The 57,671-nt window shown below is 59.4% G+C and carries 50 protein-coding genes, 1 tRNA gene, 1 other RNA gene and 1 pseudogene (1 of these 53 only partly in view); 25 read left to right on the top strand and 28 right to left on the bottom strand.

Annotated features, from left to right (window positions below; all coding sequences use genetic code 11):
* Together AGR13A_RS00425 and AGR13A_RS00420 are read right to left on the bottom strand one after the other, a co-directional pair.
* A protein-coding gene (locus tag AGR13A_RS00425) for a glutamate synthase-related protein (protein ID WP_080833025.1) crosses the window boundary here: on the bottom strand, positions 1 to 5,173 show its 5' portion. 329 nt of this gene lie to the left of the window's left edge; only the first 5,173 of its 5,502 coding nucleotides appear in the window; it begins with the start codon at positions 5,171 to 5,173; its stop codon lies beyond the left edge, outside the window.
* A 407-nt stretch (positions 5,174 to 5,580) separates the two neighbouring features.
* Positions 5,581 to 6,909 carry an MFS transporter gene (locus AGR13A_RS00420; protein ID WP_080833023.1) on the bottom strand — a complete coding sequence of 443 codons (1,329 nt, stop codon included), beginning with the start codon at positions 6,907 to 6,909 and terminating at the stop codon, positions 5,581 to 5,583.
* Between the two features lie 305 nt (positions 6,910 to 7,214).
* On the opposite strand from AGR13A_RS00420, the gene cyoA reads away from it, so the two are divergent.
* The 9 genes from cyoA (at position 7,215) to AGR13A_RS00375 (ending at position 16,022) form a co-directional block, all read left to right on the top strand.
* On the top strand, positions 7,215 to 8,288 hold the full coding sequence (cyoA, locus tag AGR13A_RS00415) for a ubiquinol oxidase subunit II (protein ID WP_035219601.1): 1,074 nt from the start codon (positions 7,215 to 7,217) through the stop codon (positions 8,286 to 8,288).
* 76 nt (positions 8,289 to 8,364) lie between these two features.
* Positions 8,365 to 10,368, top strand: coding sequence for a cytochrome o ubiquinol oxidase subunit I (gene cyoB, locus AGR13A_RS00410; RefSeq protein ID WP_080833020.1), 2,004 nt, complete (start codon positions 8,365 to 8,367; stop codon positions 10,366 to 10,368).
* A 5-nt stretch (positions 10,369 to 10,373) separates the two neighbouring features.
* Complete coding sequence (gene cyoC / locus AGR13A_RS00405) at positions 10,374 to 11,000, top strand: cytochrome o ubiquinol oxidase subunit III (RefSeq protein WP_035219604.1); 627 nt, start codon at positions 10,374 to 10,376, stop codon at positions 10,998 to 11,000.
* On the top strand, positions 11,000 to 11,392 hold the full coding sequence (gene cyoD, locus AGR13A_RS00400; protein ID WP_035219607.1) for a cytochrome o ubiquinol oxidase subunit IV: 393 nt from the start codon (positions 11,000 to 11,002) through the stop codon (positions 11,390 to 11,392). The genes cyoC and cyoD overlap by 1 nt, the downstream gene beginning before the upstream one ends.
* Before the next feature lie 169 nt (positions 11,393 to 11,561).
* Positions 11,562 to 12,332 (top strand): SURF1 family protein, encoded by a 771-nt coding sequence (locus tag AGR13A_RS00395; RefSeq protein WP_080833018.1) that lies wholly within the window; start codon positions 11,562 to 11,564, stop codon positions 12,330 to 12,332.
* Between the two features lie 113 nt (positions 12,333 to 12,445).
* Complete coding sequence (locus AGR13A_RS00390) at positions 12,446 to 13,666, top strand: phosphopentomutase (protein WP_080833017.1); 1,221 nt, start codon at positions 12,446 to 12,448, stop codon at positions 13,664 to 13,666.
* On the top strand, positions 13,663 to 14,640 hold the full coding sequence (locus AGR13A_RS00385; protein WP_080833014.1) for an adenosine deaminase: 978 nt from the start codon (positions 13,663 to 13,665) through the stop codon (positions 14,638 to 14,640). Before AGR13A_RS00390 ends, AGR13A_RS00385 begins: the two co-directional genes overlap by 4 nt.
* A gap of 96 nt (positions 14,641 to 14,736) precedes the next feature.
* Entirely contained in the window at positions 14,737 to 15,366 is a 630-nt protein-coding gene (gene upp, locus AGR13A_RS00380) for a uracil phosphoribosyltransferase (protein ID WP_003524359.1), read from the top strand.
* Between the two features lie 134 nt (positions 15,367 to 15,500).
* Positions 15,501 to 16,022 (top strand): TIGR02281 family clan AA aspartic protease, encoded by a 522-nt coding sequence (locus AGR13A_RS00375; protein WP_080833011.1) that lies wholly within the window; start codon positions 15,501 to 15,503, stop codon positions 16,020 to 16,022.
* On the opposite strand, the gene deoA is transcribed toward AGR13A_RS00375, so the two are convergent.
* The 10 genes from deoA to AGR13A_RS00325 form a co-directional block, all read right to left on the bottom strand.
* On the bottom strand, positions 16,015 to 17,331 hold the full coding sequence (gene deoA / locus AGR13A_RS00370) for a thymidine phosphorylase (protein WP_080833008.1): 1,317 nt from the start codon (positions 17,329 to 17,331) through the stop codon (positions 16,015 to 16,017). The genes AGR13A_RS00375 and deoA overlap by 8 nt on opposite strands.
* Positions 17,328 to 18,101 (bottom strand): deoxyribose-phosphate aldolase, encoded by a 774-nt coding sequence (gene deoC / locus AGR13A_RS00365; RefSeq protein WP_035219618.1) that lies wholly within the window; start codon positions 18,099 to 18,101, stop codon positions 17,328 to 17,330. Before deoC ends, deoA begins: the two co-directional genes overlap by 4 nt.
* Positions 18,102 to 18,103: 2 nt before the next feature.
* Entirely contained in the window at positions 18,104 to 18,904 is an 801-nt protein-coding gene (locus AGR13A_RS00360) for a purine-nucleoside phosphorylase (protein WP_080833004.1), read from the bottom strand.
* Entirely contained in the window at positions 18,904 to 19,308 is a 405-nt protein-coding gene (locus AGR13A_RS00355; RefSeq protein WP_080833002.1) for a cytidine deaminase, read from the bottom strand. The genes AGR13A_RS00360 and AGR13A_RS00355 overlap by 1 nt, the downstream gene beginning before the upstream one ends.
* A gap of 4 nt (positions 19,309 to 19,312) precedes the next feature.
* Positions 19,313 to 20,284 carry an ABC transporter permease gene (locus AGR13A_RS00350; protein WP_003493080.1) on the bottom strand — a complete coding sequence of 324 codons (972 nt, stop codon included), beginning with the start codon at positions 20,282 to 20,284 and terminating at the stop codon, positions 19,313 to 19,315.
* A gap of 6 nt (positions 20,285 to 20,290) precedes the next feature.
* A complete protein-coding gene (locus AGR13A_RS00345; RefSeq protein ID WP_035219624.1) occupies positions 20,291 to 21,394 on the bottom strand; it encodes an ABC transporter permease in 1,104 nt (367 codons plus the stop codon).
* Between the two features lie 7 nt (positions 21,395 to 21,401).
* The gene (locus AGR13A_RS00340) at positions 21,402 to 22,907 is read right to left on the bottom strand and encodes an ABC transporter ATP-binding protein (protein ID WP_080832999.1); all 1,506 of its coding nucleotides are present in this window, start codon (positions 22,905 to 22,907) and stop codon (positions 21,402 to 21,404) included.
* Between the two features lie 82 nt (positions 22,908 to 22,989).
* Positions 22,990 to 23,982, bottom strand: coding sequence for a BMP family lipoprotein (locus tag AGR13A_RS00335; protein WP_004439166.1), 993 nt, complete (start codon positions 23,980 to 23,982; stop codon positions 22,990 to 22,992).
* Positions 23,983 to 24,196: 214 nt separating this feature from the next.
* Positions 24,197 to 24,847 (bottom strand): peptide-methionine (S)-S-oxide reductase MsrA, encoded by a 651-nt coding sequence (gene msrA, locus AGR13A_RS00330; RefSeq protein ID WP_080832996.1) that lies wholly within the window; start codon positions 24,845 to 24,847, stop codon positions 24,197 to 24,199.
* Positions 24,848 to 24,923: 76 nt separating this feature from the next.
* Positions 24,924 to 25,241, bottom strand: a complete 318-nt coding sequence (locus AGR13A_RS00325) for a hypothetical protein (RefSeq protein ID WP_080832994.1) — start codon at positions 25,239 to 25,241, stop codon at positions 24,924 to 24,926.
* 220 nt (positions 25,242 to 25,461) lie between these two features.
* On the opposite strand from AGR13A_RS00325, the gene AGR13A_RS00320 reads away from it, so the two are divergent.
* Positions 25,462 to 25,551 (top strand) — tRNA-Ser (locus AGR13A_RS00320).
* 22 nt (positions 25,552 to 25,573) lie between these two features.
* Here the strand turns inward: AGR13A_RS00320 and AGR13A_RS24415 are convergent.
* Positions 25,574 to 25,810, bottom strand: a complete 237-nt coding sequence (locus AGR13A_RS24415; RefSeq protein ID WP_139785995.1) for a hypothetical protein — start codon at positions 25,808 to 25,810, stop codon at positions 25,574 to 25,576.
* Between the two features lie 76 nt (positions 25,811 to 25,886).
* Between AGR13A_RS24415 and AGR13A_RS00310 the strand changes: the two genes are divergently transcribed.
* The 4 genes from AGR13A_RS00310 (at position 25,887) to dnaJ (ending at position 30,962) form a co-directional block, all read left to right on the top strand.
* On the top strand, positions 25,887 to 26,525 hold the full coding sequence (locus AGR13A_RS00310) for a DUF2239 family protein (RefSeq protein WP_080832990.1): 639 nt from the start codon (positions 25,887 to 25,889) through the stop codon (positions 26,523 to 26,525).
* Between the two features lie 63 nt (positions 26,526 to 26,588).
* Positions 26,589 to 27,494: an alpha/beta fold hydrolase gene (locus AGR13A_RS00305; protein ID WP_035219633.1), complete on the top strand. Its 906-nt coding sequence runs from the start codon at positions 26,589 to 26,591 to the stop codon at positions 27,492 to 27,494.
* A 342-nt stretch (positions 27,495 to 27,836) separates the two neighbouring features.
* Positions 27,837 to 29,738, top strand: a complete 1,902-nt coding sequence (gene dnaK, locus AGR13A_RS00300) for a molecular chaperone DnaK (protein ID WP_035219639.1) — start codon at positions 27,837 to 27,839, stop codon at positions 29,736 to 29,738.
* Positions 29,739 to 29,828: 90 nt separating this feature from the next.
* A complete protein-coding gene (dnaJ, locus tag AGR13A_RS00295) occupies positions 29,829 to 30,962 on the top strand; it encodes a molecular chaperone DnaJ (RefSeq protein WP_035219642.1) in 1,134 nt (377 codons plus the stop codon).
* Between the two features lie 65 nt (positions 30,963 to 31,027).
* Here dnaJ and AGR13A_RS00290 read toward each other — a convergent pair whose 3' ends face one another.
* The 10 genes from AGR13A_RS00290 to polA form a co-directional block, all read right to left on the bottom strand.
* A complete protein-coding gene (locus AGR13A_RS00290; protein WP_080832989.1) occupies positions 31,028 to 31,579 on the bottom strand; it encodes a DUF924 family protein in 552 nt (183 codons plus the stop codon).
* 13 nt (positions 31,580 to 31,592) lie between these two features.
* Positions 31,593 to 31,805, bottom strand: coding sequence for a SlyX family protein (locus AGR13A_RS00285; RefSeq protein WP_035219653.1), 213 nt, complete (start codon positions 31,803 to 31,805; stop codon positions 31,593 to 31,595).
* 152 nt (positions 31,806 to 31,957) lie between these two features.
* Complete coding sequence (locus AGR13A_RS00280) at positions 31,958 to 33,463, bottom strand: tripartite tricarboxylate transporter permease (protein ID WP_035219655.1); 1,506 nt, start codon at positions 33,461 to 33,463, stop codon at positions 31,958 to 31,960.
* Positions 33,464 to 33,472: 9 nt separating this feature from the next.
* A complete protein-coding gene (locus tag AGR13A_RS00275; protein ID WP_035240376.1) occupies positions 33,473 to 33,934 on the bottom strand; it encodes a tripartite tricarboxylate transporter TctB family protein in 462 nt (153 codons plus the stop codon).
* Positions 33,935 to 34,034: 100 nt separating this feature from the next.
* Entirely contained in the window at positions 34,035 to 35,018 is a 984-nt protein-coding gene (locus AGR13A_RS00270; protein ID WP_080836395.1) for a tripartite tricarboxylate transporter substrate-binding protein, read from the bottom strand.
* Positions 35,019 to 35,216: 198 nt separating this feature from the next.
* Positions 35,217 to 36,563 (bottom strand): sigma-54-dependent transcriptional regulator, encoded by a 1,347-nt coding sequence (locus tag AGR13A_RS00265; RefSeq protein ID WP_035219661.1) that lies wholly within the window; start codon positions 36,561 to 36,563, stop codon positions 35,217 to 35,219.
* Positions 36,560 to 38,362: a sensor histidine kinase gene (locus tag AGR13A_RS00260; protein WP_167377358.1), complete on the bottom strand. Its 1,803-nt coding sequence runs from the start codon at positions 38,360 to 38,362 to the stop codon at positions 36,560 to 36,562. The genes AGR13A_RS00265 and AGR13A_RS00260 overlap by 4 nt, the downstream gene beginning before the upstream one ends.
* 181 nt (positions 38,363 to 38,543) lie before the next feature.
* Positions 38,544 to 38,729 (bottom strand): 50S ribosomal protein L32, encoded by a 186-nt coding sequence (rpmF, locus tag AGR13A_RS00255; protein WP_003507205.1) that lies wholly within the window; start codon positions 38,727 to 38,729, stop codon positions 38,544 to 38,546.
* Between the two features lie 186 nt (positions 38,730 to 38,915).
* Entirely contained in the window at positions 38,916 to 39,641 is a 726-nt protein-coding gene (locus AGR13A_RS00250) for a DUF1868 domain-containing protein (protein ID WP_080832984.1), read from the bottom strand.
* Positions 39,642 to 39,731: 90 nt separating this feature from the next.
* Positions 39,732 to 42,731, bottom strand: coding sequence for a DNA polymerase I (gene polA, locus AGR13A_RS00245; RefSeq protein ID WP_080832981.1), 3,000 nt, complete (start codon positions 42,729 to 42,731; stop codon positions 39,732 to 39,734).
* Positions 42,732 to 43,145: 414 nt separating this feature from the next.
* On the opposite strand from polA, the gene AGR13A_RS00240 reads away from it, so the two are divergent.
* Together AGR13A_RS00240 and AGR13A_RS00235 are read left to right on the top strand one after the other, a co-directional pair.
* The gene (locus AGR13A_RS00240) at positions 43,146 to 43,580 is read left to right on the top strand and encodes a MarR family winged helix-turn-helix transcriptional regulator (RefSeq protein WP_080832979.1); all 435 of its coding nucleotides are present in this window, start codon (positions 43,146 to 43,148) and stop codon (positions 43,578 to 43,580) included.
* Positions 43,581 to 43,796: 216 nt separating this feature from the next.
* Positions 43,797 to 45,188, top strand: a complete 1,392-nt coding sequence (locus tag AGR13A_RS00235) for a dipeptidase (RefSeq protein ID WP_080832977.1) — start codon at positions 43,797 to 43,799, stop codon at positions 45,186 to 45,188.
* 416 nt (positions 45,189 to 45,604) lie between these two features.
* Here the strand turns inward: AGR13A_RS00235 and AGR13A_RS00230 are convergent, their stop codons facing one another.
* A complete protein-coding gene (locus tag AGR13A_RS00230) occupies positions 45,605 to 45,814 on the bottom strand; it encodes a cold-shock protein (protein ID WP_003492998.1) in 210 nt (69 codons plus the stop codon).
* Positions 45,815 to 46,293: 479 nt separating this feature from the next.
* Here AGR13A_RS00230 and AGR13A_RS00220 point away from each other — a divergent pair, with 479 nt between their 5' ends.
* The 3 genes from AGR13A_RS00220 (at position 46,294) to AGR13A_RS00210 (ending at position 50,220) form a co-directional block, all read left to right on the top strand.
* The gene (locus tag AGR13A_RS00220) at positions 46,294 to 46,752 is read left to right on the top strand and encodes a YbaK/EbsC family protein (protein WP_035219682.1); all 459 of its coding nucleotides are present in this window, start codon (positions 46,294 to 46,296) and stop codon (positions 46,750 to 46,752) included.
* 148 nt (positions 46,753 to 46,900) lie between these two features.
* The gene (locus AGR13A_RS00215) at positions 46,901 to 49,201 is read left to right on the top strand and encodes a transglycosylase domain-containing protein (RefSeq protein WP_080832970.1); all 2,301 of its coding nucleotides are present in this window, start codon (positions 46,901 to 46,903) and stop codon (positions 49,199 to 49,201) included.
* A gap of 290 nt (positions 49,202 to 49,491) precedes the next feature.
* A complete protein-coding gene (locus tag AGR13A_RS00210) occupies positions 49,492 to 50,220 on the top strand; it encodes a sugar transferase (RefSeq protein WP_003492987.1) in 729 nt (242 codons plus the stop codon).
* Positions 50,221 to 50,298: 78 nt separating this feature from the next.
* Here the strand turns inward: AGR13A_RS00210 and AGR13A_RS00205 are convergent, their stop codons facing one another.
* Positions 50,299 to 50,874, bottom strand: a complete 576-nt coding sequence (locus tag AGR13A_RS00205) for a c-type cytochrome (protein WP_035219687.1) — start codon at positions 50,872 to 50,874, stop codon at positions 50,299 to 50,301.
* Positions 50,875 to 51,025: 151 nt separating this feature from the next.
* Between AGR13A_RS00205 and AGR13A_RS00200 the strand changes: the two genes are divergently transcribed.
* Positions 51,026 to 51,781, top strand: coding sequence for a 3-deoxy-manno-octulosonate cytidylyltransferase (locus AGR13A_RS00200; RefSeq protein ID WP_080832968.1), 756 nt, complete (start codon positions 51,026 to 51,028; stop codon positions 51,779 to 51,781).
* 11 nt (positions 51,782 to 51,792) lie between these two features.
* A complete protein-coding gene (locus tag AGR13A_RS00195; RefSeq protein ID WP_035219689.1) occupies positions 51,793 to 52,656 on the top strand; it encodes a prephenate dehydratase in 864 nt (287 codons plus the stop codon).
* A gap of 15 nt (positions 52,657 to 52,671) precedes the next feature.
* Here the strand turns inward: AGR13A_RS00195 and nudC are convergent, their stop codons facing one another.
* Positions 52,672 to 53,634 carry an NAD(+) diphosphatase gene (gene nudC, locus AGR13A_RS00190; RefSeq protein WP_080722940.1) on the bottom strand — a complete coding sequence of 321 codons (963 nt, stop codon included), beginning with the start codon at positions 53,632 to 53,634 and terminating at the stop codon, positions 52,672 to 52,674.
* Positions 53,634 to 54,062 carry an HIT domain-containing protein gene (locus AGR13A_RS00185; RefSeq protein ID WP_059758936.1) on the bottom strand — a complete coding sequence of 143 codons (429 nt, stop codon included), beginning with the start codon at positions 54,060 to 54,062 and terminating at the stop codon, positions 53,634 to 53,636. Before AGR13A_RS00185 ends, nudC begins: the two co-directional genes overlap by 1 nt.
* 65 nt (positions 54,063 to 54,127) lie before the next feature.
* On the opposite strand from AGR13A_RS00185, the gene ffs reads away from it, so the two are divergent.
* From ffs to AGR13A_RS00170, 3 genes are all read left to right on the top strand, one after another.
* Positions 54,128 to 54,224, top strand: an RNA gene (gene ffs / locus AGR13A_RS00180) — signal recognition particle sRNA small type.
* Between the two features lie 79 nt (positions 54,225 to 54,303).
* Positions 54,304 to 56,178 carry a DNA polymerase III subunit gamma/tau gene (locus AGR13A_RS00175; protein ID WP_080832965.1) on the top strand — a complete coding sequence of 625 codons (1,875 nt, stop codon included), beginning with the start codon at positions 54,304 to 54,306 and terminating at the stop codon, positions 56,176 to 56,178.
* 24 nt (positions 56,179 to 56,202) lie between these two features.
* Entirely contained in the window at positions 56,203 to 56,526 is a 324-nt protein-coding gene (locus AGR13A_RS00170) for a YbaB/EbfC family nucleoid-associated protein (protein WP_003507179.1), read from the top strand.
* 54 nt (positions 56,527 to 56,580) lie between these two features.
* Here the strand turns inward: AGR13A_RS00170 and AGR13A_RS00165 are convergent, their stop codons facing one another.
* The gene (locus AGR13A_RS00165; RefSeq protein WP_167377357.1) at positions 56,581 to 57,216 is read right to left on the bottom strand and encodes an MOSC domain-containing protein; all 636 of its coding nucleotides are present in this window, start codon (positions 57,214 to 57,216) and stop codon (positions 56,581 to 56,583) included.
* Between the two features lie 37 nt (positions 57,217 to 57,253).
* On the opposite strand from AGR13A_RS00165, the pseudogene AGR13A_RS00160 reads away from it, so the two are divergent.
* Positions 57,254 to 57,625, top strand: a pseudogene (locus tag AGR13A_RS00160) (toprim domain-containing protein); the annotation flags it as partial.
* Between the last annotated feature and the right edge of the window lie 46 nt (positions 57,626 to 57,671).

Here is a 57,671-nt window from a genome sequence, read left to right as displayed (position 1 = left end):
GATCGGAAGGGCCCGAGGCCAGCGGCAGCCGCTGCAAAGCGATGGCCTGCGCCATGCTCAACACGGTATAATTGTTGAGCAGCGCATACATGTCTTCCGTATCCGTCTCGCCATAACCCGGCACCGTTCCGTTCAGGACGGCCTTGCGGTCGCGATAGGCGAGCTTGAACTTGCGCAGCTGGTGGGCGGCAAGCGCGGATGCCAGTTCCTCCAGCAGCTCCTTGCGGGGCTTGGCTTTGAGAATCTCGTCGCTGTCCTGATAAAGCAGCAGGGCACGCGGCATGCCGTAGACGAAATTATGCTGTTCACTTTCCCAGTTTTCCAACAGCCACGTCGCCTTGGCCGAGCCGGTCTCCGCGACATGCAAAGTCAGAAGCTGGTGGACTGCCTGATTGTGGATCGCGGCCTGCTCATCCTCACCGGTGATCGCGCCGAGCAGGATGGAATCATGGCTGACCTTCTTCGGCAGATCGCCATAGGGATCATATTGATAAACAAAGCCGCCGCTCATGCCGTTGCCGAAACCCTTGCCGAAACTGCCGAGGTTCAGCACCGCGCCGTTGGTCATGTATTCGCAGGCGAAATCACCCACGCCTTCGACCACGGCGGTGGCGCCGGAGTTACGCACCGCAAAACGGTCGCCCGCCTGTCCTTCCACGAAAGTGCGGCCGCCGGTGGCGCCAAACAATGCGAAATTGCCGACCAGCACATTGCCGCCCGCCTCTTCCGAGCCGCCGCCGGGGGAGCGCACGACAATGGTGCCGCCACAGGCGCTTTTGCCAACGCCGTCATTGCAGGTGCCGGTATGGACCATGACCATGCCGTCATTACAGAAGGCGCCGAAGGACTGCCCGGCGGAACCGGACGTATCGATGCGCACCGAACCCGCCTCCAGGAACCGGCGGCCACGGCTGTCCCGCTTCACGGCCGGCAGCGCATCCGCCTCTTCATCGGAAAGCTCATGGTTCAGCATACGCTCGATATCGACGGCAAGCTGACCGCCGACACTCTTGTTGCAATTGTTGAGGAAACGATTGCCGCCAAGCTCGATATTCTCGCGCCTGCTGTCGACCAGGGCCGAGCGCACGAGTTCGATGAAGGCATCGTCCAGTGCAAAGTCCTTTTCCATATAGACGGGGCTGTCGATCTTCACCTCTTCGACCACGGCAAGCATTGCCCGGAGGTCAAGCTGGCCGACGCTTGCCGGATGATCGAGGAGATGAAGAAGATCGGAACGGCCGCGTGCCTCCCGCAGCGAGGCAACCCCAAGCCCGGCCAAAATCTCGCGCGTTTCATGGGCGATGTTCATGAGATATTGCGCCAGCGCGCGGGGATCACCGTTGAAGGCTTCCTGATTGGTGGTGAGACCGGCCGGGCACTTGATGTTGCAGTTCTTGGCCATGACACATTTCAGCATCATCAGCGCCGTCGTGCCGAATTCGAAGCTGTCGCCGCCGAGAAGTGCTGACTTCACCACGTCGCTCGCCGTCTGGTGCGCGCCGGAGCAACGCAGCAGCACCTTGGCGCGCAGGCCGGTGGCGCAAAGCGCCTGATGCACCTCGGCAATGCCGATTTCCGCCGCACGGCCGGTATATTTGAGACTGGTGACGGCCGCCGCGCCCGTGCCGCCGGTATTGCCGGCGACATTGATGACATCCGCACCCGCCTTGGCAACGCCGACCGCAATCGTGCCGATGCCTTCCGACGAGACCAGCTTGACGATGACCCGCACGCGCGCTGCCTTGGCGTCATGGATGAGCTGGGCCAGATCCTCGATCGAATAGGTATCGTGATGCGGCGGCGGCGAGACGAGTTCGACACCCGGCGTGCCGCCACGCGCGGCGGCGATTTCCACCGTCACCTTGGGAGACGGCAACTGCCCGCCCTCACCCGGCTTTGCGCCCTGACCAATCTTGATCTCGATCTCTTCCAGCATCGGATCGGCAAGATAACCGGCCCAGACGCCGAAACGGCCGGAGGCGAATTGCTTGATGCGCGAGGCACGGATGGTGCCATAACGGGAAATATGCTCGCCGCCCTCACCCGAATTCGACATGCCGCCGACCATGTTGGTGCCATGGGCAACCGCCTCATGGGCCGCAGCAACCAGCGCACCATGGCTCATGGCGCCCGATGCGAGGGTTTTGGTGATCTCGCTCGCCTTCTGAACGGCGTCGAGCGGAATGCTTTCCGGTGCAGTGCGGATAAGCGAGAGATAAGCGGAGGCTTCACCCTTCGCCTGAACCATGAGCGCGCCGCCTTCCAGCCAGTGGCCAGGAATATCCGCACCGAAACGGTCAAGCAGCGACTGGCCGAGCGCGGCAAGGCGGGCAAGCTCATGACCATGCGGGCCTGTCAGCTGCAGCCGGAATGCGCCGTCTCCCGCCTCTTCGCAGCGCAATCCGCGCACCATGAAGCTGTTATTGCCCTGCCGGGAAAAACGGCCCATTTCCCGGCGGAATTCTTCCGCGGAACCGGCGAATGTCACATCGGCCGGCAATTCCAGAACATCGCGCAGGGCGGCGGGGCGGCGCGCCCTTTCCTCTGCCATCATGCGGGCGAAGGCGCGGTAGCCGGGCGTTACCTCGAATTTATCGATGGCGTCAGGGGTCAGCCGGTCGAAGCTGTTGTGATAATAGGCGGCATCATTGAGACCGAACGCATCTTCGAGCCGGTTGAGCGGCAGGAGACGCAGCGCCTCCTCGTTTTCGGTTCCCTTGTCGAAACCGATCTTTTCCTCCGTCATATCCACGAAACCGCGTACCGCCGTCGTGCCATAGGAATGGCCGGCGCCTTCCGCACGCTCCTTGAAGAGGCCGAGCAGCGGAATGTCGTTTTCGCCCTTCACGGACAGCGCCTTGCGGTGCCAGTCCGCCACGGCCTGCGCGATGACGGCGAAGTTGACGCCGCCAACCGGGGTCTTCACATTCGGGAAATAGCGCTTCAATACAGCATCGTTGGTGTCGAGGAAGTTCGGCTCGAAGAACTCGCCACCGATATAACTTTCCGCCGTGCACAGGCCGACCTTGCCCATGGTCTTCATCAGCGACTTTTCCGCCGCCTTGGCAAAACGCTTGAAGGCCTTGTCGGCATCGGTACCGAATTTCTCCTCGGCGCGGAACTGCACGCCAAGCGGATAGACGGCCGAAGCACCGAAGCCGAGGCCGGCTGCTATGTGATGCGAGGAAGAAAACTGGCCACTTTCCACGATCAGGGAAATGCGCAGCCGCAGACCCTCCTCGATCAGCCGCTGATTGATGGCGGAAACGACCATGATCATCGGCAGAGCGGCGCGGCCTGCGGAGACATGCCGGTCGGTGATGACGGCGATGCCGCCTTCCTCTGCTGCGAAAGCCACAACCTCATCGCAGAGACCATCGATTGCCTGCCGCAGGGCCGTTTCATTGGCCTCCGCAACATCGAAGACCGGCGAATAGAGCATTTCAAAACGACGAAGGGGCGTCTCCGACTGTTCGCGAATACGCAGCATATCGAGATGGGTCAGGATCGGAGAGCGCACGACGATCTGGCGGGCCTTCTTCGCGCCGCTGTTCGGCTTCGCACCGAGGGCGACACGCAACGTCATGCCATCGGCCTCACGAATACTGTCGAGCGGCGGATTGGTGACCTGCGCGAAACGCTGTGAAAAATACTTCGCGACGCCGCCTTCCTGATCGGAAAGCGCATTGATGGCATTGCCGTAACCCATCGCCGAAATCTTTTCCGCGCCGGAGGCCAGCATCGGGTCCATCAGGAACTTGAAGCTTTCCTGATTATGCGAATAGGCAACATAACGCTGGTGGCGTTCCAGATCGCCGTTGTAACGCAGCGGCGAGCCCTGCTTGTCGGCGGGCACCTCCGGCAGATCACCAAGCATCACGCGCGCTTCAGATAGCAGCGAGGAATAGTCCCGCTGCGAGGCCAGAAGCTCCAGCGCCTCTACTGTGGAAAAAGCACGACGCTCGGCGTGATCGTAATAAAGCATGCCGCCCGCCTCGATGCGGCCGCGACGGATGACGCTTTCCGCCGGAAACGCGATCTGCCCGGCCTCCGACATGACGCAGAGATAATCTTCCGTCTCGACCGTGCGCAGCGGGCGCAGGCCGAGGCGATCGAGCCGCGCACCGATGATGGTGCCATCGCCGAAAATCAGCGCGGCCGGGCCATCATTCTTTTCCTCATAAAGCGAGAAATATTCCAGCATCGCCTTCACGGCCGGTGACAGGGTATCGTCATTTTCCCAGGCTGGCGGCATCATCGAGACCACGGCGGTAACGAGGTCGAGACCGTCTTCCATTACCCGTGCCTGCAGGGTCTGATCCAGACGGCAGCTATCCGACTGGCCCTTCGGCCGGATGATGCTGGCATTCTTCGCCAGCGCCACGGCCGCTTCCGACAGCCGGTTCTTCTTGTCGGTATTGAGTTCGCCATTATGCGCCATCAGGCGGAAGGGCTGCGCCATGGAGGGGTGCGGATCGGTATTGGTGGAAAACCGCGTGTGGAAATACATCGTATGCACTTCATGGCGCGGATCGGTAAGGTCACAGAAATAGGGCATGACCTCATGCGAGTTCAGACGCCCTTTCAGAACCTGCGTGCGGGCGCTGAGCGACAACGGATAAAAGCCGGCGAGTTCCGGCACGGTATAGGCAAGCGCCTCGATGGCCAGCAGCGCCTTGTGGATGCGCCAGTCGAATTCGGCGAGGGTTGCGCATTCGGCAGGAGCCGAGAAAACCCATTGCCGGATCGGCAACTGGTAAGGAATGGCGGCGGGGCGGATAGCCGCGTCATTCACCGGTACATCGCGGGCAAGCAGGACCGAAAACCCCTGCTCCTTGAGGGCGTTTGCGATGATACCGACCGCCTCGCCGTGGAAAGCCGGATTTTGCGGCAGGAAAAAATTGCCGACACCGAAGCGGCCGGCCTGCAAGGCATCATTACCCGTCAGCTTCTGAAAAAATGACAACGACAGGTCGAGCGACACGCCGGCACCATCGCCGACACCTTCCGCCGACATGCCGCCGCGATGCGGCACGGCACAGAGCGCCTCATGACCGCGCTTCAGCACATCATGCGTCTGCACGCCATCCTTGCGGGTGATGAAACCGACGCCACAGCTGCTTTTTTCAAAAGCCGCATCGTAAAGGCCGAATTTTTGCTCCGTCACACTCAAGGCACTCTCCTCTCGTTGCGCATTTCGCGCGGCATCGCCCTCTTTCCCGAAACCCGGCGCGTCAGCCGGCACTCTGCGGGCGGAGCCGCAGGCGACCTGGCTGCTCCTCATTCTTTTGCTTATCGGCGTTTAATGGCGCGAACGGTCGTTTTGCGGCCGGCAAACGGCGTGGCGGCAATGGCCGCTTTTTCGCAAATAATGATCGTCGTCGTTCGCATCGCGTTCCCTGGTGGCCGGCATTTCCGGCAATGAGACACACTGAATTACGTCAGTATTGCTTACATAATATTTCATGAAGGACCGAGTCAAGATTAAAATCGATCCCGCGCAATAAAAAAACAAAAACGCCGCGAAATCCGACAGGATTCCGCGGCGCAATGGCTGCAGAGGTTGTTAAATTGCCCTGTTCACTCCGACGGCATGTCCAGCGTGCGGCTGAACCAAAGCGCGACCAGGGTACAGACCGCACCGGACATCAGGTAAATTCCGACCGCAAACAGTCCGAATTTGGACGAAAATCCAAGTGCGACAAGCGGGGCGAAACCGGCACCGATCAGCCAGGAAATATCCGAGGTGAGCGATGCGCCGGTATAACGGTATTCGCGGCTGAAGCGGGAAGCGAGCGCACCGCCCGCCTGACCGAAGGACAGACCAAGCAGCGAAAAGCCGATCAGCACGAAGAGATAGCGGCCGATATCGCCCGAACTCAGAAGGACGGGTGCAACAAGGCTGAACAGACCGATCAGCACTGCTGCGACAGCCAGAAGCTTCCGGCGGCCAATCCTGTCGGCCAGAATGCCTGAAACCACGATCATGCCACCGGCGATGATGGCGCTGACAAACTGCACGAACAGGAAGTCCGAAACACGCTGGGTGGTGTTGAGGGAAACCCAGCTCAGCGGGAAAACCGTGACGAGATGGAAGAGCGCGAAGCTTGCCAGCGGCACGAATGCACCTGTGACCACGACCGGAAACTGCGAGCGCAACATCTTGAACATGGGGCGCGGCTCCAGTTCGTGCTGTTCAAGCATGGCCTGGAATTCCGGCGTCACGATCATGCGCAGGCGGGCAAAGAGCGCGAGAACGTTGAGCGCCAGCGCCACGAAGAAGGGGAAACGCCAGCCCCAGGCGAGGAATTCCGCATTGGAAAGCTGTGTGACGAAAACGATGAAGAACGCGCTTGCGAGACCGAAGCCCATCGCCGCGCCGATCTGCGGCATCATGGCGTACCAGCCGCGTTGCTTCGGCGGTGCATTCATGGCGAGCAATGAAACGAGACCATCCCATGCGCCGCCAAGACCGAGACCCTGACCGATGCGGAACACCGCCAGAAGACAGGGAGCGAGCATGCCGGCTTCCGCATAGGAGGGAAGAAAGCTGATCGCCATCGTTGAACCACAGAGCGTGAACAGCGCGGCCATCAGCTTGACGGCGCGGCCGAACTTTCGGTCGATCTGAAGGAAGATCAGCGAGCCGATCGGCCTTGCGATAAAGGCCAGAGAGAAGACTGCAAAGGAATAAAGCGTAGCCGTCAGCGGGTCGACGAAGGAGAAGAAAACGTGCGGAAAAACGAGCGCGGAGGCAATGGCATAGATAAAGAAGTCGAAAAACTCAGTCATTCTCGCAAGAATGACCGCAATCGTGATGCGATCCGGATCGACCTTGACCGGATCGGTTCCATGACCGTTTGCTTCCGGCGCCTGCCCAAAGGATGGAGCAGCATTGCTATAACTCATAATATTCCTCCTGCGTCATGGACGAACCATTTCCTGTAACGCGCCGGCTCCTCTTCCGTTGCGTTACGATGCGACGGATTGTCACACGCACCCTCCGTAACGTCAATTGAAGTTTGGCAAGAAAGGCTTGCCCGAGAAGCTCGCTATGCGATAATGCACCCGCTCCGTCTTCAAACGCAGCTCTGCCCGCACATGGTGCATCGCGAAGGTTTCGCTGCACCGCGACAATATACCTCATTTCAAAAATGATGTTCGGCAATTAATCGCGGCATAATCCAAACTGTACGAGTCCAAAGAACGTGCGCATGATCAAAAAACTCCCGTCCGCCCTTCTGGCAATCCCGGCACTGTTGCTGCTCAGCGGCTGCAACCTCGTGGTGATGAATCCTTCGGGTGACATCGCCATCCAGCAGCGCGACCTCATCATCACGTCCACGGTTCTGATGCTGCTTATCATCGTTCCGGTCATCGTCCTGACGCTGTTCTTCGCATGGAAGTACCGCGAATCGGCAAAGGCGGAGGATTACGATCCCGAGTGGCATCACTCGACGCGCCTTGAAATGGTGATCTGGTCGGCCCCGGTCGCCATCATCCTGATGCTCGGCACGGTCACCTGGATTTCCACCCACCGCCTCGATCCCTATCGTCCGCTGGAGCGTATCGACGAGAACCGCCAGGTCACCGCCGAGACCAAGCCGATCACGGTCGAAGTGGTGGCCATGGACTGGAAGTGGCTGTTCTTCTATCCCGAACTGGGCATTGGCAGTGTCAATGAATTCGCCGCTCCGGTCGATGTTCCGATCAACTTCAAGATCACCGGCACGACCGCGATGAACTCCTTCTTCGTTCCCGCACTTGCCGGCCAGATCTACGCCATGGGCGGCATGCAGACCAAGCTGCACGCGGTCATCAACAAGGAAGGCGTTTATGACGGCTTCTCGGCCAACTTTTCCGGCCCCGGCTTCTCCCATATGCGCTTCAAGTTCCATGGCCTGAGCCAGCAGGGCTTCGACCAGTGGGTGGCGAAGGCGAAGGAAGGCGGCAAGGGCTTCGGCCGTCAGGAATATCTCGAATTCGCCAAGCCGTCGGAGCGTGAGCCGGTTCAGTATTTCGCCTCCGTCGATCCGGAACTCTACAGCGCCATCCTCAACCGCTGTGTCGAGCCCAACAAGCTCTGCATGCGCGACATGATGCATATCGACGCCAAGGGCGGCGGCGGCAAGGAAGGCATCGACATCGCCAAGGCGCTGAACTCCGTCGTCTGCACGCCGCTTGCTCCCTATGGCGTTGCCAGCGGTCCCCAATCCACTCCGGCTGCGATCGAAGGTCAGACTTTCGAGCCTGCGGCGCTGCCGGAAACGAAACAAGTCGCTGGCTGACGGATACGTCCCGGCATTATGCGGCGCGGCCAATGGCTGCGCCGATCTTATGTCTTAGAATCGCAAGAGGCTAAAAATGATCGTCAATTCCGATCAAACGTCGTTCCTGTTCGGGAAGCTGACATGGGAGTCCATCCCGCTTCACGAGCCCATTCTCGTCGCGACCTTCGCGGCCGTGGCTCTGGGCGGTATCGCCGTCGTCTGCGCCCTCACCTATTTCCGCCTCTGGGGCTATCTCTGGAATGAATGGTTCACGAGCATCGATCACAAGAAGATCGGTATCATGTACATCATCCTGGCGCTGGTCATGCTTTTGCGCGGTTTCGCCGATGCCATCATGATGCGCGTCCAGCAGGCTATCGCCTCTGGCGGATCGGAAGGTTACCTTCCGCCGCACCATTACGACCAGATCTTCACGGCGCACGGCGTCATCATGATCTTCTTCATGGCCATGCCGATGATCACGGGTCTGATGAACTTCGTCGTGCCGCTGCAGATCGGCGCACGCGACGTTTCGTTCCCCTTCCTCAACAACTTCTCCTTCTGGATGACCACGGCCGGCGCCGTCATCACCATGATCTCGCTGTTCGTGGGTGAATATGCGCAGACCGGCTGGCTCGCCTATCCGCCGCTTTCGGGCATCGATGGCAGTCCGGGCGTCGGGGTGGATTATTACATCTGGGGTCTGCAGATCGCCGGTGTGGGAACGACACTCTCAGGCATCAACCTGATCGTGACGATCATCAAGATGCGCGCGCCTGGCATGACCATGATGCGTCTGCCGATCTTCGTCTGGACATCGCTGTGTTCGAACATCCTGATCGTGGCCTCGTTCCCGATCCTGACCGGCACGCTCGCGCTTCTCACCCTCGACCGCTACGTTGGCACGAACTTCTTCACCAACGATCTCGGCGGCAATCCGATGATGTATGTCAACCTCATCTGGATCTGGGGCCATCCCGAAGTCTACATTCTGGTGCTGCCGGCTTTCGGCGTCTTCTCGGAAATCGTCTCGACCTTCTCCAACAAGCGCCTTTTCGGTTATGCCTCGATGGTCTACGCCACGGGCGTCATCACCATCCTCGCTTATGTCGTGTGGCTGCACCACTTCTTCACCATGGGTTCGGGCGCAAGCGTGAACGCCTTCTTCGGCATCACCACGATGATCATCTCGATCCCGACGGGTGCCAAGATCTTCAACTGGCTCTTCACCATGTATAAGGGCCGCATCAAGTTCGATGTCCCGATGCTGTGGACGATCGGCTTCATGATTACCTTCGTCATCGGCGGCATGACCGGCGTTCTTCTCGCCGTTCCGCCGGCGGACTTCGTGCTGCACAACTCGCTGTTCCTCATCGCCCACTTCCACAACACCATCATCGGCGGCGTTGTGTTCGGTGTGCTCGCGGGTATCGTCTACTGGTTCCCGAAGGCCTTCGGTTACCGCCTCGATCCTTTCTGGGGCAAGCTGTCCTTCTGGTTCTGGTTCATCGGCTTCTATTTCGCCTTCATGCCGCTCTACATTCTCGGCCTGATGGGCGTGACCCGCCGTATCAGCCAGTTCGAAGACAATTCGCTGCAGATCTGGTTCGTGATCGCGGCCTTCGGCGCCTTCCTGATCGCGCTCGGCATCGCCTCCTTCGTCATCCAGCTCATCGTCAGCTTCCTCAAGCGCGATCAGCTGCGTGACGTTACCGGCGATCCCTATCATGGGCGTACGCTGGAATGGTCGACCTCGTCGCCGCCGCCGGCCTACAACTTCGCCTTCACGCCGGTCGTCCATGACGTCGACGCCTGGGCGGATATGAAGAAGCGCGGTTATGTCCGTCCGCTTGAAGGTTACATCCCGATCCATATGCCGAAGAATACCGGTGCGGGCGTGATCATCAGCGCCATCAGCGTGGTGCTCGGCTTTGCGTTGGTGTGGCACATCTGGTGGCTGGCGGCTCTGTCCATGCTCGCCATCATCGCGGTCTCGATCGCCCATACCTTCAACTACAACCGCGATTACTACATTCCGGCTTCCGATGTTTCGACAGTCGAGGCGGAACGTACGAAGCTGCTTGCTGAACAGGCGTAACGAATATGGCTCATGCACCTGCACAAAGCGTCGACGGCGCTGAACCACCGGTCTTCTATCTGAAAGAAGACCACCACCCGGAGAACGGCACCTCGCTGGGCTTCTGGCTCTACCTGATGAGCGACTGCCTCATCTTCGCGACCCTGTTTGCCACCTATGCCGTTGTCGGCCGCAACTATGCGGCCGGCCCTTCGGGCGCCGACCTGTTCGATCTCAAGCTGGTGGCGATCAATACCGGCTTCCTGCTCTTCTCCTCCATCACCTATGGCTTTGCCATGCTGGAAATGGAAAAGAAGAAGGTGAAGTCGACACTGGTATGGCTTGGCGTCACCGGCCTCTTCGGCCTCGCCTTCCTCGCCGTGGAACTTTACGAGTTCCATCACCTAATCGCGGAAGGCGCCGGTCCGCAGCGTTCGGCGTTCCTGTCGGCCTTCTTCGCGCTGGTCGGTACGCACGGTCTGCACGTCACCTTCGGTATCATCTGGCTCGTCACGCTGATGTTCCAGGTCTCCAAGCACGGCCTGATCGCAGCAAACAAGCGTCGCCTGATGTGCCTTTCGATGTTCTGGCACTTCCTTGACGTCATCTGGATCGGCGTCTTCTCATTCGTCTATCTCATGGGAGTTCTTTGATGAGTTCCGAAGCACACGCACACCACGACGCGCATGGCGACGACCATCACCATGATGGCGCGAGCCACGGCACCTTCAAGAGCTACATGATCGGCTTCGTCCTGTCGGTTATCCTGACGGCGATCCCCTTCTGGCTGGTCATGGGCGACGTTCTTGAAAACAAGACCCTGCTGGTCATCGCGATCATGGGTCTCGGCGTCATCCAGATCTTCGTGCACATGATCTACTTCCTGCACATGGACACCAAGTCCGAAGGCGGCTGGACCTTCATGGCGCTGATCTTCACCGTCGTGGTGCTCCTGATCACGCTCTCCGGCTCGCTCTGGGTCATGTACAACATGAACAAGAACATGATGCCGCTGCACATCGAAGATGTGAAGAACCTGCCCTGAGCAGCATAAATCAACGGCCTGCCGGGTTTCCGGCGGGCCGGCTAACGCACCAACACATAACCCCATGAATCGTGGTGCGATTTATGGGGTTATTTGCTGGAAGACCGGATGCCTGCGGCCGAAAGCGCTGCCGCGGCAAGCCGCATGGCCTTGCAAGGACTGTGAAATCATGACCGATCCATCGACAACCGCCCCGCAGAAGCGCCGTATCCGCCCCGCGGCAATCGTCGTCCTGTTTTTAACCATCATCCTGACGGGCTCTCTGCTTGCGCTCGGAACATGGCAGGTCAAACGTCTTTCCTGGAAGCTCGATCTCATCCAACGCATCGAGGCCCGCGCCCATGCGGCCCCTGTCGAGGCCCCTGCCGCCGCCGAGTGGCCGGCCCTTGCCGATCCCGCAGGCTATGAATATCGCCGCGTAAAATTGTCGGGCACCTTCCTCAACGACAGGCAAGTTCAGGTCTATACGGTCAGCGATCTCGGCCCCGGCTACTGGGTGATGACGCCGCTCAGACGCGACGACGGTTCAAGCGTTATCGTCAATCGCGGTTTCGTGCCTTCCGACAAACGGGACCCATCCTCCAGACGGGAAGGTGAACCCGCCGGAAATGTCGAGATCGTCGGATTGATGCGTGCGCCGGAAACCGGCGGGCTTTTCCTTCGAACCAACGATCCGGCAAATGGCCGTTGGTATTCCCGTAACATCCCGCAAATATCGCAGGCATCCGGCCTTTCCGATGTCGCGCCGTTCTATGTCGATGCTGATGCGACACCCAATCCGGGCGGCTTGCCGATCGGCGGCAAGACCATGCTCACCTTCCCCAACAACCACCTCTCCTATGCCGTTACGTGGTATATTCTGGCGGCCATGGTGGTTGCTGCCGGCTGGTACGTTCTGCGCAATCTCAATGCACCGAAATCGAAACGGGACGAAGACTAAGCGGCCGGTTTTACCGGATGGTTCATAAAATCACTTTCTTCTTCACGTTTTGCTGATCTATAACGACAGTTCGGCCTGACATTGCCCGTCGGCGCATTTTGTTTCGGTGAGTTATGGCAAGAGCATTTCTTCTCGTTCTGGATTCCTTTGGCGTCGGCGGCGCACCCGACGCGGAGCGTTATGGCGATCTTGGCGCAAACACGCTCGGCCATATCGCGGAATTCTGTGCCGCGGGCGCTGCCGACAAAGCGGGGCTTCGCTCCGGTCCGCTGAAACTGCCGAACATGTGCTCGCTCGGCTTGCTGGAGATCGCGAAACAGGCAAGCGGCGACATTCCCGCAGGCATGGAGCTGCCGGAGCGTATTTTCGGCCTGCACGGTTCCGCCAGCGAAATCTCAAAAGGCAAGGATACCCCGTCCGGCCACTGGGAGATCGCCGGGACGCCCGTAACCTTCGACTGGGGATATTTCCCGACGGAAGGCGATGCGTTTTCGCCGGAACTGGTGGAAGCGATTTGCAGGGAAGGCGATATCCCCGGCATTCTGGGCAATTGCCATGCTTCCGGCACCGAGATCATCGCCGAGCTCGGCGAAGACCATATCAGAAGCGGCAAACCGATCTGCTACACCTCATCCGATTCCGTTTTCCAGATCGCCGCGCACGAAACGCATTTCGGTCTGGAGCGGCTCATCGCGCTTTGTGAGGCGGTGCGCAAGCTGCTTGATCCGCTCAATATCGGCCGTGTCATTGCGCGCCCCTTCATCGGCGAGACCGCCGCCACCTTCGAACGCACCGGCAACCGCCGCGACTTCTCCGTTCTGCCGCCCGAGCCGACCCTGCTTGACCGGTTGGTGGAGGCGGAGCGCAAGGTGCATGCCATCGGCAAGATCGGCGATATCTACGCCCATCAGGGCGTCTCGCGCATCATCAAGGCAAATGGCAACAGCGCCCTGATGGATGCGACGCTGCAGGCCATCGATGAAGCCGAAAACGGCGATCTTGTCTTCACCAATTTCGTCGATTTCGACATGCTTTATGGCCATCGCCGCGACGTTGCTGGTTATGCCGCCGCCCTTGAGGCTTTCGACGCCCGTATTCCCGAAATCCATCGCAAGATGAAACCGGGAGATATCGCCCTTCTCACCGCCGACCACGGTTGCGACCCCACTTGGCGGGGCACGGACCATACACGCGAAAGGGTGCCGATCATGGCATTCGGACCGGGCATCCGCTCGCGCGACGTCGGCATCCGTTCAAGCTACGCCGATATAGGCGAAAGCATCGCCCACCATCTTGGCATCGAGGCCGGTTCTCACGGCAGGAGCTTCATTTGACATCGCATTTACTGAAAGCGGAAATTCACTGCCACCTCGAAGGTGCGGCCCCGCCCGCCCTCGTTGCGAAACAGGCGGAGAAATACGGCATCGACACCAGCGGTTTTCTGCGGGACGGCCAATATGTCTGGTCGGATTTCGCCGAATTCATCCGTTGTTATGACGCGGTGGCGCAGGTGTTCAAGACGGATGAGGATTATGCCGTCCTGACTGAAACCTATCTGACCGAACTTGCCGAAGCCAATACCATCTATAGCGAGCTGATCATTTCGCCCGATCATGGCGACCGCATCGGGCTCGGCGCCGACGCCTATCTGGCCGGCATTGCCGAAGGCATCCGCGTCGCGAAGGAAAAAACCGGCATCGAAACCCGCATCATCGTGACCGGCGAGCGGCATTTCGGTCCTGACCGGGTGATCGCGGCGGCCGAATATGCGGCCCGCGCCCGGCACCCGCTGGTGACCGGCTTCAACATGGCCGGCGAAGAGCGCATGGGCCGCGTTGCAGACTATGCCCGCGCCTTTGACATTGCCCGCGATGCAGGCCTCGGGCTGACCATCCATGCCGGTGAGGTTTGCGGGCCGGAAAGCGTTGCCGACGCGCTCGACCTCGTCAAACCTGCGCGTATTGGCCATGGCGTGCGCGCCATCGAAGATGCCGGTCTTATCGCCCGGCTGGCCGAGGCGGGAACGGTTCTGGAAGTCTGCCCCGGCTCGAATATCGCGCTCAACGTCTATCCTGATTTTGCCAGCCACCCGCTGAGAGCTCTCAGCGATGCCGGAGTGCGTGTCTGCATCAGTTCCGACGACCCGCCATTCTTCTTTACCTCGCTTGCGCGGGAATATGCGCTGGCTGCGGATGAGTTCGGCTTCAGCGATGCCGAGATCAACCGTATGACACGGACCGCACTGGAATGCGCCTTCGTGGACGAGGAAACACGCGCGCGACTGCTTGCGAAACTCAATGGCGCCTGACGCTGCGGTTCGCGGGGGTAAAACCGCGAAGAAGGCTTGCGAAAAACGCACTTTCGGTGAATTACAGGGCATAAGATAAAAAGGAAGGCCAGTTTCATGGACGGCGTCACAGTCATCGAACATCCGCTGGTGCGGCACAAACTTACCATCATGCGCAAGAAGGAAACCTCGACGGCCGGCTTCCGCCGCCTGCTCAGGGAAATTTCAACGCTGCTCTGCTATGAAGTGACGCGCGACCTTGAAATGACGATGGAAACCATCGATACGCCGCTCGAAACCATCGAAGCCCCCGTGCTCGAAGGCAAGAAGCTGGTTTTCGCCTCTATCTTGCGCGCCGGCAACGGCCTCCTGGAAGGCATGCTCGAGCTTGTGCCTTCGGCGCGCGTTTCCCATATCGGCGTTTATCGCGATCATGACACGCTGGAAGCTGTCGAATATTACTTCAAGGCTCCCGAAAGTCTCGATGCGCGCCTGATCATCGTTGTCGATCCGATGCTGGCAACCGGCAATTCCTCCATCGCCGCGGTGGAAAAGCTGAAGGAGCGCGGTGCGAAGAATATCCGCTTCCTGTGTCTGCTGGCGGCACCCGAGGGCATCAAGAACTTCCGCGAAGCGCATCCCGATGTGCATATCTACACCGCCGCGATCGACAGCCATCTGAACGAGAAGGGTTATATCGTTCCCGGTCTCGGCGATGCCGGCGACCGCATGTACGGCACCAAATAAACCCGTTCATCATTGCTTAACCGTTTGAGCCATTCGCCGCCTCCACCAGCGGCGAATGGCTTTTTCTTTTAAGGTTTCAGCATGTTTTGCGTCTATTCTCGGCAAGAATAACCTGCCCCTGGAGGAGCAACGACTTGCTGACGCGCGCGATTTTTCTGCTTGTTGGGCTTTCGGTCGGTGCGACGCAGATTCCGGCTCTGGTGGAAAAATTTCAGCCGCGCCCGGAAACGAGCATCGAGAAAGCGGAAGCCAGACCCGAAGCGACCAAACCGGAGCCCGTTTCGCTGGGCGGCGTCAATCTGAAAGCGGATGCCCGCGGCCACTTCAACGCTACCTTCCGCATCAATGGCAAGTCCTTCGACGGGCTTGTCGATACCGGCGCTTCGATGGTCGCCATCAACGAGACGATTGCGCGCCGGCTGGGCCACGGCGTCAACAGCCTCGATTTTAAATATGCAATTTCAACGGCCAATGGTCAGACCATGGCAGCCTATGTGAAGCTCGACCGGGTGGAGATCGGCGCTATCCGAGTTCAGAACGTCGACGCCATGGTGCTGAAGGACAATGCGCTTAGCAACATGCTGATCGGCATGAGTTTCCTGAAGCAATTGTCGTCTTTCAAGGTATCGGGCGGCGAGATGCGGCTGGTCAAGTGATCCGCTCGAGAATGGGCGCATCGATCTCTGGCGCGCTGTCAGCAATTCCGTAGCAGGCCGCTACCCTTTTCACCGCACGTTCTGCTTCCTCCCTGGAAGCAGCATGGACAATGGCGATCGACTCGCCCTTTTCCACTTTCGTACCGAGCGGGATAATGTCCGAGATACCAACAGAAGGATCGATCGTGTCCGATGGCTTTTTTCTGCCGCCGCCGAGTTCGACGACAACCATGCCAAGATCACGCGTGGCGCAGGAGGCGAGCAAGCCGCTACGCTCTGCCAGAACCGGAAGAATGACCGGCGCAGAAGGCAGATAGCGGGACGGGTGCTCAACGAAGTCCAATGGACCGCCCAGTGCCGAAACCATCCGTGCAAAGATTTCCAGCGCCCGGCTGGAGGAGAGCGCAGCCGACGCCAGCGCCTCTCCTTCCTCCAGCGTGGCCGCCTTTTTCGCCTGCACCAGCATTTCCGCCGCAAAGGACAGGACCACCTTTTCAAGACGGGTGCCGGCCTTGCGACCGGCCAGAAAATCCAGACAATTGATGATTTCGACCGCGTTGCCGGCGGCATCGCCAAGCGGCTGGTTCATGTCGGTTATCAGCGCCGTTGTCGGCAGGCCTGCGCCATTCGCCACATCGACCAGCGCGCGGGCCAGATTGCGGGCATCCTCGACGCTCTGCATGAAAGCACCGTTGCCGACCTTCACATCCAGAACCAGCGTCTGCAGCCCGGCCGCAAGCTTTTTCGACAGGATGGAGGCGGTAATCAGCGGTATGGAATCCACCGTCGCGGTCACATCGCGAATGGCATAAAGACGTTTATCAGCGGGGGCGAGATCGCCCGTCTGGCCGATGATGGCGCAGCCGACCGTCTTTACCGTCCGGCGAAACAACGTCTCGTCCGGCATGACATTGTAACCGGGGATCGCTTCCAGCTTGTCCAGCGTGCCGCCGGTATGGCCAAGGCCCCTGCCGGAAATCATCGGCACGGCGAGACCACAGGCGGCAACGATGGGGGCGAGCATCAGGGAGACGTTATCGCCAACACCGCCGGTGGAGTGCTTGTCCGCCACCGGCCTGCCGAGATCGCTCCAGGACAGGACCTCACCGCTGTCGCGCATCGCGAGCGTCAGCGCCACCATCTCATCCCGGCTCATGCCGCGAAAGAACACCGCCATGGCAAAGGCAGCCGCCTGGCCTTCCGAGATGCCGTCTTTCGAAAGCGCCTCTATGAAAGCGGCAATCTCCCGAGGCTCAAGTGACAGGCCATCACGTTTGCGGCGAATGATTTCCTGCGGGATCAAGCTCAATACCCGCTGGCGGCCTTGGCGGGCTCGCCGCCGGCCAGCACGTTCAGCACATCATCGAGAACACCGGAAGCGCCGAAACGGAAGGTGGACGGCATGGCCCAGTTGGGCGCCATGATGGTTTCCGCCAACCTGAGGTAAAGCGTGGCGTCTTCCACCGTGCCGATACCGCCGGCGGGCTTGAAACCGACCTTCTGCCGGCTGTCGCGGATCGCCTGCAACATGATGTCGGCTGCCTCCAGCGTGGCATTGATCGCGACCTTGCCGGTCGAGGTCTTGATGAAATCGGCCCCTTCGGCAATGGCGAGTTCGGATGCGCGACGGATCAGCGCCTTGTCCTTCAATTCGCCGGTTTCAAGAATGACCTTGAGCAGCACGGGTGCTGCGCAGGCTTTGCGAACGGCCGCCACCATGGTGGACAACGCTGTTTCATCGCCCGCTATAAATTTGCGGTAGGGAATGACGAGATCGATTTCGTCAGCGCCGTCACGGATCGCCGCCTCGGTTTCGGCAACCACGGTCGCGATGTCGAGATCGCCCGAAGGAAAATTGACGACCGTGGCGATGCGGATAGCATGGTCTTTTCCGAAAGCAGCGCGGGCCTGCGCCACGAAGCGCGGCCAGATGCAGATCGCGGCCGTATTGCCATACTCCGTATGCGCCCGCTGGCACAAAGCAGCGATCTGCTCGGGCGTGCAGTCTTCCTTGAGATTGGTCAGGTCCAGCAAGGACAGGGTGAGGGCAGCCGCTTCGCGCGGACGCTGGAGTTCCATGGTCACGCTCCTCCTGCGATCATTTCCTTCAGAATGGCAGCAAGCCTCTTGCCGCCCACGGGAGCCATATCCTTGGTTTCTTCATGGCTCAGTTCCGCGCCGGTCATGCCGGCACCGTAATTGGTAATAACCGATGCGGCGGCAACGCGCATCCCGAAAAAGCGCGCAAGGATGACTTCCGGCACGGTGGACATGCCAACGGCATCCGCCCCCAGCAGCCGCGCCATGCGGATTTCCGCCGGCGTTTCGAAGCTCGGGCCGGAAAACCACATATAGACACCGCCGAACAGAGGCACCGTGGCGCGGATGGCGGCGTTGCGCATGGCAAGCATCAGATCGGGATCGTAAGCGGTGGTCATGCCGACGAAGCGGCGATCGCTTTCCTCGCCAATCAGCGGGTTCATGCCGGAATAGTTGATGTGATCGGTGATCTGCATGACCGAGCCGGGCGGCATGTCCTGCCTGACCGAACCTGCCGAATTGGTGAGAATGAGCGACTGCACGCCGAGACCGGCCAGCGCTTCGATGACGACCCGCATGGCGCCCGGATCGCCCTTTTCGTAAAAATGCACCCGGCCGGAAAGCATCATGACAGGCTCGCCGCCGAGATAACCGGCCACCAGCTCGCCCGCATGGCCGGAAACGCCGCTTGCGGGAAAACCGGGAAGCTCGGCATAGGGCACCCGGACCGGATCGCTGACTTCTTCCACCAGCGAACCGAGGCCCGAGCCGAGGACGATGGCGACGCGCGGCATCAGGCCGTTCAGGCGCTCCACCAGAATATCGATCAGGGTGTCCGTCATCAGGGTAACTCGGTCTTGAAGCTGGCAGGCAAGAGCTCTTCCATGGTCATGACCTTCTGGACGCCGGTTTCGTCACAGAGATAGATTTTCGTTTCCGGCGTCGCGAACTCGGCGATCTTCTGCCGGCAGCCACCACAGGGTGGGCAAAGAGCAAGCTTTTCGGCGATGACGGCAATTTCGCTGATCTTCTTTGCTCCGCCCATGATCATGGCGCTGATGGCGGAAGGCTCCGCGCACCAGCCCTGCGGGAAGGAGATGTTTTCGATATTGGCACCCTTGTAGATTTTTCCATCGTCGGCGCGGATGGCCGCGCCGACTGGAAATTTCGAATAGGGCGCATGGGCAAAGGCCATGGCCTCAACCGCTGCCTCGAACAACGCATGAGATGTCGGGTTGGAGGACATGAGTTTAACGCTCCTTCGCATAGGCAACGCCACCGGCCTTGGGGGGCTTGGCGACGCCGATGAAACCGGCAAGCAGGATGCAGGTCAGAATATAGGGCATGGCCTGGAAGATCTGCACCGGCACCTCGCCGATACCAGGCACGGATTTGCCCTGCATGAAGTTGGCGAAGGCATCCAGAAAACCGAAGAGCAGGCAGGCGAACATGACCGGCACCGGCTTCCATTTCGCGAAGATCAGCGCTGCAAGCGCGATATAGCCCTTGCCGGCCGACATGTTGGCGATAAAGGCCGCCGATTGCGCAACGGCGAGATAAGCGCCTGAGAAACCGCAGAGGAAACCGGCAACGATGACGGCGCGGAAGCGCATCCATGTCACCGAAATGCCGGCCGTGTCCACCGCGCCCGGGTTTTCACCGACGGCGCGCAGACGCAGGCCAAACCGGGTGCGGTAAAGCACCCACCAGGAGAGCGGCACCGCCAGAAAGGCGAGATAGGTGAGGATGTTGTTGCCGGAAATGACATTGGCATAAAGCGGGCCGATGAAAGGCACCTCGCGCATCGCATCCGCACCGGGCAGGATGATCGGCGCAAAGCGGCCCTCAGACGGCAATTGCGGCGTGCGGCCGCCCTGCCCGAACCAGGCCTGCCCCAGAACCACCGTCAGGCCGGCGGCGATGAAGTTCAGCGCCACGCCCGACACGATCTGGTTGCCGCGATTGGTGATGACGGCGAAACCATGGATCAGCGAGAAGAGGATGGAGACGGTGATGCCCGCCAGCAGACCGGCCCATGGATCTGCCGTGAGATAGGCAACGCAGGCAGAGGCGAAGGCCGCCGCCAGCATCTTGCCTTCAAGCCCGATATCGAACACGCCGGCACGTTCGGAAAAAAGCCCGGCAAGTGCGGTGAAGAGAAGCGGTATGGTGAGGCGGACGGTCGAGCCGAGGATGCTGACCAGCATATCGAAAAAATCCATATCAGCTCACCCCTTTGCCAAACGCTGGTAGATGCGGACGACCGCCGGCCGGTACATATATTCCAGCGCGCCGGCAAACAGGATCACCAGACCCTGGATCACCACGATCATCTCGCGGGTAATGTTCGGCATCTCGAAAGAAAGATCCGCACCGCCCTGATAGAGAATGCCGAACAGCAATGCCGAGAAGATGATGCCAAGCGGATGGCTCCGCCCCATCAGCGACACGGCAATGCCAACGAAACCAGCACCGCCGACGAATTCCACCTGCAGACGGGCGGAAGCCCCCATGACCGGGTTCAGCGCCATCATGCCCGCCAGGCCGCCGGAAATGAGCATGGCGATGATGACGGTACGCGCATAGGGAATGCCGGCATAGATGGCGGCCGACGGGCTGATGCCGAGCGTGCGCATCTCATAACCGAGCTTGGTACGCCAGATGAGCACCCAGACGAGGAAGCACATGACCAGCGCGATGATGAAGGAGACGTTGAACGGCGCCGGCCCAAGCTTGAGGCCGAACAGCGCCATCAGCCAGTCCAGCTTCGGCAATTGCCCGCCCGGCAGAAAGGTGCGCGTTTCCGGCGCCATCTTGCCCGGCACGATCAGCACATTCACCAGCAGATAGACCATCAGCGCAGCCGCGATGAAGTTGAACATGATGGTGGTGATGACGACGTGGCTGCCGCGCTTGGCCTGCAGCCAGGCCGGAATGAAGGCCCAGGCCGCGCCAAAAAGCGCGGCACCAATGACGGCGAAAGGCATCGTCACATACCATGGCACGTAACGATCAAGCGCCAGCGCCACCAGCGCGGCACCCAGCCCGCCAATATAGGCCTGACCTTCGGAGCCGATGTTGAACAGGCCGGCATGAAAGGCGACTGCGACGGAGAGGCCGGTGAAGATGAAGCTCGTCGTGTAAAACAACGTGAAGCCGATGGCATCGCCACGGCCGAGCGCGCCTTCAATGAGCAGACGAAGGGCTGCCAGCGGGTTTTCACCGATGGACCAGACAACGAGGCCGGAAATCAGAAAGGCGGTGACGACGTTCAGCAACGGCAACAGGCCGTAGCTGATCCAGTTTGGTAGGGGTACGGAAGCGGTACTCATTCATGCCTCATGCGGCGATGCCGGCCATCATCAGGCCCAGCGTCTGTTCTTCGGCTTCCGCCGTTTTTTCTCCAACGACACGCCCGGCGAACATGACCATGATCCGGTCCGAAAGGGAACGGATTTCATCGAGTTCGACCGAAACCAGCAAAATCGCCTTACCGGCATCGCGCATTTCAATGATGCGGCGATGGATGAATTCGATGGCGCCGATATCCACGCCGCGGGTCGGCTGGCCGATAATCAGCATCTTGGGGTCGCGTTCAATTTCGCGGGCCACGACGATCTTCTGCTGATTGCCGCCGGAAAAATTCGCGGTCTTCAGCTGCGGATTCGGCGGGCGGATATCGTATTTCTCGATCTTTTCGACTGCATCCCTGCGGATGGCCTCGGGGTTGAGGAAAGGTCCTTTACCGTATCTCTCATCATGGTGATAACCGAGGATGGAGTTTTCATATTCCTCGAATTTCAGCACCAGCCCCATATGGTGGCGGTCTTCCGGGATATGCGCCAGACCAAGTTTGCGCAAGATCGCCGGATCGGGACGGTCCACCTTCTGGCCATCCACCCATATCTCGCCCGAATAGGGCTTGCGGATGCCGGCGATGGCTTCGAGCAGCTCAGACTGGCCATTGCCCGCCACGCCGGCGATGCCGACGATTTCACCGGCACGGACATCGAGCGAGACATCGTCCACCATGGTGACGCCGCGACTGTCCTTGACAGTGAGATTGCGAATGGAGAGCAGAACATCGCCCGGTGTCGTCTCGCCCTTTTCCACCCTGAGCAGCACGCGGCGGCCAACCATCAGTTCGGCCAGTTCCTCGACGCTGGTTTCGGAGGTCTTGCGGGTCGCGACCATTTCACCGCGGCGCATGACGGAGACGGAATCCGTGATCGCCATGATCTCGCGCAGCTTGTGGGTGATGAGGATGACGGTCTTGCCCTGCTCGCGCAGGACGCCGAGTATCTTGAAAAGGTGATCGGCCTCAGCTGGCGTCAGAACGCCGGTCGGCTCGTCGAGGATCAGGATTTCGGCGCCACGGTACATGGCCTTGAGGATTTCGACGCGCTGCTGCAGGCCAACCGGCAGTTCCTCGATGACCGCATCCGGATCGACTTCCAGACCGTAATCGTCCTCGAGGCGCTGCAATTCCTTGCGAGCCGCCGCCCGGCCCTTGGCGAGCGACGCGCCGCCTTCCGCGCCGAGCATGACGTTCTCCAGCACGGTGAAATTTTCCACCAGCATGAAATGCTGATGCACCATGCCGATGCCGGCATTGATCGCGGCCTGGCTGTCGCGGATCACGATCGGCGCACCATTGACCCGGATTTCGCCGGCATCCGCCTGGTAAAATCCGTAGAGGATCGACATCAGGGTCGATTTCCCGGCGCCGTTTTCCCCGATGATGCCGTGGATCGTGCCCTTGGCGACGGTCAGATTGATATTCTTGTTGGCGTGAACGGCACCGAATTTCTTGTCGATGCCCACCAGTTCGATTGCAGGGTCCATACTCAAACCGAAACCTTTCCGAAGGCTGGATATGAAAAGGGCGCAAGATGAAAAACATCATGCGCCCCCGTTACATATCATATCATTTCGGGCAGGAATTATCCGCCATATAGTCATGAACCTTGACGGCGCCGGAGATGATATCGGCCTTCGCCTTGTCCACGGCGGCGGTCATTTCCGGCGTGATCAGGGCCTTGTTGTTGTCGTCGAGAGCGTAGGCGACGCCGTCTTCCTTGACACCGAGCGCAACGATGCCGGGGGTGAACTTGTCGTCCTTGGCATCCTTATAGGCATTGTAGACGGCCAGATCGACGCGCTTGACCATGGAGGTCAGAACCGAACCCGGATGCAGGTGGTTCTGGTTGGAATCGACGCCGATCGAGAACTTCTTGTTGTCGGCGGCAGTCTGCAGCACACCGATACCCGTCGCGCCGGCTGCCGCGTAAATCACGTCCGCACCCTGGTCGATCTGGTTCTTGGTGAGTTCGCCGCCGCGCACCGGATCGTTCCAGGCCGCACCCGTGGTGCCGGTCATGTTCTGGAAGACTTCGATCTTGTCGTTGGCAGCCTTTGCGCCCTGCGCATAACCACAGGCGAACTTACGGATCAGCGGAATATCCATGCCGCCGATGAAGCCGACCTTGCCGGTCTTGGAGGCCATGCCGGCCAGAAGACCGACGAGATAAGAGCCTTCATGCTCCTTGTAGACGACGGAGCGGACATTCGGCAGTTCGACGACGGAATCGACGATGACGAACTTGGTATCGGGGAATTCGGCCGCGACCTTTTCCATGGCCGAGGTCCAGGCGAAGGACACGGCGACGACCGGGTTGAAGCCCTTGCTGGCGAAGTTGCGGATGGCCTGTTCGCCCTGCGTGTCGCTGGTCGGTTCAAAATCGCGGAACTCGATGCCCGTTTCTGCCTTGAACTTTTCAGCGCCGGCCGCAGCGGCTTCGTTGAACGACTTGTCGAACTTGCCGCCCGTGCCATAGACCAGCGCCGGCTTGATATCCGCCGCGAGCGCAGAAGCCGACATTGCGGCAAGCGCAAAAAGTGTCAGAAGGGATTTTTTCATTGTGCAGCCCTGTTGTTGCAATTGATATTATTAGGGTCCTCCCGCAAACCCGTTGACCGGGAATGTCTGCGGAACCGCCAGCCGTTTCCCCGGCTGTGCTTGGCCCATATCCTTGCATGGCTCAATGAAAAATTCATCCGGTTTTTTTGACCCGGTGGAAAAACTTTAATCTGGCGCTTTTTTAGTCTTTCCACCGGCCAAAGCTGCAAAAAATCTAGTCGATATTGCAGCTTACGCCTGTTCCCCTGAGGCCGCAGTAGCCACCCGGGTTCTTGGCAAGATATTGCTGATGATAGTCTTCCGCGTAATAAAATGTTTCAAGCGGCCCGATCTCGGTGGTGATAGCGCTGCCATGGCCCGCCGTCTCCAGGGCGTCCTGAAAAGCGTCACGCGCCTTCTGCGCCTGCTGCAGCTGGCCTTCCGTCGTCGCGTAAATGGCGGAACGATAGGTCGTGCCGACATCGTTGCCCTGCCGCATTCCCTGAGTGGGATCATGCTCCTCGAAGAATATCTTGAGCAGGCCCGAGAGCGAGATGACAGCCGGATCGTAAACAACCTTGACCACTTCGGCGTGGCCCGTCTGGCCCGTCGTCGTCTCCTGATAGGTCGGGTTGCGGGTAAAGCCGCCAGCATAACCCACCGCTGTCACCCACACGCCCGGCGTTTTCCAGAACAGCCGTTCCGCACCCCAGAAGCAGCCCATGCCGAGATAGATGGTTTCAAGACCATCGGGATAAGGCCCTTTCAAAGGCCGGCCATTGACGAAATGGTTTTCCGGCACCGCAAGGGCCTCTTCGCGTCCGGGCAAAGCGGTTTCTTCGGTCGGCATCGTCGTTTTTTTTGAAAGCGTATCGAACAGGAACATTCGGTCCTCCATGCGGCCAGTTCCGCCGCTTCTCATGGTTCACATCTGCGGGCGCGCCCGATTCAACAGACAAAAGTCAGGCCGACAAACGCCTCATCGCCTTGTGTTTCCTGTAACCCGCCATCCAGCAAAGCAGGGAAAGCGCCAGGGAAACGGCAAATGCCGGCACCGTCGACAGGGCATTTTCAACGAAGCGCCACGCTTCAGGGTGAATATAGTGAGCCATGGCCGCTTCCACCATGGTGCGCGAGGCAGGAAGAAGATAGTTCCAGACGGACAGGATGCCGGTGATGTTGACCGAGGATGTGGAAACCGAGCGGATCGAATCGAGCACACCCAGAAAAACCGCCGCCACGAGGAAAAGAAAGCTCAAAAACCGCAAAAAAGCTTTCATCGGGGACACCTCGCTTACGAGCCGCCGGTCGGGCAGCCATGTTTTGAAACCTATAATGCATCGATAAAGGCGGGAAAACCGCTTTGCAATCGCATCGGAACGCAGGAAATTGCCGACATTTCAAAAAACTGTCAGATTCGTGTTGATCCCTGCGAATTCATCGGTATATATCGCGCCGTTCCAGTGATTTGCATTCTTCAAAACATGCAGATTTGAAAAAGGACAGGTGGCCGAGTGGTTTAAGGCGCACGCCTGGAACGCGTGTGTGCGTGAAAGCGTACCGTGGGTTCGAATCCCACCCTGTCCGCCATTTCACCGCGCGTCATAAAACATCACCGAGCAGCTGCGCGACGCCTACCATGGCTGGCTTCGCTCTTTTCAGGTCCCTCTCCGCCGCTATCAGCTGCATCGACGCGGATCGTTATCAGGACATCGCCATAATCTGGAACGGCCTCGAAGAGTTCACGGGCAATCGTCAGCGCAGGTTTCTCGCGCGCTGCGGCGTGCCAATCCCTGACCATGGTAAATTCCAATTCCACCTTCGCTGAACGAGCTTTTTCGAACGGCATTAATTTTACCCGGATATAATTGACGAATCGTATTTTACCCGGGTATTAAGCGCACATCCATTTCGGCGAGCGCGACATGTCCAATTCCTCGAGCAAAACTTGCACCGCATTTTCCGGCAATAAATTGCTGTTCACCGGCCCTTTGGCCGAAGTGGCCATTGCAATTGGCCGATCAGGCGAGACCGACGCCGCCGTGCTTGTGTTCGATGATGCGACGGGCCGTGTTGTCGATCTCGATCTGCGCGGTACCGATGCGGACATCGTTGAACGGCTGTCTCAGCCTCTCAAGACATTGGCGGGACGGTATCGTCCGAGGGCCGACACCGCCGACGCGACGCTTTTGGAGGAAGATCGGGATCAGAAAAGCCGCGGCCGGCCGAAACTCGGAGTTGTCGCCCGCGAAGTGACGTTGCTGCCACGGCAATGGGAATGGCTGGCAGGCCAGCCCGGCGGCGCTTCTGCCACTCTACGGCGTCTGGTAGAAGAGGCCCGGAAGGCAATGGATCCGCACCAGCAAAGGCGAGTGGCGCAGGAGGCCGCGTATCGATTCATGCAGGCGATCGCGGGAAATCTGCCCGGTTACGAAGAGGCGACACGTGCCCTTTTTGCTGATGATCGCCCCGCGCTGGAAGAACGGCTCGCCTCATGGCCCGCAGATATCAGGACTTACGCCCTGCGTCTCGCATTCGGCCCGACCGATCCTGCGTATTCGTGACGCGCTCCCTGTCTTCCGCACCGTCACGAAAGTCGTTCCAATGATTGCCGATGGAGGGCAGCCATGAACATTGCAAAATCCAATGGCATCGAACTCGCCTGGGACAGTTTTGGCGATGCCGCGAATGAGGCGATCCTACTGATTTCCGGACTGGGAACACAGATGATCCGCTGGACGAAGCCTTTCTGCCAGGACCTGGCCGCGAGAGGGTATCGCGTAATCCGCTTCGACAATAGGGATACCGGATATTCCACCCATTTCAGCGCCTCTCCCACACCGGATTTCGGCACCCTTGCGGCTGAATTGATGGCGGGACGCCGGCCGGACGTCCCCTATTCGCTCAGCGATATGGCGAAGGACACCGTCGGCCTTCTCGATGCGCTCGGCATCGCGAGGGCTCATGTCGTCGGCCGCTCCATGGGCGGCATGATCGCACAAATTCTTGCTAGCGATCACGCTGACCGTGTCCTTTCCCTGACTTCGATCATGTCGAGCACCGGTAATCCCGCCCTGCCGCAGGCGGCACCCGATGTCATGGCGATGATGATGCGCCCCGCCCCTGATCCCACCATCGATCAGGAAGGGTTTCTGGCTGTACGTCTTGCTTTCGCGTGCCGGATTGCCGGCATGGGTTATCCGTTCAACGAAGACGCCCATCGCGCCCTTTTGCTGGAAGAGGTGCATCGCGACCATGATCCCGGTGGCGTGGCACGGCAGATCGCCGGCATGGCCGTGGCTGGGGACCGGCGCTCACGTCTGGCGACGATCACGGTGCCGACGCTCATCATTCATGGAACGGATGATCCCTTGATCCCGCCGGCCTGCGGTTATGATACGGCGCTTTCGATTCCAGACGCGATTTATCTGCCGATCAAGGGAATGGGACACGACATGCCGCGCGCACTTGACCAGACGGTTATCGACGCCATTTGCAGCATGATTAAAGAGAGAGTGCCTCGCGAGGCGTGAGACCCTTCCGGCCCACCATAAGCCCCATAATCGCGAAAGCGGTCAAAACCGCTTCGGAATCGGAGCTCGTTCTCCACCGCCGCCATCGCATCTGATGGCGGGACAGCATAATGTCCAAGTCGCGTTTTCCCGCTTCCGCAAGCCTTGATGGCTATGCTTCTGCACAGACAGGGGTTTCTTGCGCTTTTTTGCTGCGCTTCCCCCTCTCTTGCGCCTTGCAGCAGGAAAAATCGCTCCTTATATACGCCGCATAACTGCAGCGAATACTGCAAATCCAAGTCAAGGAGTTGTCAATGGAATGCCTCACGGGGTTCCGACGGCTCGCTTCAAGGAGAGAAGAGCATGGCAAAAGTAATCGGTATCGACCTTGGCACGACCAATTCCTGCGTCGCAGTGATGGACGGCAAGGACACGAAAGTAATTGAAAACGCGGAAGGCGCGCGCACCACGCCGTCCATGGTGGCATTTTCCGACGATGGCGAACGCCTTGTCGGCCAGCCGGCCAAGCGCCAGGCGGTCACCAACCCGACCAACACCCTGTTTGCGGTCAAGCGCCTCATCGGCCGTCGTTATGAAGACCCGACCGTTGAAAAGGACAAGGCCCTCGTCCCCTTCGAAATCGTCAAGGGCGACAATGGCGACGCCTGGGTGAAGGCGCAGGACAAGAATTATTCCCCGTCGCAGATTTCCGCGATGATCCTTCAGAAGATGAAGGAAACAGCTGAATCCTATCTCGGCGAAAAGGTCGAGAAGGCCGTCATCACCGTTCCGGCCTACTTCAACGACGCCCAGCGCCAGGCAACCAAGGATGCTGGCCGCATTGCCGGCCTTGATGTTCTGCGCATCATCAACGAGCCGACCGCGGCAGCGCTTGCCTATGGCCTCGACAAGAAGGACGGCAAGACCATCGCCGTTTACGACCTTGGCGGCGGTACCTTCGATATTTCCGTTCTGGAAATCGGCGACGGCGTTTTCGAAGTGAAGTCCACCAACGGCGATACCTTCCTTGGTGGTGAAGACTTCGACATGCGTCTGGTCGAATATCTGGCCGGCGAGTTCAAGAAGGATCAGGGCATCGACCTGAAGAACGACAAGCTCGCTCTGCAGCGCCTCAAGGAAGCTGCGGAAAAGGCAAAGATCGAACTTTCGTCCTCGCAGCAGACCGAAATCAACCTGCCGTTCATCACGGCCGATGCTTCCGGTCCGAAGCACCTGACGCTGAAGCTGACCCGCGCCAAGTTCGAAAGCCTGGTGGACGATCTGGTGCAGCGCACCGTCGCACCGTGCAAGGCAGCACTCAAGGATGCCGGCGTTTCCGCTTCCGAGATCGATGAAGTCGTTCTCGTCGGTGGCATGAGCCGCATGCCGAAGGTGCAGGAAGTCGTCAAGCAGCTGTTCGGCAAGGAGCCGCACAAGGGCGTGAACCCGGATGAAGTGGTCGCCATGGGCGCCGCCATTCAGGCCGGCGTTCTGCAGGGCGACGTCAAGGACGTTCTGCTGCTCGACGTGACCCCGCTGTCGCTCGGCATCGAAACGCTCGGTGGCGTCTTCACCCGTCTGATCGATCGCAACACGACGATCCCGACCAAGAAGAGCCAGACCTTCTCGACCGCCGAAGACAACCAGTCGGCCGTGACCATCCGCGTTTCGCAGGGCGAGCGCGAAATGGCGCAGGACAACAAGCTGCTCGGCCAGTTCGACCTCGTCGGCCTGCCGCCGTCGCCGCGCGGCGTTCCGCAGATCGAAGTGACCTTCGATATCGACGCCAACGGCATCGTGCAGGTATCCGCCAAGGACAAGGGGACGGGCAAGGAACAGCAGATCCGCATCCAGGCCTCCGGTGGTCTTTCCGACGCCGACATCGAAAAGATGGTCAAGGACGCTGAAGCCAATGCCGAAGCCGACAAGAAGCGTCGTGCGGGTGTCGAGGCCAAGAACCAGGCCGAAAGCCTCATTCACTCCACCGAGAAGTCGGTGAAGGAATATGGTGACAAGGTTTCCGAGACGGACCGCAAGGCCATCGAAGACGCCATTGCCAGCCTGAAGACGGCGGTTGAAGCTTCCGAGCCGGATGCCGACGACATTCAGGCGAAGACCCAGACCCTCATGGAAGTCTCCATGAAGCTCGGTCAGGCCATCTACGAAGCGCAGCAGGCCGAGGCCGGCGACGCTTCTGAAGGCGGCAAGGACGACGTCGTCGATGCCGACTATGAAGAAATCAAGGACGACAAGAAGTCCGCATAATCGCGTGGCTTCCCTACTCCTCACACCATATGCAAGACATCCGGCTGCCGACGTGCAGCCGGAAATCCATTTGCGGGGCTTGTTATCTTAATGGCGAAAGCAGACTTTTACGAAACACTTGGCGTCAGCAAGACCGCGGACGAAAAAGAGCTGAAAAGCGCCTTCCGCAAACTCGCGATGAAATATCATCCGGACAAGAACCCGGATAACGCCGAATCCGAGCAGAAATTCAAGGAAATCAACGAAGCATACGAAACGCTGAAGGACCCGCAGAAGCGTGCGGCCTATGATCGTTTCGGCCACGCCGCATTTGAAAATGGCGGCATGGGCGGCGGTGGCATGGGCGGCGGCGGTTTCGCCAATGGCGGCTTCTCCGATATATTCGAGGACATCTTCGGCGAGATGATGGGTGGTGGACGCGCACGCCGCTCTTCCGGCGGGCGTGAGCGCGGCGCCGACCTTCGCTACAACATGGAAATCACGCTGGAGGAAGCCTTTGCCGGCAAGACGGCGCAGATCAGGGTTCCGACCTCGATCACCTGCGACGTCTGTTCCGGCTCCGGCGCCAAACCCGGCACGCAGCCGAAGACCTGCGCCACCTGTCAGGGCTCCGGCCGCGTACGCGCGGCGCAGGGTTTCTTCTCGGTGGAACGCACCTGCCCGACCTGCCATGGTCGCGGACAGACGATTTCCGACCCCTGCGGCAAGTGCCACGGCCAGGGCCGTGTGACGGAAGAGCGTTCGCTCTCGGTCAACATTCCCTCGGGCATCGAGGATGGCACCCGCATTCGCCTGCAGGGCGAAGGCGAGGCAGGCATGCGCGGTGGCCCGGCGGGCGATCTTTACATCTTCCTGTCGGTCCGGCCGCATGAGTTCTTCCAGCGCGACGGCGCCGATCTTTATTGCACCGTGCCGATTTCCATGACCACGGCGGCACTTGGCGGCACTTTCGATGTCACGACGCTCGACGGCACCAAGTCGCGTGTCACGGTTCCGGAAGGCACCCAACCAGGCAAGCAGTTCCGTCTGAAGGGCAAGGGCATGCCGGTGCTGCGTTCGGCGCAGACGGGCGATCTCTATATCCAGATCCAGATCGAGACGCCGCAGAAACTCAGCAAACGTCAGCGCGAGCTGTTGCAGGAGTTCGAGCAGCTATCCTCCAAGGAGAACAATCCGGAATCGACCGGCTTCTTTGCCCGGATGAAGGAATTTTTCGACGGCTGATTATCGTCGTTACGCATCATGATAAACGCCGCCGTCTTTCGGGACAGGCGGCGTTTTTGTTCAGATCAGCCGGAAAAACCGCCTTCCTGCAGATATAGCCGTTCCTCCGGCGTCGTTTCCCGCAGCAATATGTCGTTGCGGTGCGGAAAACGGCCGAAGCGCTGGACGATATCGCGATGCTCTTCAGCATGGTGCAGATAAAGCCCGCCAAGCGGCTGGTTGAGAGTGCAGGCACGCTCCTGATCCTGCAGGTCTTCCGCATGAGAAAAGGGCAGATAAAAAAAGACGCGCAAATCCTCGCCCAGCGCCTGATCATGGCCCCGGCGGATCGCCTTGTCGGCGAATAACCGCGCCAGCGGATCGGTCGCATACATATGCGCGGTGCCACGAAAGCAGTTGCGCGGAAACTGATCCAGCAGAAGCATCAGCGCCAGACTGCTTTCCGGCTCCCCCAGCCAGTCATCCAGTTCGCGCCTCGCGGCGGCAAAATGGGCGTCGCGGAAACGGTCGTGGAAGTGGTTGTCGAAGGCGGCATCCTTGTCGAACCATTTTTCAGGTCCCGCCTTCCTCCAGAAATCCACGATATCGGCGGCAAGTGCGGCTGTGTCTTTTTTCATTGGGTCTTCCCTGTCAGTAATGCGGCGGACGGGTGATTGCAGGCGCGTCCAGCGATTGCTCCTCCAGACTCAGAAACCTCTCCGTCAAGCGGTCGAGCTTGGCGCGGGTCTGTTCCACCACCTTCCACTGCTCCGCCAGCTGATCGGACAGTTCCTCCACGGCCTTGGCCTGATGCGCGATCGTTTCCTCAAGCGCGATGATCCGTTTTTCGGTTTCCGACGTCATATCGACCTCTCTTTCCCGCCCTTCCTTGTGCCTTACGAGCTTCGAGTCAACCATACGCCGCTTTCGTGAACCGGATTCGTCATAATGATCGACTCAACAAAAAACGCCGGCGACGTTTCCATCACCGGCGTCCGAATTTTTCCTGATTTTGCTCAGTCCTCTTCGACGAAGACTTCTTCGCGCTTTTTCTTCACGCTTGGCAGGAAGACGACGATCAACACCGCAAGCGCAATAAAAAGCAGGGTGGCGCTGATCGGACGCGTGACGAAGGTCATCGGATCGCCACGCGACAGGATCATGGCGCGGCGCAGGTTCTCTTCCAGCAGCGGGCCAAGCACGAAACCCAGAAGCAGCGGCGCCGGCTCGCAGCGCAATTTCACCAACACGTAACCGATGAAACCGAAAAAGGCGACGGCATAGAGATCGAAGACGTTTGAATTGACGCTGTAAACCCCGATGGCGCAGAAAGCCATGATGATGGGGAACAGCACGTAATAGGGCACCGTCAACAGCTTCACCCACAGCCCGATCAGGGGCAGGTTCAGGATGACGAGCATCAGATTACCGATCCACATGGACGCGATGATGCCCCAGAACAGCGCCGGCTGCTCGGTCGCAACGTTGGGGCCCGGCACGATGCCCTGAATGATCATCGCACCGATCATCAGCGCCATAACCGGGTTGGCTGGGATGCCAAGGGTGAGCAACGGAATGAAGGAGGTCTGGGCGCCAGCATTATTGGCGGATTCCGGACCGGCCACGCCGGCAACCGCGCCATGCCCGAATTCCTCCGGGTTCTTGGAGACGCGTTTTTCCACGGTGTAGGAAGCGAAGGCAGCGAGGATTGCGCCGCCGCCCGGCAGGATGCCGAGTGCGGAACCGATGGCCGTGCCGCGCAGCACCGGGCCGATCATACGCTTGAAATCCTCCTTCGACGGCATCAGGCTGCTGACCTTGGCGATCAGCACCGACCGGGTGCGTTCATTCTCGAGATTGCGCAAGATTTCAGCGATGCCGAAGACGCCAACAGCGACCGCAACGAAGTTCAGGCCATCGGCATACTCGCGGATGCCGAGGGTGAAGCGCGGCGTGCCGCTATAGATATCGGTGCCGACCAAGCCGAGCAGCAGGCCGAGCACCACCATGGCCAGCGCCTTGACGATGGAGCCATGGGCAAGTGCGATCGACGAAACGAGGCCGACGACCATCAGCGAGAAATATTCCGCCGCGCCAAACTCCAGCGCAATCGCCGTCAGAGGCGGGGCGAAGATTGCCACGAGAAAGGTGGATACCGTGCCGGCAAAGAACGAACCGATGGCAGCAATGGCGAGTGCGGCACCCGCCTTGCCCTTGCGCGCCATCTGGTAACCATCGATGGCAGTGACGGCAGAGGACGATTCGCCAGGCATATTGATCAGGATGGCCGTGGTGGAGCCGCCATATTGCGCGCCATAATAAATGCCGGCGAGCATGATCAGCGATGAGACGGGTTCGAGCTGGAAGGTGATCGGCAGCAGCATGGCGATGGTCGCCGTCGCGCCGATGCCGGGCAGCACGCCGATCAGGGTACCGAGCAGCACGCCGATCAGGCAGAAGAACAGGTTTGCCAGCGACGAGGCGGTGACGAAACCGAGAGCAAGATTATCGAGCAAATCCATCGCAGCACCTCAAAATTTAAGCCAGGGGCCGAAGCGCTGGAACGGCAGGCCGAGACCGTAATTGAAAACAGCGACGGAAAAGACCGTGATGGCTGCGGAAAGAATGACCGCCATGAGCGGGCTCATCTTGTGGGAGGCGAAGGCCGCGATAAGGGCACTGAAAAAAAGCGCCGGCACAAAGCCGAGGCCCCGGACAGTGAAACCGAAGAAGATTGGCGCGGGCAGGATGAAAAATATGCCTCGCCAGGCGATCGCTCCGATACCTTCCCCGGCGGGGCGGGCCGACCGCAGAAATATGACGCCACCGAGCAGGATCAGGATGATTGCGAGAACGAGCGGGAAATAGCCCGGTCCCATGCGAAAGGCGGTTCCGATCTCCAGCCCATAAGACTGCAAGGCGAAAAAGACGCCAAGTCCCATGAAAATTGCCCCGCAGACTGCCTCGGCAGGGTCATTAAATAACGACTTCATGAAAGATGCCCCTCCATTGCGGCCGGTGACACACCGATCCGCGCTTTAAATCGATGGCAAAAAGCCGGCGGCAGGGTGCCGCCGGCGATTGCTTTGACCATCAGTCGGCATATTGGCCGGCGGACTCGATCACCGGCTTCCAGCGAGCGATTTCGCTTTCAAGCTTGGTTTTCAGGGCGGCGGGCGTCGCATCGCTTTCCGGCGAAGGCGTGGTGCCGAGTTCGGCAAAACGAGCCGCGACATTCTTGTCCTTCAGCGCGATCTGCAGCGACTTGGAGAGTTTTTCGTTGATTTCAGCAGGCGTGCCCTTGGGCGTGTAGATGCCGTGCCAGATGCCGACCTCAAGCTTCGGCAAGCCCGATTCGGCGACCGTGGGTACATCCGGCAGCACATCAAGCCGCTTGGCCGAGGTCACGGCATAGGCTTTCACGGTTCCGCCCTGGATCTGCTTGGTGGTGTTGGTGGTCTGGTCGCACATGATGTCGACCTGGCCGCCGAGCAGGTCGGTCATGGCCGGGCCTGTGCCCTTGTAGGGAACGGTGACGAGCGGTGTCTCAATGGCGCTCATGAACAGCATGCCGCACAGATGCGAAGCGGCGCCGATGCCGGCATTGGCGACGGTTACCTTGTCCTTGTTCGCCTTGGCATAATCGATCAGACCCTTGAGATCCTTGGTCTCGAGGTTCTTGCGCGACAGGATGGTCATCGGAACTTCCGTGACCAGGCCGACATATTCGAACGCGTTCAGCGTATCATAGGCGAGCTTGCGATAGAGCGTGGCGCTCGTCGCCATGCCGATATGATGCAGGAGAACGGTGTAGCCGTCCGGATCGGCTGCCGCCACGCGGCCTGCACCCAGTGTGCCACCCGCACCGCCGACATTTTCAACGATGATCTGCTGGCCGAGATCCTTCGACATGGATTCAGCGACAAGACGCGCAACCGTATCCGTCGGACCACCGGCGGCAAAAGGCACGACCATGGTGATGTTGCGCTCTGGATAGTTCTGAGCGGATGCGGACAGCGCAAAAAGGGAAACGGCAGCGGCGGCAGCAAGGCCGGTAACTGTCTTCAGTATTTTCATCGATTCCTCCCGGATGAAAATGTTCGCCACTTCAGCCGCGCATACTCCTCTATGGCGGCCGGGGTGAGCTATTTGCGATCCGGGATCAGCGTTCAGCAATGGCGGTCTTGCAAATGAGGTGCGGTTTTATCGCTATCACTGCTGGCAATGGGTGGATTTCCACCCATGAGGCCTCGTCCATGGGTGGAAATCCACCCATTACACCTCGGTCATATGACGGTGCAGTTCGTATTTCTGCATTTTTTCGTAAAGCGTTTTGCGCGAGATACCGAGCGCCTCATAGACGGATTTCAGATTTCCGCCATGGACGGCTATCGCGCGCGCAATGAGGCTCTTTTCATAAGCGGCGACCTTCGCGGCAAGTGCTGCCCTGCCATCGTCCGGGAACGGCAGCGATGGTTCGGCAACGTCGCTTTCCAGACCGAGCACGAAGCGGTCCGCCGCATTGCGCAATTCCCGCACATTGCCCGGCCATTCACGCAGGGAGATCGCCGAGAGCAGTTGCTGAGGAACCTCCATGTCTTCCCGCCCGTAACGGGCAGCGGCCTCCCTCACCAGATGCAGGAAAAGCAAGGGAATGTCAGCGCTGCGCTGCGACAGGGAGGGGACAAGAAGCGTCGCCACATTCAGGCGGTAGAGAAGGTCTGCGCGGAACCGACCGGCCGCAACCTCCTGCTCCAGATCCACCTTGCTGGTGGCGATAAAGCGGACATCGAGTTCCACTGTCTCGTTGGAGCCAAGGCGGGTAATCACCCTTTCCTGCAACACGCGCAGGAACCGGCCCTGCAATTCAAACGGCATGGAGCCTATTTCATCCAGCAGGATGGTGCCGCCGCGGGCGTGCTCGAACTTGCCGTAGCGCGGGCGCAGCGCACCCGGAAAGGCGCCCGCCTCGTGGCCGAACAGCTCGCTTTCGATCAGTGTTTGCGGCAGGGCGGCGCAATTGATCGCCACGAAGGGCCGGTTGGCTCTGGCGCTGATATCGTGAAGCGCCCGCGCCACCACCTCCTTGCCCGCGCCGGTATCGCCGACGATGAGCGTGTCGGCATCCGTCGCACCGATGGCGCGGATGCGGTAACGCAGATCGACCATGATCTGGGTTCGGCCGGGCAGACGCGTCTCGAGATCGTCATGCTTGCCCGCCACCGCCTTCAGGCGGCGGTTTTCCAGCACCAGCGCCCGCCGATCATTGGCTCTTTTGATGATGCCGGCGAGATATTGCGGGGTGAAGGGCTTTTCGATGAAGTCATAGGCGCCGTTGCGCATGGCGTTGACCGCCAGCTGCACATCGCCATGACCCGTCATCAGGATGACAGGTATTTCCGGATCAAGCTCCCTCACCTTCTGCAGCAGCGTCATGCCATCCATGCCGGGCATCCTGATATCGCTGACCACGACGCCATCGAAGCTATAGCCGATGAGTTCGAGCGCATGTTCGGCACTCGCAAGCATGGTGACGGCAAAACCGGAAAGCTCCAGCGCCTGCGCGGTGGAAAAGCGCAGTTCCTCTTCGTCATCGATCAACAGAACGCGCGACATGGTCATTCCGCCGCCACCTCCACGCGATAGGCAGCTGCCGGCAATTCGATCTCGAATTCCGCCCCGCCGTCTTCATGGTTTCTGACGCGCAGCTGGCCGCCAAAATCCTTGATGATATTGTAGGTGATGGAGAGGCCGAGACCGAGGCCGCGCCCCACACCCTTGGTGGTGAAGAAGGGATCGAAGATGCGTTCCGAAATTGCCGGCGGAACGCCGGGACCACGGTCGCGGATGAAAATCGACACCGACTGACCGTTCAGCACGGCTTTCAAAGCGATGCGGCGGTCCTCGCGCCCTTCCACCGCATCGGCGGCATTGGAGATGATGTTGACCAGCACCTGCTGCAGCCGCACCGGCCCGGCTTTCACCGCAAGCGGCACCGAACCGAGATCGACATCCAGAACCGCATCGGCGGCCTTCAGCCGCGCGCCGACGATTTCGAGCGTGTCACGAAGGACGGTATCCAGACTGACCGCAGCCATTTTTTCGTTGGGCTTGCGGGCGAAATTCCTGAGGTGCTTGCTGATGGACGCCATGCGGTCGATGAGGCCTGAAATACGCCTGAGGTTCTCCGTCACCTCTTCCAGCCGCCCCCGCTCTACCAGGAGCGACGCGTTTTCGGCATAATTCTTGGCGGCGGCAAGCGGCTGATTGAACTCATGCGACAGGGCCGCCGACATCTGCCCGAGTGCCGCAAGCTTGCCCGCCTGCACCAGATCGTTCTGCATCTTGCGCAATTGTTTCTCGGTCTGGCGGCGTTCGGCGATTTCGTGTTCGATCTCCTGGTTCACGCGCGCCAGATCAGCAGTGCGTTCCTCCACCCGGCGTTCCAGTTCCGCCTGCGCTTCCGCCTGGTGGGTCAGACGTTCACGCAGACGCCGGCGTCTTTGCAGCATGGCCGCGATAACGGCAGCGGCAAGACACAGGCAGAGAATGATGGCGATCATTGCCGTCTTGACCTGCGTTCTGAGTGAGCCCGTATCCATCAGCACGCTGACGGTCCAGCCCGCATCCGGCATCGGCTGCGACAGGACGAGATATTCCCTCTCACCGTCATCCTGGGTGATCGTCATCAATTGATGGGAGCCGAAGCTGCCGTTTTTCAGCGGCAGTTCCTTCAGGGTGGCGTTCGCGTAACGGCGGGATGCCTCCGTGCGCGCAAGCCTTTCGGGTGTCAGCGGCATCAGGCCGGAATAAAGCCATTGCGGCGTTCCCGTCATGAAGATGATGCCTTCCGGATCCGATACGAGGATGCGGTTCTCGCCATCGCCGAAGGATGCCTCTATGCCTTCAATATCGACCTTGAAGACGATGACGCCCTTGATCTCCTCGTTGAAGAGGATGGGGGCGGAGAAATAATAGCCACGTTTGTGAGAGGTGGTGCCAAGCGCGAAGAAACGCGACTTGAAGCCCTTGGCGGCATCCTGGAAATAGGGCCGGTAGCTGAAATTCTCGCCGACGAAGCTCGTGGGTCCATCGTAATTGCTGGCGGCGATCGTCTCTCCATCCAGCGTAATGATGTAGATATCGGAGGATTCCAAGAGGGTGTTGATGGATTTGAGATAGACATTGGCGCGCTGACGCAGCGCCTCATCCTTCGGATGCGCGACCAGCTCCTCAATGTCGTCGTGATCGGCGATCAGAGCCGGCAGCGGTTCGTAACGGCTCAAAAGCCCACCGAGGGCAGAGACGGCCAGCCTGAGGGTGGTGCGGCCCTGATCGGATACTTCGCCGAAATAGCTTTCCGCGATGATGCCGTCACCCTTCGTCACGGCGCCGTAGCCGAGACCGAGGCTGAGAAGCATCAACAAAATCCAGCGATATTTCACCGAAACTCCCCCTAACGCGCACCAAACTGCTCTCCCGAGCAGAGTGTAGGAGGAGTGGCCGAATTTTCCAAGTGAGTGGAAAAGACAGCCAAACGGTCCTGAAAACAAAAAACCGGCCACGAGGGCCGGTTTTTTGTAATTACAATGTCGGAAAAGCTTATGCGCTTTCCTTCGGCGTCAGAACCTGACGGCCGCGATACATACCGGTCTTCAGATCGATATGGTGCGGACGGCGCAGTTCGCCGGAGTTCTTGTCTTCAACATAGGTTGCAGACTTGAGACCGTCAGCCGAGCGGCGCATACCGCGCTTGGACGGGCTTGTTTTTCTTTTTGGTACAGCCATTTTTGTTACTCCACTTTAGCGGCGAAACAACGGAACCGGCCAGAACCAAAGGCCGAATGTCGGGTGTCTCGATATCGGAAATTTGGCGCGCTTATACATGCCCTAACGGGCTTTGACCAGCCCTGACGCGCATTTTTTCCGATTCAGCGGAACAGGGACGACGAGCAGGCTGGAGGTGCACGCAAATCAGGCCTCACTTCTATCAAAAACGATGAGTTCCTTGAAGTGGTTCATGTCCATGAATTCACAGAAAGCAGGCGGGCGCATCTCGATGACAGGGGCTGCTGCGCGCAGTTTTTCCAGCTCTTCGTCCAGCATTGCCTGCCACCGCGGCAGGCTTTCCGGCGCAAACCAGCGTGTGATGTAGGACAGCGTGATATGAAACTCATAGCTTTCGTGATCGGGATGGCGGTAACCGAAGGCTTCAGCAAATGCATCGCGCCACAGAGCGACAGTCCGGTCGTCTTCAGCGGTCGCCCCCTTCATCACCAGTCCTGTCGGTTTAAGACCCGTCACCTGCATGTTGAAGCCCGGCAGAACCGGAAAGGCCGAAAGACGGTCACGATAATATTCGGTCATCGTGTCGATCGGCGTATCGAGCGGCATCTCCTCGGGCCAATAGGGAGCCATGCGCCGGAACTCGATGATGCCCTGAAACACCGTCATATGCAGGCTGGAAACCGGCGTGAAGGCAAGCAGCGATGCCTCGGGCATGTCCAGAAAACGCTGGCGTGTCGTGATGATCGCGCTCTCGGTTTGCGAGCCTTCAACGAGGTGGCAGACGACCGTGTTACCCGGCTCGGGCAGGAATTCGCGCTCGGCGTTAAAGCGGCTGCCGAGATGGCGCGGCGGCTGATCGTGGTTGGCAGCGGAAATATACTCGAGATCTTTCGAGACGACCGGGGCGTGCATGGGGAAACTCCTTTTGAGACGTTTCCCCTAGTCCCGATACGCAACAGATCAATGACATCGACCGGTGGATTTCGCAGGTCCTGCGACCTTTCAGTGCGCCTCATCCCAGTTGTCGGCCGCGCGGGCATCCACCTGCAGCGGCACCTTCATGGATATCGCCGGCATCGCCGCATTTTCCATCACGGAGACGACGACGGGCAGGGTCTTTTCGATTTCCGCTTCCTCGACTTCGAAGATGAGTTCGTCATGCACCTGCAGCAGCATGCGGGCGGAAAGTTTTTCTGCCTCCAGCGCCGGCTCGATACGGACCATCGCACGGCGGATGATATCGGCCGCGGAACCCTGGATCGGCGCGTTGATGGCCGCACGCTCGTTGAAGGCTTTTACGGAAGGGTTGGAGGAGCGGATCTCCGGATAATGGGCGCGGCGGCCGAAAATCGTTTCGACATAACCGTTTTCGCGGGCGAAAGCCTTGGTCGCTTCCATGTAGTCGCGAATGCCGGGGAACCGCTCGAAATATTTCTTGATATATTCACCCGCCTCAGAACGGGCGATGCTGAGCTGATTGGCCAGCCCGAAAGCGGAAATACCGTAGATGATACCGAAGTTGATGGCCTTGGCGCGGCGGCGCACTTCCGACGGCATACCTTCCACCGGCACACCGAACATTTCCGATGCGGTCATCGCATGAATGTCGATGCCGTTTTCAAACGCGTTGCGAAGCTGCGGAATATCCGCGACATGGGCAAGCACGCGCAATTCGATCTGGCTGTAATCGGCCGACAGCAGCTTGTGGCCGGGCGTGGAGATGAAGGCCGTGCGAATCTTGCGGCCTTCGGCGGTACGCACCGGAATGTTCTGGAGGTTCGGCTCCGAAGACGACAGGCGCCCCGTCGTGGTGGAGGCAAGCGCGTAAGACGTATGCACCCGCTTCGTCTCTGGATGAATATAGCCGGGCAGCGCATCCGTATAGGTCGATTTCAGTTTGGTCAGCTGACGCCAGTCGACGATCTTGCGCGGCAGTTCGGCACCTTCCGCGGCCAGATCTTCCAGCACCTGCGCCGATGTCGACCATTGGCCGGTCTTGGTTTTCGAACCGCCCGGCAGGCCCATCCGGCCGAATAGGATATCACCAAGCTGCTTGGGCGATCCGATATTGAAACGCTCGCCCGCCAGCTGATAAACTTCCTCTTCGAAGGCAGTCGCCTTCTGGGCCAGTTCGCCGGAGAGACGCGACAGGATTTGCCGGTCCACGGTGATGCCACGCTCCTCCATATGCGCCAGAACCGGCACCAAGGGGCGTTCCAGCCGCTCATAGACCTTGGTCAGGCGCTCGGCGGCAAGCCGGGGCTTCAGCACCATCCAGAGGCGCAATGTGACATCCGCATCTTCCGCCGCGTAAGCCGTCGCCTTGTCGATATCGACGAAATCGAAGGTGACGCTCGACCTGCCCGACCCCGTCACATCCTTGTAGGCGATCGGCTTGTGACCGAGCCAGCGTTCGGACAGCGAATCCATGCCATGTGTGCCCTTGCCGGCCTCCAGAACATAGGAAATCAGCATCGTGTCGTCGAAACTCTGCATGACGACGCCATGGCGTTTCATCAGCAGGTAATCATATTTGAGGTTCTGAGCGATTTTCAGAACGGCCGGGTCCTCAAGCAGGCTCTTCAGACGCTCCATCGCCTCCTTAAAGTGCACCTGCCCTTCGGCCAGCTTGATACCATCGCTGAAAAGATCGCCGCCGGAGCCGGTCTTGTGTGTCAAGGGAACATAGGCAGCACGGATATCCGTGCCCGAGGCATCCTTGCCATTATCTGCAATCGCCAGCGAAAATCCGACGAGTTCGGCCTGCATGGGGTCGAGCGAGGTCGTTTCCGTATCGAAGGCGACGACACCGGTTTCGCGGGCCGCCGCAACCCAGCGGTCCAGCGCCGCCAGATCCCTGATCGTCGTGTAGGCTGTCGTGTCGATCCTGGCGGCGGCAAACACCGTTTGCCGTGCCGTGGCGAGATCGGCGGGCGCACTGCCCTCCCCCGTCGCCTTTCTTGCTGTCGCTGCCGGGGAAGCCGGCGCATTTTTCGCATCAGCGACCGCTTCACCGGCAGAGACGGCAGGGGCAGGCGCATCGAGATCGGGACCATGGGCATCGGCACCCCATTGCACCGGCACATTGGCGGGGTCGATGGCCGAGGCATCGGTTTCGGTCGCTTCGGCAACCCGGCGCGTCAGCGTCGTGAATTCCATGGCCTTCAGGAAGGCAATGAGTTTCGGGCCGTTCTGCGGTTCGAGCACCAAGGCCTCAAGAGACTGTTCCAGCGGCACATCGGTCCTGAGCGCTACAAGCTGTCTGGAAAGGCGGGCAAGCTCCGCATTAGCAATGATATTTTCCCGGCGTTTCTGCTGCTTGATTTCATCCGCACGCGCCAGAAGGGTATCGAGATCGCCGTATTCCTCCAGCAATTGCGCCGCCGTCTTCGGGCCAATGCCGGGAATGCCGGGGACATTATCGGTGGAGTCGCCGGTCATCGCCTGAAGGTCGATCATCTTTTCGGGACCTACGCCCCATTTTTCGATGACATCGGGAATGCCGATCTGCTTGTCCTTCATGGCGTCGTACATGTGCACATTGGCCGTGACGAGCTGCATCAGATCCTTGTCGGACGAGATGATGGTGACATCGGCGCCGACGGCCTCCGCCTGGCGGGCATAGGTGGCGATGATATCGTCCGCCTCGAAGCCCTCCGTCTCGATGCAGGGAAGGTTGAAGGCGCGTGTCGCTTCGCGGATCAGGCCGAATTGCGGAACAAGGTCTTCCGGTGGCGCGCTGCGGTTGGCCTTGTAGAGATCATAAAGCTCATTGCGGAATGTCTTCGACGAATAATCGAATATGACCGCGAAATGTGTGGGGGTGACACCGACATCGGTATTGCGCGCATCCTTCAGGAGCTTCCACAACATGTTGCAGAAGCCGGAAACGGCGTTGACCGGCAGCCCGTCCGACTTGCGGTTCAGCGGCGGAATGGCATGGAACGCCCGGAAAATGAAACCGGAACCGTCAACGAGGAAGAGATGATCGCCTTTTTTCATGGCGATATGGATAACGCGGGGCCGTTTTGACGTCCATAGAAACTTCGCATAACGCACCGCAAAGCGTATGAAGCGAAGCGTCCGGAAAAGCCCGTGAAATTCACCCGAACGTTACCGATTTGTAATGGATTTTCCCTTGAAAAGCCGCATTTGCAGACACATTTCTTAGGGGACGGCGCCTGATCACGCCGTAGTCTGATTGTAGGCTCGTCCCCCGCCGCATCAGACCGGACAAAGGCCTTTCCCCCTCTCCGGGCCTTTGTCCTCCAATATGACCGCCATGGCCGACCCCTCCCGGCCATGGCGGTTTTATTTTGCGCCATTTTCCAGGCTGGCTTAAACATATCATGCGATATATATCGCACTATCGAAATTGCGCGGAATGCGCTGGCTACGAAGTTTACGGACAGACGAATGGGTTTTTCCCGGGACGAATCGGCGATCTATCTCGCCGCGAGAATGGCAAGGGAATTCACCATGGCGCTCCAGAAGCGAGCTGCCGCATTGGGTTTCTCTCCCGGGCAATTCCCGATTCTCATCGAGCTTTGGCATGAGGAAGGCCTGACGCAGCGGCAATTGCTTGATAGAATCGACATCGAACAGGCAACACTCGCCAATACGTTATCGCGTATGGAGCGTGACGGGCTGATCCTGCGCAAATCCCATCCAAGCGACCGCCGTGCCCAGATCATCGAACTGACGCAGCGCGGCCGGGATCTGGAGGCGAACGCCATCGCCGCCTCCGAGGCGACAGAGGACGCACTGCTCAAGGATTTCAGGCGTTTTGAAAAACAGCTTCTGCTGGAATATATGCGCCGGGCAATCGACAGCGCCAAGAAAGCGAAATAGCGCCCCAAATTCGTCTCCCTGCTGCCGAGCCTTTCATCGCCGAGATAGCCGGGTTCCGGGCGGAAAACCGCTTCGCAGTTTTCTCGAACTGCTCTATCGTTCCGGCGGCTGCGCGTTTGCCGATTCACGGCACGCCTGCCCCTTGTTTCCCGCGATGCGCGATGCCCGGATGTTTCGTCTTATCGCCGGGTCACGACAGACATGACAGGATCAGCGATGACAGACGTTTCCCCCATTCTTTCCACGGCCGACGACAACCTCACCTCCAGCCTCGAGCGGCTGTTCGAACTCGTACGCATTCCGTCGATTTCCACGGACCCTGCTTACAAGGCGGAATGCCGCAAGGCGGCGGAATGGCTGGTGAGAAGCCTTTCCTCATTGGGTTTTGAGGCCTCCGTTCGCGATACGGCCGGCCATCCGATGGTGGTGGCGCATCACGACGCAGCCACGAAAGACGCCCCACATGTGCTTTTCTACGGCCATTACGATGTGCAGCCGGTCGATCCGCTCAATCTTTGGGAAAATGATCCGTTCGAGCCTGCCGTGAAGGATATCGGCGCCGGCCGGCAGGTGATCACCGGGCGCGGGACGGCTGACGACAAGGGCCAGCTGATGACATTCGTGGAAGCCTGCCGCGCCTATAAGGCGGTCAATGGCGGCCTGCCGGTGCGCGTCACCATTCTTTTCGAAGGCGAGGAAGAATCCGGCTCACCGTCTCTGAAGCCGTTTCTTGAAGCAAATGCCGATGAGTTGAAGGCCGACTACGCGCTGGTATGCGATACCGGCATGTGGGACCGCGATACGCCCGCCATTGCCGCTGCCCTTCGTGGCCTGGTCGGCGAGGAGATCGTCATCACCGCAGCCGACCGCGATCTGCATTCCGGCCTTTTCGGTGGCGCTGCCGCAAATCCCATCCACATCCTGACCGATATTCTCGCCGGCCTGCATGACGAGACCGGCCGGGTGACACTTGCCGGCTTCTACGATGGCGTGGAGGAAACCCCTGCCAATATCAAGGCCTCCTGGGAAACGCTGGGCCGCAGTGCAGAGGCCTTCCTCGGTGAGGTCGGCCTTTCAGTACCTTCCGGTGAAAAGGGTCGCTCCGTGCTGGAGCAGACCTGGGCGCGTCCGACGGCGGAGGTAAACGGCATTATCGGCGGCTATACCGGCGACGGCTTCAAGACCGTGATCGCCGCCAAGGCGTCTGCCAAGGTTTCCTTCCGCCTCGTTGGAGAGCAGAACCCGGCAGCCATCCGTGAGAGTTTCCGGGCCTATGTCCGCTCGAAAATCCCGGCGGATTGCTCGGTAGAGTTTCATGAGCACGGCGCATCGCCGGCCATCCAGCTTTCCTATGATTCACCCGTCCTGACGAAGGCCAAGAATGCGCTTTCGGAAGAGTGGCCCAAACCCGCCGTCGTGATCGGCATGGGAGGTTCGATCCCGATCGTCGGCGATTTCCAGAAGATGCTGGGCATGGATTCGCTGCTCGTCGGTTTTGGCCTTACCGATGACCGCATTCATTCGCCGAATGAAAAATACGACCTGCAGTCCTTCCACAAGGGCATCCGCTCATGGGTGCGCATTCTCGACGCGCTCGCAGCGAAGTAATCAAATAGAGAGGAGGCGCCGGCTATTCGACGCCTCCTCATTTTGTTTTTGGACGCCAAAAAACAAAAAGGCCGGGCAAGCCCGACCTTTCCATCCGTTTTTTCGTCAGTGCCAGTACATCCGTGGTCAAAGCGTTCAAACGGTCTGATGTTCCTGAGCGCGTCGATCGTGTCGACGCTGCTTTCACCATCAGGATCAGCTGTTTCGGTTAATCTTTGGTTAACGCGAGAACAGCGGCACTTTTATACATGCCAGCCTGACGGCTCCTGTCCGGAACACCGTTGAACCCTATATTGGTATGCGGTTTGCCTTTTTCAAGACCGGTCGGTTGCGGGCCGTCTCCGCAAAAGAAAAAGGCCGGAAAAATCCGGCCTTTCCATTTGATGTCAATGGCCCCTCAGGGCCAGAGCGCTTAGTCAGGCAGCAACGAGGTTGCCTGCGGACATCTTGCCCGAGCGGCGATCCTGCATCAGCTCGTAGGAGAGCTTCTGACCGTCGTTGAGGGCGGTCAGACCAGCGCGCTCAACTGCGGAGATGTGAACGAAGACGTCCTGCGAACCGTCGTCAGGCTGAATGAAGCCGTAGCCCTTGGTTGCGTTGAACCACTTTACTGTACCAGTCGCCATAACGATTTCCTTCCGTTGGCAAATTGTATTTGCACTGCACGCAGTGCGGTCTTGGGTCGAATTTGAAGGAAAGATCGTCGTGCGCACCTCAAAAAGGTGCCGAAGCTCTGGTCGTCAAACAAATATCGATGGGCGAACACCTAGGTTGGCAGGGGCGAAAAGTCAAGTTTCTTTGAAAAACCGGACGAGCTTTGTGAACCAACGGAAAATGAAAGGCGCGGGAAACAAGCCCTTAAACAGCAAAAACCCGGCGCGGGAGGAGGTGCGCCGGGTTCTTGAAACTGACTGACAATTGGGAGGAGGAGTATTGTCAGTCCAATCGGGCGACGCTGGGAGGAGGAGTGCGTCGCTTCGATGATTTGAATTTACAGGATACCCGCTTAAAAAACAGACGATTCATTGCAGCGCAGCATTGCGCAAAATGCATAGCTATCTGGTGGCATCTTGAAGCCTCTCCGCTTACCGCCTAATAAATACGCATGACCATCGAATCCGTCAGAGCCTTTTTCACCGAGAAGTCACCCGAAGTGGCCGTGATCGAAACCGAAGCGAGTTCGGCGACGGTTGCGCTGGCTGCCGAAGCACACGGCGTCGATCCAGACCAGATCGCCAAAACGATCTGCCTGAAGGCGGGCGACACCATTCTTCTCGTGGTCGCCGCCGGCACGAAACGGCTGGACAACCGCAAATTCCGCGATCATTTCGGCGCCAAACCGCGCATGCTCGGACCTGAAGAGGTGGTTGCGGTAACCAGCCATCCCGTTGGTGGCGTCTGCCCTTTCGGGCTGCCCTCGCCGCTTCCAGTGTTTTGCGACATCTCTCTCAAAAACTACACCGAGGTGGTTCCGGCAGCCGGTGCCACCAATGCGGCGGTGCGGATTTCACCCGACATGATGGCGCGACTGACGCGGGCGGAATGGGTCGACGTCTGCCAATGACGCCGATTTGATCCTTTCAGGACTTAACCCCGCCTTAAATTGCCGCATTTAAACTCTTCATCGTGGATTAAGGATCGCGCAGGCATAGAAGCCTCAAATCCATGGTGGGATGCGCGCGGTTTCGCGAATAAGGAGCGACTTCGGCTGAATGGCAGGCAAGGGCAAATCACGCGAACGGGTAGAACCTTCCTTCGGGGATTTCCACGAGTCCGGCGATGACCTGCGCCTCGATGCCAGCGAGCGTATCAGCGGAACAGCGAAACAGCCTGCCAAGAAATCAAAGCCGGCCAGCGGTCGCGCCAAATCGCAAAAAAGGGAAAAGCGCAGCCGCAGTTCCGGCCGTGGCTCGACGGGCATGATCCGTTCCCTGATTTACTGGTGCATCGTGCTTGGCATCTGGGGTGGGATCGGCATTGCCGGTCTGGTCTTTTATTATGGCGCGCGCATGCCGAGCGCCAGCAGCTGGTCCATTCCCGAACGCCCGCCGAATGTGAAGATCGTGTCAGTGAACGGCAGCGTGCTTGCCAATCGCGGCACCACGGGTGGCGAGGCCCTCGCGCTCGAAGACATGTCGCCGTACATTCCGCAAGCGGTGATGGCGATCGAGGACCGACGTTTTTATTCGCATTTCGGTGTCGATCCCCTTGGTCTTGGGCGCGCCATCGTCACCAATGTGCTGACGGGGCGGACCGTGCAGGGCGGCTCGACGCTGACGCAGCAGCTGGCGAAAAACCTCTTCCTGTCGCCCGACCGAACGCTTGAGCGCAAGGTTCAGGAAGTGCTGTTGTCCTTCTGGCTGGAGCATAAATACACCAAGGACCAGATCCTCGCGATGTATCTCAATCGTGTCTATTTCGGATCCAACGCCTATGGTGTTGAAGCCGCCTCCCGGCGCTACTTCAACAAATCCGCACGCGACGTTAATCTTGGTGAAGCCGCAACACTTGCCGGGCTTCTCAAAGCACCCTCGCGCCTTTCACCGGCGCGTGACCCGCAGGCAGCGGAACAGCGGGCGCAGGTCGTGCTGCAATCCATGCGGGATGTCGGCTTCATCACCGATGACGAGATCAAGACCGCCATGTCGCAGCCGCCGACCAAGGCCAAACGTTTCTGGTCCGGCGCCGAGCATTATGCCGCCGATATGGTGCTGGAGGAAGTTCGCGGCCTGATTGGCGACGTCAAGCAGGACATCGTCGTCGACACGACCATCGACCCCAATCTCGAACGCGACGCTGAAAAAGCGCTGAGCCATGTTCTGCAGGGAGACGGCAAGAAGCAGGGCGCCTCGCAGGCGGCTCTGGTTTCCATCGATGGTACCGGCGCGATCCGGGCCGTTGTGGGCGGGGCGGATTATGCCGAAAGCCAGTTCAACCGCGCCGCCAAGGCGAAACGGCAACCCGGCTCGGCATTCAAGCCTTTCGTTTACGTCGCCGCGCTCGAATCGGGGCTTACACCTTACACCATTCGCAATGACGGCCCGGTCCGCATCGGAAACTGGACACCGGAAAACTATGAGAAGAAATATCGTGGCGAAGTCACGCTTGCCACGGCACTCGCCAATTCGCTGAACACCATTGCCGCGCAGCTGGTGATGGAAGTCGGCCCCGATCGGGTGACCCAGGTGGCGCATCGCATGGGCATCGAATCGGAGCTGCAGAACAATGCTTCCATCGCGCTCGGCACTTCGGAAGTGTCGCTGATGGAGCTTACGGCCTCCTACGCCCCCTTCATGAATGGCGGCTACAAGGCGACACCCCATGTCGTCAAGCGCATCACCGACGCAGATGGCAAGGTGCTGTACGAAAACAAATACGACAATCCGCCGCGCGTGCTGAGCGAAGAGATCGCCGCGACCATGAACGGCATGTTGTCACGCGTCATCACCGAAGGCACCGGAAAGGCCGCGCGCCTGCAAGGCTGGCAGGCGGCCGGAAAATCCGGCACGACGCAGTCTTTCCGCGACGCACTTTTTGTCGGTTATACAAGCAACCTGACCACGGGCGTCTGGTTCGGCAATGACGATGGTACGTCGATGAAAAAGGTCACCGGCGGCGGGTTGCCGGCAAAGGCCTGGAAGGATTTCATGACTGCCGCCCATTCCGGGCTCTCTCCGTCGCCCCTCTTCGGGCTTGGCGCTGGCAATGTACCATCCCTTGGGGAAATGCAGCAGCCGTCACCTGAAAACGCACCCTCCTCCATCGGCGACATCATTTCCAATGCGCTTGGCGGAGGCTCCACAAATAACCGCGCCTATCCCGAGGCACCCGTTTCGCCAAACGCCGGTCAGCCGGGTGCGCCCATGCCGCCGACAAACATTCCCTCACGCGACATGGAACCCGGCTACTCAGCCGGAAACGGACCCGTGCCGCCAGCCGATATCGGCGCTCAGGCACCTGCCACATCCGGGCCGAAGCAGACGACCCTGCTTGATATATTGATGGGGAACTGACCACTTTTCAGGTCACCGGCAGACCGATTTCCCGGGGCGGCGAGCGGTATCGATGATCTCACCGCCGGCTGGCCCATTCACCCTTTCCAAAGGCTTGATGACGCCCGATCCGCAGCCACGAGCGGAGATGGTGCGCGGCTCGCAACATATGCGTGCAGACGCATTAACCGTAGATTGCCATTTGCGCAAAGACGGTTACATTTCGGATGACTTTTTACGGTAAATGAATTATTAATCGTTCATATAAATTAATTTTCTTGTTTCAGAATAACTTTTCAGGGCTCTATATTATGCTGGGTACTAAAGGCTCATCGCATGCCGTTTTTTACGGCGCTCCCTATTCCACGGCAGCCACTTTTGAAGCTTCGGAAACGCAACCTTCCGTTTTGGAAAGTAATATCTCGGCGTTCCAGCGCGGCCAGTTCGCACTCAAAAGAACAATCGACATTGCAGGGGCGTCCATCGCCCTTGTTGCACTCGCCCCGGTCCTGCTGACCGTTGCGGTTCTGGTCAAATTCGACAGCAAGGGGCCGGTCCTGTTCTCGCAGGTCCGCTGGGGCATGAACGGCCGGAAAATCCGCGTCTATAAATTTCGCTCGATGAGAACCGAACTGGGCGACGCCACCGGCGTGGCACAAACGGTGAAGAACGATCCACGGATAACACGTATCGGCGCCGTTCTCCGCCGCACAAATATCGATGAGCTGCCGCAGCTCATCAACGTGCTGAAAGGCGACATGTCTTTGGTCGGCCCACGCTGCCATGCCATCGGCATGCTGGCGGCTGGCCGTCTTTATGAGGACCTTGTTCCCCACTACCACATGCGGCACCGGGTGCGGCCAGGCATTACCGGTCTTGCCCAGATGCGGGGATTGCGCGGCCCGACCGACCGCAGCGACAAGGCGCGCGCGCGTATCGTTTCCGATCTTTATTACGTCGAGAATTTTTCGGTCTGGCTGGATATCAAGATCATGGTCGGGACGGTCATTTCCGAATTGCGCGGCGGCAAGGGTTTCTGACCTTTCAAACGCCGGATGCACGCCAGAATCAAAAAGCCCGGCATCGCTGCCGGGCTTTTTTCATGAAACATGAATTCGTCAGTTCGTCGGCGCGGGAGCGGCAGCCGGATCCGGCAGCGGCGCCGGGTTTGCCGACAGCGTGCGCAGATAGGCGATGAGATCGGCGCGTTCCGTTTCCTTCTTCACACCCGCAAAGCCCATGGCCGTGCCGGGAACGTGCTTCTTGGGAGCTTCGAGGAAGAAGCTGAGATGATCATAATCCCAATGCACGGAACCGCCCTTGGAGAAATCCTTCATCCCCGCGGAGTAGCTGAAACCTTCATGGCTGGCGATCGGCCGGTTGACGATATCGAAGAGATTGGGGCCGACCTTGTTTGCACCACCACTCTCTCCGGTATGACAGCTCGTACACTTCTTGAAGACCGTCTCACCCTTGGCGGCGTCGGCGTTCGCAAGCAATTGTGCGATCGGCGTCGCCGCGGCAGCGGTTTCTCCGCCACCTGCTTCGCCGCCACCCTCTGCCGCAGCAATGGCGTAACCTTCCTTTTCGGGCGCGGGCGCATGGAAAATGCCCTCAGACGCAATTGACACCGACATCAGGACGAAAACCGTGCCCAAAAGCGCCCCAACGCCCATATTTACATAAGAATTCATCTAAACGCGCTCCCTCGCATCCGCTCTATATATAACGGGCATCTTGAAATTGCTCGAAAGCTATGGCTTTTGCACAGCCTGCGCAACTTGAATAATGCTCCCCACACCGTGACGTTTTGACACTTTTCGGGCGGGATTTGAAGGGTGTCGGATGAAGAATCGGGATTTCGAGAAAGCTGTCGTCCTCATACCGGCGCGGATGGCATCCACACGCCTGCCCGGCAAGCCGCTCGCGGACATTGGCGGCAAGCCGATGATCGTGCAGGTTGCGCTGAGGGCACGTGAAGCAGGGGCCGAGCGAATCGTCGTCGCGGTGGATGACGAACAGGTTTTTTCGGCCGTAAAAAATGCCGGTTTCGATGTGATGATGACGCGCGACGATCACCAGTCCGGTTCTGACCGCATTTTCGAGGCTTTGCAGAAGGCCGACCCCTATGGCAAGGCCGAATATGTCATCAATGTCCAGGGCGACCTTCCGACGATTGAGGCGGAAACAATCCGCGCTTCGCTGCGCCCGCTGGAAAATCCTGCCGTCGACATTGCGACGCTGACGGTCGAAATCACCGACGAGGAAGAAAAAACCAATCCGAACGTCGTGAAAGTCGTCGGCAGTCCGCTTTCCGAGACGCGATTGCGCGCGCTTTATTTTACCCGTGCGACCGCGCCTTACGGTGACGGGCCGCTTTATCACCATATCGGGCTTTACACCTATCGCCGCGCAGCACTCGAGACATTCGTGAGCCTTCCGCCATCGCCGCTGGAGAAACGCGAGCGGCTGGAACAGCTGCGCGCACTGGAAGCCGACATGCGCATCGATGCTGAAATCGTCCGCTCCGTGCCGCTTGGCGTCGATACGCCGCACGATCTCGAAAAAGCCCGTACCATTCTTGCAAGCAGACCCCTCTAACGGACAGTCCCATGACCTTGAGCACAAAACGCATTGCCTTTCAGGGCGAATTCGGCGCGAATTCCGACATGGCCTGCCGCGACATGTTCCCGGACATGGAGCCTTTGCCGTGCCCGACCTTCGAGGACGCCTTCAACGCCATCGAAAACGGCGAAGCCGATCTTGGCATGATCCCGATCGAGAACACGCTGGCCGGCCGCGTTGCGGATATTCATCACCTGCTGCCGGAATCGCGCCTTCACATCATCGGTGAATATTTCATGCCGATCCGCTTCCAGCTGATGGTGATGCCGGGTGTGAAAAAAGACGAGATCCGCACCGTGCACAGCCACATCCACGCGCTTGGCCAGTGCCGCAAGATCATCCGCTCCAACGGCTGGAAGCCGGTTATTGCCGGCGATACCGCGGGCGCTGCCAAGCAGGTTTCCGAAAAGGGCGACCGCAGCATGGCAGCCTTGGCGCCCCGTCTTGCCGCCGATCTTTACGGTCTCGATATTCTGGCTGAAAATGTCGAGGATTCGGAAAACAACGTCACCCGTTTCGTCGTGCTTTCCCGCGATGAGAATTGGGCCAAGCGTCAATCCCCTGACGAAATCATCGTCACGACTTTCGTCTTCAATGTCCGCAATATTCCGGCTGCGCTCTACAAGGCCATGGGTGGCTTTGCGACAAACGGCATCAACATGACGAAGCTCGAAAGCTACCAGCTCGGCGGCAAATTCGTGGCGACGCAGTTTTATGCCGATATTGAAGGCCACCCCGATGACGAGCCGGTGCGGCATGCGCTGGACGAGTTGCGCTTCTTCTCCGAAAAAGTCCGCATTCTCGGCGTCTACAAGGGCCATGCGATGCGCGGCAAGCTCAACCAGGGTTGAGCCTGCCGAACGCGATTATTTCGTCCATTCCACCCAATCGCGCATCAGACGGTGCGCGATGGCGCCACCGGGAGGCGCGGAAAAGCCCTCACCCGTTGCCGTCTCCAGCATCTTGGCGACTTCCGCCCGTGTGAACCAGCGGCAATCCTCCAGTTCGATCTCATCGCGGGCAATATCGAAAGACAGTGCCTCGGCATAACAGCCGATCATCAGCGTATGCGGCATCGGCCAGGGCTGCGACGCGTGGTAACGCACGCGGCCGATTTCGACGCCGGATTCCTCATGCGTTTCGCGGCGGACGGCCTGCTCGATGGTTTCTCCCGGCTCCACAAAACCAGCAAGGCACGAATACATGCCCGGCGCAAAATGCGCACCACGGCCAAGCAAGCAAAGATCACGCTCGATATCGATCGTCATCATGATGACGACGGGATCGGTGCGGGGAAAAATAGTGTGGTTGCAGGCGGCGCAGATACGCTTGTAGCCACCGATGCGCAGTTCCATGGTGCCGCCGCACTTTCCACAAAAGCGATTGTCGGCGTTCCAGTGGGTGAGACTGACGGCCTGGGCAACCTCGCTCAACAATTCCTCATCGAGAAGATGGTCGCGATAAAGCGTGCGGGCGTCGGCGAGCTTGTAGTGGCTTGCGAGCTGATCCTCGGCAACGGCAACCGGCACCGCAATTCTCGGCTCGCCGGTTTCGCGATATCCGAGCAGCACGGCATTGTCGAAATCCGGCTGCAGTTCAGCCAGCTCATAAGCGGAAAACAGGGGGTCGATGACCTGCTCGTCATGCTTCAGGACAAGCCTGTTGCCAGAGAAAGCGAAAATATGGGTGCCATCGACCTTCAGCGCATCGGCAACGCATTCTTCCGACCGTTTTTCGGCAAAACGGTCGAGGGCGTTCTTGGAAAAGGCTGTCAGCAGGCTTGCTTCGGGATGGGGGGCAGTGGTTTCAAAAATTTTCATTGATATCATCAGAGCGCGCCGGAGATTTTTTTCATCAAAGTTTCCTTTTCGCCCACGGCATAGGGCACAGGCGTTCCGTGGCCCCAGATGGGACCCGGCCAGCAGGTGTCGCCTTCATTGCGGGCGATAATGTGGACATGAAGCTGCCGGACGATATTGCCCAAAGCACCGACATTGATCTTGGTGGCTCCGGTGATTTCTTTCAAGGCAGACGCGACGAGATTGGTCTCGAATGTCAGCACGGCCTGATCAAGCGGGGTGAGATCGAATAATTCACTGACGCCGTCTCGCTGCGGCACCAGCACCAGCCAGGGCCAGCGGTTGTCGTTTTGCAAACGCAGTTCACATAGTCCCAAACGTGTCACAAGCACACTGTCGCGCGCCAGTCTGTCATCCAGCCGGAATGTCTCCAAGGTGTCCTCCATGTTTGTTTTCATTGTGATAGCAGTTTTTTGAAGGCTTGGCTTGCATTTGCTTTCGATATTGCCGATATGTGGCCCCGGGAGGTTGGTGGTGGACGAGCCACTCGCCAACCGGGTCAGGTCCGGAAGGAAGCAGCCCTAACGAGCCCGGCACGGGTCGCCGTGCCAGCCTCCCACCTTTTTTAAAAGACGTGCTCAGCTTTCGCCGGGCCAGTTCAGCGCCCCAAGACAACTGGCAAAACAAACTGGCGAGGCAATGAGCGACACCGTACCCACCACATCAAGCGAATCCCAGGTCGGGACCGGCTACCGGGTACTGGCGCGCAAATATCGCCCCAAGGATTTTTCCGATTTGATGGTCGGCCAGGAGCCGATGGTCCGCACGCTGACCAACGCGTTTGAGACCGGGCGTATCGCGCAGGCCTATATGCTGACCGGCGTTCGCGGCGTGGGCAAGACGACCACGGCCCGCATTCTCGCCCGCGCGCTGAATTACAAGACCGACACCATCGACAAGCCGACCATCGACCTGCGCATCCCCGGCGAACATTGCCAGGCGATCATGGAAGGCCGGCATGTCGACGTGATCGAGATGGACGCCGCCTCCCATACCGGCATCGACGATATTCGCGAGATCATCGAACAGGTGCGTTACCGCCCGGTTTCGGCACGCTACAAGGTCTATATCATCGACGAAGTGCACATGCTCTCGACGCAGGCTTTCAACGGTCTTCTGAAGACCCTTGAAGAGCCGCCGGAACATGTGAAATTCATCTTTGCAACCACCGAAATCCGCAAGGTTCCGATCACCGTTCTGTCGCGCTGCCAGCGCTTTGACCTGCGTCGCATCAGCGCCGCCGATCTGGTCGGCCTGTTCACCGCCATTGCCGGCAAGGAAGGCTTTGACGCGGAGCCGCAGGCGCTGTCGATGATCGCCCGTGCGGCCGAGGGCTCTGCGCGTGACGGCCTTTCCCTGCTCGATCAGGCGATTGCCCATGGTGGAGGCCGCGTGGAGGCGGAAGCGGTGCGCGGCATGCTCGGCCTTGCCGACCGTGCGCGTATCGTCGATCTATTTCAGCATGTCGTCAAAGGCGATGTCGCGGCCGCCCTTTTGGAATTCAACGGGCAATATGAGGCGGGTGCAAACCCTGTCGTTGTGCTCAACGACCTTGCCGATTTCACCCATCTCGTCACCCGCATGAAATATGTGCCGGACGCGGCGGAAGACCCCTCGCTTTCCGAGATCGAGCGCGTGCGCGGCGCGGAATTTGCCGAGACGATTGCGGTAACCGCACTCTCGCGCATCTGGCAGATGCTACTGAAAGGCATTCCGGAAACGGAAAATGCCTCGCGTCCGGCGGGTGCGGCCGAAATGGTGCTGATCCGGCTTTCGCATGCCGCCAATCTGCCGGCTCCGGAAGATGCTGCCCGGCGCCTGCTGGAGCTTTCGAACGGCGACGGCGGTTATGCCAATGGCGGACCTTCGGGCGGCGGCAATGGCGGCGGTGCGCGCGCCTATTCGTCAGGACAGGCGGTGGCCGCGGGAAGACCTCTCGATCTTCCCGCCCAGCGCCAGACGACACCGCAGACCTCCGCCGTGCTGCGCGCCGTTCCGGACAGCCGCCCGCAGGAGATGCAGGTCGCGGCACCGAAAACCGAAGAGCGGCCGGAGCCGAAGGTTCCCGTCACTTCGGTGCAGGATATTGCTGATCTCTGCCAGAAGAACCGCGATCCCGTCATGCGGGCCAAGGTGCGCGGCTTCGTGCGTCTGGTGCGGTTGGAGCCCGGCCGGCTTGATATGCGCCTCGGCGATGGCGCGCCGGGCTCTCTGCCGGGTGAACTTGGCGTGAAGCTCAAGGAATGGACCGGTATCCACTGGATCGTCAGCCTCAGCAAGGAACAGGGCGAGCCGACCCTTGTTGAAGCCGAAAGCAATGCCCGGGATGCCCGTCTTGTCGATGCGCGTCAGGATCCTGACGTTGCCGCCATTCTGGCGCAGTTTCCCGGCGCAAAAATCACCGACGTGCGCATTCGCGCCGCCGTACAGGATGAGGCGGAAGAAATCGCGCCGCCATCGGTTGCCGAATCGAGCGAAGGCGACATCCTTCCCGGCGACGACATCGAGTTTTAAACAAAAAGAACAGGAGTTTGGCACATGCGTGACATCATGGGCATGATGGGCAAGGTCAAGGAAATGCAGTCCAAGATGGAGAAGGTGCAGGAAGAAATCGCCGCCCTTGAAGTCGAAGGCAGGGCTGGCGGCGGTCTCGTGACCGTCATTCTCAATGGCAAGGGCGAAATGCGCGGCCTGAAAATCGATCCTTCGCTGTTCAAGGAAGACGAGGTGGAAATCCTCGAAGACCTGATCGTGGCTGCCCACAAGGACGCCAAGGAAAAGGGCGAAGCACAGGCGCAGGAAAAGATGGCCGGCCTGACCGCGGGCCTGCCGCTGCCGCCCGGCATGAAATTCCCGTTCTGATATCCGACCGAAGAGGATGGCGTGACGCACGCCGTCCTCGCGTCAAGACAGGGTCTAGGCTTCCAGCATCGCGCGGAACCGGCTTGCAAGCGGCGTTTCGAGATAGGCCGTGCGTTCAGCCATGGTGAGCTGCATGGGACGGAAGCGCTGGAGAATGGTCGGTATAGGCAGTTTCGTTCCCTGATAGGGTTCGAAGGCGATATCCTCCCCGGCGGCAAGCATTCCGCCTTTCAGCACCCGGCAATAAAAACCCGGCTGGCCCGCCTGCCGGAAACGCGGTGCGAAATCGGGATCGCCGATGCGGGCCGACAAAGTGGCGCAGGGAATGCGGGCGGCGGTTACCTCCAGCACGACTTCGTGGGCCAAGAACCTGTCGCCGACATGGAGTTTTGCGCTGTCGACGCCATCAAGAACAAGGTTTTCGCCGAAAAACCCGGCTTCGATCACAAAGCCCAGAGAGCGCGACCAGAAATCGAGATCGACGGACCCCATGACGTAAATCGCCTGATCCGGCCCGCCGTGATGTTTGCGATTGCAGACGGCGTCGCTGACGATGCCTTCCGCGTCAACCATGACCGGGCCGTGGACGGGATGCTTGAAGATACCCGTCTTCATCGTCTTTCCCGGCAGGCTTTTCGCCTCGCCTCGGCACACCGCCCGTATTTTCATGGACTGCCCTTTGCGCTTCATGATTCCCGTTTCCCGATTTATGCAGTAGAAAACGCTCATGGCAAAACGAGTCACCGGTCCCGAAATCGAAAAACTGATCCAGCTTCTGGCAAAAGTGCCGGGGCTTGGCCCCCGCTCGGCGCGGCGGGCGGCGTTGCATCTCATCAAGAAGAAGGAACAGCTTCTTGGGCCTCTCGGCCATGCGATGGGCGAGGCCTATGACAAGGTGAAGATCTGCTCCTGCTGCGGCAATGTCGATACGATCGACCCCTGCACCGTCTGCACCGACGACCGGCGCGACCAGTCGGTCATCATCGTGGTGGAAGACGTGTCGGATCTGTGGGCGCTGGAGCGGGCCGGCGCGATGAACACCGCCTATCATGTGCTGGGCGGCACGCTGTCGCCGCTCGACGGCGTCGGTCCGGAGGATTGACATCAGGCCTGATCGACCGCGTCTAGCGTCGCGGCGATCCGCG

This window comes from Agrobacterium genomosp. 13 str. CFBP 6927 (assembly GCA_900012615.1).
In the GTDB taxonomy this organism is placed as follows: Bacteria; Pseudomonadota; Alphaproteobacteria; order Rhizobiales; family Rhizobiaceae; genus Agrobacterium.
This window is presented reverse-complemented; position numbering and strand designations above follow the sequence as displayed.

Excerpts from the sequence above, each read along its gene's own strand:
- AGR13A_RS00170 (WP_003507179.1), top strand. The coding sequence starts at position 56,203 with ATGCGTGACATCATGGGCATGATGGGCAAGGTCAAGGAAATGCAGTCC.
- AGR13A_RS00275 (WP_035240376.1), bottom strand. The coding sequence starts at position 33,934 with ATGAAGTCGTTATTTAATGACCCTGCCGAGGCAGTCTGCGGGGCAATT.
- AGR13A_RS00260 (WP_167377358.1), bottom strand. The coding sequence starts at position 38,362 with ATGCTTCTCAGCCTCGGTCTCGGCTACGGCGCCGTGACGAAGGGTGAC.
- AGR13A_RS00290 (WP_080832989.1), bottom strand. The coding sequence starts at position 31,579 with ATGAAAAAAGACACAGCCGCACTTGCCGCCGATATCGTGGATTTCTGG.
- AGR13A_RS00280 (WP_035219655.1), bottom strand. The coding sequence starts at position 33,463 with ATGGATTTGCTCGATAATCTTGCTCTCGGTTTCGTCACCGCCTCGTCG.
- AGR13A_RS00345 (WP_035219624.1), bottom strand. The coding sequence starts at position 21,394 with ATGAGTACCGCTTCCGTACCCCTACCAAACTGGATCAGCTACGGCCTG.
- rpmF (WP_003507205.1), bottom strand. The coding sequence starts at position 38,729 with ATGGCTGTACCAAAAAGAAAAACAAGCCCGTCCAAGCGCGGTATGCGC.
- AGR13A_RS00390 (WP_080833017.1), top strand. The coding sequence starts at position 12,446 with ATGGCAAGAGCATTTCTTCTCGTTCTGGATTCCTTTGGCGTCGGCGGC.
- AGR13A_RS00270 (WP_080836395.1), bottom strand. The coding sequence starts at position 35,018 with ATGAAAATACTGAAGACAGTTACCGGCCTTGCTGCCGCCGCTGCCGTT.
- AGR13A_RS00250 (WP_080832984.1), bottom strand. The coding sequence starts at position 39,641 with ATGCACGCCCCGGTCGTCTCGAAAGATCTCGAGTATATTTCCGCTGCC.
- AGR13A_RS00235 (WP_080832977.1), top strand. The coding sequence starts at position 43,797 with ATGACAGACGTTTCCCCCATTCTTTCCACGGCCGACGACAACCTCACC.
- AGR13A_RS00340 (WP_080832999.1), bottom strand. The coding sequence starts at position 22,907 with ATGGACCCTGCAATCGAACTGGTGGGCATCGACAAGAAATTCGGTGCC.
- AGR13A_RS24415 (WP_139785995.1), bottom strand. The coding sequence starts at position 25,810 with ATGCCGTTCGAAAAAGCTCGTTCAGCGAAGGTGGAATTGGAATTTACC.
- nudC (WP_080722940.1), bottom strand. The coding sequence starts at position 53,634 with ATGATATCAATGAAAATTTTTGAAACCACTGCCCCCCATCCCGAAGCA.
- AGR13A_RS00200 (WP_080832968.1), top strand. The coding sequence starts at position 51,026 with ATGAAGAATCGGGATTTCGAGAAAGCTGTCGTCCTCATACCGGCGCGG.
- AGR13A_RS00285 (WP_035219653.1), bottom strand. The coding sequence starts at position 31,805 with ATGACGTCGGAAACCGAAAAACGGATCATCGCGCTTGAGGAAACGATC.
- AGR13A_RS00185 (WP_059758936.1), bottom strand. The coding sequence starts at position 54,062 with ATGAAAACAAACATGGAGGACACCTTGGAGACATTCCGGCTGGATGAC.
- AGR13A_RS00220 (WP_035219682.1), top strand. The coding sequence starts at position 46,294 with ATGACCATCGAATCCGTCAGAGCCTTTTTCACCGAGAAGTCACCCGAA.
- AGR13A_RS00210 (WP_003492987.1), top strand. The coding sequence starts at position 49,492 with ATGCTGGGTACTAAAGGCTCATCGCATGCCGTTTTTTACGGCGCTCCC.
- AGR13A_RS00310 (WP_080832990.1), top strand. The coding sequence starts at position 25,887 with ATGTCCAATTCCTCGAGCAAAACTTGCACCGCATTTTCCGGCAATAAA.
- cyoB (WP_080833020.1), top strand. The coding sequence starts at position 8,365 with ATGATCGTCAATTCCGATCAAACGTCGTTCCTGTTCGGGAAGCTGACA.
- polA (WP_080832981.1), bottom strand. The coding sequence starts at position 42,731 with ATGAAAAAAGGCGATCATCTCTTCCTCGTTGACGGTTCCGGTTTCATT.
- AGR13A_RS00195 (WP_035219689.1), top strand. The coding sequence starts at position 51,793 with ATGACCTTGAGCACAAAACGCATTGCCTTTCAGGGCGAATTCGGCGCG.
- AGR13A_RS00265 (WP_035219661.1), bottom strand. The coding sequence starts at position 36,563 with ATGACCATGTCGCGCGTTCTGTTGATCGATGACGAAGAGGAACTGCGC.
- AGR13A_RS00215 (WP_080832970.1), top strand. The coding sequence starts at position 46,901 with ATGGCAGGCAAGGGCAAATCACGCGAACGGGTAGAACCTTCCTTCGGG.
- cyoC (WP_035219604.1), top strand. The coding sequence starts at position 10,374 with ATGGCTCATGCACCTGCACAAAGCGTCGACGGCGCTGAACCACCGGTC.
- upp (WP_003524359.1), top strand. The coding sequence starts at position 14,737 with ATGGACGGCGTCACAGTCATCGAACATCCGCTGGTGCGGCACAAACTT.
- cyoA (WP_035219601.1), top strand. The coding sequence starts at position 7,215 with ATGATCAAAAAACTCCCGTCCGCCCTTCTGGCAATCCCGGCACTGTTG.
- AGR13A_RS00230 (WP_003492998.1), bottom strand. The coding sequence starts at position 45,814 with ATGGCGACTGGTACAGTAAAGTGGTTCAACGCAACCAAGGGCTACGGC.
- AGR13A_RS00335 (WP_004439166.1), bottom strand. The coding sequence starts at position 23,982 with ATGAAAAAATCCCTTCTGACACTTTTTGCGCTTGCCGCAATGTCGGCT.
- AGR13A_RS00355 (WP_080833002.1), bottom strand. The coding sequence starts at position 19,308 with ATGTCCTCCAACCCGACATCTCATGCGTTGTTCGAGGCAGCGGTTGAG.
- deoC (WP_035219618.1), bottom strand. The coding sequence starts at position 18,101 with ATGGAACTCCAGCGTCCGCGCGAAGCGGCTGCCCTCACCCTGTCCTTG.
- AGR13A_RS00305 (WP_035219633.1), top strand. The coding sequence starts at position 26,589 with ATGAACATTGCAAAATCCAATGGCATCGAACTCGCCTGGGACAGTTTT.
- AGR13A_RS00240 (WP_080832979.1), top strand. The coding sequence starts at position 43,146 with ATGGGTTTTTCCCGGGACGAATCGGCGATCTATCTCGCCGCGAGAATG.
- cyoD (WP_035219607.1), top strand. The coding sequence starts at position 11,000 with ATGAGTTCCGAAGCACACGCACACCACGACGCGCATGGCGACGACCAT.
- dnaK (WP_035219639.1), top strand. The coding sequence starts at position 27,837 with ATGGCAAAAGTAATCGGTATCGACCTTGGCACGACCAATTCCTGCGTC.
- AGR13A_RS00395 (WP_080833018.1), top strand. The coding sequence starts at position 11,562 with ATGACCGATCCATCGACAACCGCCCCGCAGAAGCGCCGTATCCGCCCC.
- AGR13A_RS00165 (WP_167377357.1), bottom strand. The coding sequence starts at position 57,216 with ATGAAGCGCAAAGGGCAGTCCATGAAAATACGGGCGGTGTGCCGAGGC.
- AGR13A_RS00360 (WP_080833004.1), bottom strand. The coding sequence starts at position 18,904 with ATGACGGACACCCTGATCGATATTCTGGTGGAGCGCCTGAACGGCCTG.
- AGR13A_RS00175 (WP_080832965.1), top strand. The coding sequence starts at position 54,304 with ATGAGCGACACCGTACCCACCACATCAAGCGAATCCCAGGTCGGGACC.
- msrA (WP_080832996.1), bottom strand. The coding sequence starts at position 24,847 with ATGTTCCTGTTCGATACGCTTTCAAAAAAAACGACGATGCCGACCGAA.
- AGR13A_RS00350 (WP_003493080.1), bottom strand. The coding sequence starts at position 20,284 with ATGGATTTTTTCGATATGCTGGTCAGCATCCTCGGCTCGACCGTCCGC.
- AGR13A_RS00325 (WP_080832994.1), bottom strand. The coding sequence starts at position 25,241 with ATGAAAGCTTTTTTGCGGTTTTTGAGCTTTCTTTTCCTCGTGGCGGCG.
- AGR13A_RS00420 (WP_080833023.1), bottom strand. The coding sequence starts at position 6,909 with ATGAGTTATAGCAATGCTGCTCCATCCTTTGGGCAGGCGCCGGAAGCA.
- dnaJ (WP_035219642.1), top strand. The coding sequence starts at position 29,829 with ATGGCGAAAGCAGACTTTTACGAAACACTTGGCGTCAGCAAGACCGCG.
- AGR13A_RS00205 (WP_035219687.1), bottom strand. The coding sequence starts at position 50,874 with ATGAATTCTTATGTAAATATGGGCGTTGGGGCGCTTTTGGGCACGGTT.